33 protein-coding genes and 1 pseudogene (1 of these 34 only partly in view) are annotated in these 43928 nt (G+C 73.0%); 14 read left to right on the forward strand and 20 right to left on the reverse strand.

What is annotated here, in order from left to right; translation table 11 throughout:
- The 4 genes from AB0J46_RS45915 to AB0J46_RS45930 all read right to left on the reverse strand — a co-directional run.
- Positions 1-1220, reverse strand: partial view of a glycosyltransferase family 4 protein gene (locus AB0J46_RS45915; RefSeq protein WP_364341876.1) — the 5' portion only. It extends 115 nt beyond the left edge of the window; 1220 of the gene's 1335 nt are visible here — the first part of the coding sequence; the start codon lies at positions 1218-1220; the stop codon falls past the left edge of the window.
- A 134-nt stretch (positions 1221-1354) separates the two neighbouring features.
- The gene (locus tag AB0J46_RS45920) at positions 1355-4477 is read right to left on the reverse strand and encodes a PDZ domain-containing protein (RefSeq protein ID WP_364341878.1); all 3123 of its coding nucleotides are present in this window, start codon (positions 4475-4477) and stop codon (positions 1355-1357) included.
- Positions 4478-4752: 275 nt separating this feature from the next.
- The gene (locus AB0J46_RS45925) at positions 4753-6987 is read right to left on the reverse strand and encodes a translation factor GTPase family protein (RefSeq protein ID WP_364341880.1); all 2235 of its coding nucleotides are present in this window, start codon (positions 6985-6987) and stop codon (positions 4753-4755) included.
- A 150-nt stretch (positions 6988-7137) separates the two neighbouring features.
- Complete coding sequence (locus tag AB0J46_RS45930; RefSeq protein WP_364341882.1) at positions 7138-8172, reverse strand: Rv2578c family radical SAM protein; 1035 nt, start codon at positions 8170-8172, stop codon at positions 7138-7140.
- A 134-nt stretch (positions 8173-8306) separates the two neighbouring features.
- Here AB0J46_RS45930 and AB0J46_RS45935 point away from each other — a divergent pair, with 134 nt between their 5' ends.
- Positions 8307-8585, forward strand: coding sequence for a DUF3040 domain-containing protein (locus AB0J46_RS45935; RefSeq protein ID WP_352328164.1), 279 nt, complete (start codon positions 8307-8309; stop codon positions 8583-8585).
- A gap of 24 nt (positions 8586-8609) precedes the next feature.
- Here AB0J46_RS45935 and AB0J46_RS45940 read toward each other — a convergent pair whose 3' ends face one another.
- From AB0J46_RS45940 to AB0J46_RS45960, 5 genes are all read right to left on the reverse strand, one after another.
- On the reverse strand, positions 8610-9077 hold the full coding sequence (locus AB0J46_RS45940) for an OsmC family protein (RefSeq protein WP_364341884.1): 468 nt from the start codon (positions 9075-9077) through the stop codon (positions 8610-8612).
- Entirely contained in the window at positions 9074-9718 is a 645-nt protein-coding gene (locus AB0J46_RS45945; RefSeq protein WP_358299147.1) for a GntR family transcriptional regulator, read from the reverse strand. The genes AB0J46_RS45940 and AB0J46_RS45945 overlap by 4 nt, the downstream gene beginning before the upstream one ends.
- A gap of 87 nt (positions 9719-9805) precedes the next feature.
- A complete protein-coding gene (locus tag AB0J46_RS45950; protein ID WP_364341887.1) occupies positions 9806-11380 on the reverse strand; it encodes a penicillin-binding transpeptidase domain-containing protein in 1575 nt (524 codons plus the stop codon).
- Between the two features lie 79 nt (positions 11381-11459).
- Complete coding sequence (locus AB0J46_RS45955; RefSeq protein WP_358299153.1) at positions 11460-12137, reverse strand: lysophospholipid acyltransferase family protein; 678 nt, start codon at positions 12135-12137, stop codon at positions 11460-11462.
- A gap of 239 nt (positions 12138-12376) precedes the next feature.
- Entirely contained in the window at positions 12377-12991 is a 615-nt protein-coding gene (locus tag AB0J46_RS45960; RefSeq protein WP_364341889.1) for a TetR family transcriptional regulator, read from the reverse strand.
- A gap of 66 nt (positions 12992-13057) precedes the next feature.
- Between AB0J46_RS45960 and AB0J46_RS45965 the strand changes: the two genes are divergently transcribed.
- The 3 genes from AB0J46_RS45965 (at position 13058) to AB0J46_RS45975 (ending at position 17196) form a co-directional block, all read left to right on the forward strand.
- The gene (locus tag AB0J46_RS45965) at positions 13058-15019 is read left to right on the forward strand and encodes an ATP-binding domain-containing protein (protein ID WP_364341891.1); all 1962 of its coding nucleotides are present in this window, start codon (positions 13058-13060) and stop codon (positions 15017-15019) included.
- Positions 15020-15112: 93 nt separating this feature from the next.
- A complete protein-coding gene (locus AB0J46_RS45970; protein WP_364341893.1) occupies positions 15113-15424 on the forward strand; it encodes a hypothetical protein in 312 nt (103 codons plus the stop codon).
- A gap of 116 nt (positions 15425-15540) precedes the next feature.
- Positions 15541-17196: an acetolactate synthase large subunit gene (locus AB0J46_RS45975; RefSeq protein WP_364341895.1), complete on the forward strand. Its 1656-nt coding sequence runs from the start codon at positions 15541-15543 to the stop codon at positions 17194-17196.
- 25 nt (positions 17197-17221) lie between these two features.
- Here the strand turns inward: AB0J46_RS45975 and AB0J46_RS45980 are convergent, their stop codons facing one another.
- On the reverse strand, positions 17222-17818 hold the full coding sequence (locus AB0J46_RS45980; RefSeq protein ID WP_364341897.1) for a CoA pyrophosphatase: 597 nt from the start codon (positions 17816-17818) through the stop codon (positions 17222-17224).
- A 43-nt stretch (positions 17819-17861) separates the two neighbouring features.
- Positions 17862-19040 carry a cysteine desulfurase-like protein gene (locus AB0J46_RS45985; protein ID WP_364341899.1) on the reverse strand — a complete coding sequence of 393 codons (1179 nt, stop codon included), beginning with the start codon at positions 19038-19040 and terminating at the stop codon, positions 17862-17864.
- 9 nt (positions 19041-19049) lie between these two features.
- Between AB0J46_RS45985 and AB0J46_RS45990 the strand changes: the two genes are divergently transcribed.
- The 4 genes from AB0J46_RS45990 to AB0J46_RS46005 all read left to right on the forward strand — a co-directional run bounded on the left by AB0J46_RS45990 (position 19050) and on the right by AB0J46_RS46005 (position 21963).
- The gene (locus AB0J46_RS45990) at positions 19050-20105 is read left to right on the forward strand and encodes a winged helix DNA-binding domain-containing protein (RefSeq protein ID WP_364341901.1); all 1056 of its coding nucleotides are present in this window, start codon (positions 19050-19052) and stop codon (positions 20103-20105) included.
- Between the two features lie 22 nt (positions 20106-20127).
- A complete protein-coding gene (locus AB0J46_RS45995; protein ID WP_364341903.1) occupies positions 20128-20727 on the forward strand; it encodes a 3'-5' exonuclease in 600 nt (199 codons plus the stop codon).
- A gap of 211 nt (positions 20728-20938) precedes the next feature.
- The gene (locus AB0J46_RS46000) at positions 20939-21319 is read left to right on the forward strand and encodes a hypothetical protein (RefSeq protein ID WP_364341905.1); all 381 of its coding nucleotides are present in this window, start codon (positions 20939-20941) and stop codon (positions 21317-21319) included.
- A 77-nt stretch (positions 21320-21396) separates the two neighbouring features.
- On the forward strand, positions 21397-21963 hold the full coding sequence (locus AB0J46_RS46005; protein WP_364341907.1) for a DUF4291 domain-containing protein: 567 nt from the start codon (positions 21397-21399) through the stop codon (positions 21961-21963).
- A 422-nt stretch (positions 21964-22385) separates the two neighbouring features.
- Here AB0J46_RS46005 and AB0J46_RS46010 read toward each other — a convergent pair whose 3' ends face one another.
- Complete coding sequence (locus AB0J46_RS46010) at positions 22386-23384, reverse strand: hypothetical protein (RefSeq protein WP_364341909.1); 999 nt, start codon at positions 23382-23384, stop codon at positions 22386-22388.
- 585 nt (positions 23385-23969) lie between these two features.
- Between AB0J46_RS46010 and AB0J46_RS46015 the strand changes: the two are divergent.
- From AB0J46_RS46015 to AB0J46_RS46040, 6 genes and pseudogenes are all read left to right on the forward strand, one after another.
- Positions 23970-24872: pseudogene (locus AB0J46_RS46015) on the forward strand (RNA polymerase sigma factor); the annotation flags it as partial.
- Positions 24873-25153: 281 nt separating this feature from the next.
- Positions 25154-25912, forward strand: a complete 759-nt coding sequence (locus AB0J46_RS46020; RefSeq protein ID WP_364341911.1) for a class I SAM-dependent methyltransferase — start codon at positions 25154-25156, stop codon at positions 25910-25912.
- Positions 25913-25923: 11 nt separating this feature from the next.
- Complete coding sequence (gene add, locus AB0J46_RS46025) at positions 25924-26862, forward strand: adenosine deaminase (protein WP_364341913.1); 939 nt, start codon at positions 25924-25926, stop codon at positions 26860-26862.
- A 157-nt stretch (positions 26863-27019) separates the two neighbouring features.
- Positions 27020-30862 carry a Pls/PosA family non-ribosomal peptide synthetase gene (locus AB0J46_RS46030; protein WP_364341915.1) on the forward strand — a complete coding sequence of 1281 codons (3843 nt, stop codon included), beginning with the start codon at positions 27020-27022 and terminating at the stop codon, positions 30860-30862.
- Positions 30859-32154 carry a M1 family metallopeptidase gene (locus tag AB0J46_RS46035; protein ID WP_364341938.1) on the forward strand — a complete coding sequence of 432 codons (1296 nt, stop codon included), beginning with the start codon at positions 30859-30861 and terminating at the stop codon, positions 32152-32154. The genes AB0J46_RS46030 and AB0J46_RS46035 overlap by 4 nt, the downstream gene beginning before the upstream one ends.
- An 81-nt stretch (positions 32155-32235) precedes the next feature.
- Positions 32236-34329, forward strand: coding sequence for a molybdopterin-dependent oxidoreductase (locus AB0J46_RS46040; RefSeq protein ID WP_364341917.1), 2094 nt, complete (start codon positions 32236-32238; stop codon positions 34327-34329).
- Here the strand turns inward: AB0J46_RS46040 and AB0J46_RS46045 are convergent.
- The 8 genes from AB0J46_RS46045 to AB0J46_RS46080 all read right to left on the reverse strand — a co-directional run.
- Positions 34322-34804 (reverse strand): metallophosphoesterase family protein, encoded by a 483-nt coding sequence (locus AB0J46_RS46045; protein WP_364341919.1) that lies wholly within the window; start codon positions 34802-34804, stop codon positions 34322-34324. The genes AB0J46_RS46040 and AB0J46_RS46045 overlap by 8 nt on opposite strands.
- Before the next feature lie 7 nt (positions 34805-34811).
- Entirely contained in the window at positions 34812-35537 is a 726-nt protein-coding gene (locus AB0J46_RS46050; RefSeq protein ID WP_364341921.1) for an SRPBCC domain-containing protein, read from the reverse strand.
- A gap of 1 nt (position 35538) precedes the next feature.
- Positions 35539-36126 carry a helix-turn-helix domain-containing protein gene (locus AB0J46_RS46055; RefSeq protein WP_358299237.1) on the reverse strand — a complete coding sequence of 196 codons (588 nt, stop codon included), beginning with the start codon at positions 36124-36126 and terminating at the stop codon, positions 35539-35541.
- Between the two features lie 32 nt (positions 36127-36158).
- Positions 36159-37385, reverse strand: coding sequence for a sigma-70 family RNA polymerase sigma factor (locus AB0J46_RS46060; RefSeq protein ID WP_364341922.1), 1227 nt, complete (start codon positions 37383-37385; stop codon positions 36159-36161).
- Positions 37382-37726: a YciI family protein gene (locus AB0J46_RS46065; protein ID WP_352331477.1), complete on the reverse strand. Its 345-nt coding sequence runs from the start codon at positions 37724-37726 to the stop codon at positions 37382-37384. The genes AB0J46_RS46060 and AB0J46_RS46065 overlap by 4 nt, the downstream gene beginning before the upstream one ends.
- A 19-nt stretch (positions 37727-37745) precedes the next feature.
- Complete coding sequence (locus tag AB0J46_RS46070) at positions 37746-38222, reverse strand: ATP-binding protein (protein WP_364341924.1); 477 nt, start codon at positions 38220-38222, stop codon at positions 37746-37748.
- Positions 38223-38336: 114 nt separating this feature from the next.
- Positions 38337-40685 (reverse strand): SpoIIE family protein phosphatase, encoded by a 2349-nt coding sequence (locus tag AB0J46_RS46075; RefSeq protein ID WP_364341926.1) that lies wholly within the window; start codon positions 40683-40685, stop codon positions 38337-38339.
- A 25-nt stretch (positions 40686-40710) separates the two neighbouring features.
- On the reverse strand, positions 40711-43928 hold a 3218-nt coding region (locus AB0J46_RS46080; RefSeq protein WP_364341928.1), incomplete at its 5' end, for a response regulator.

Genomic DNA, 43928 nt, shown 5'->3' on the forward strand with positions numbered 1-43928 from the left:
GCCAGCAGCTCGTCCCATTTCTGGCCCACCGCGTGCACGTCGTACGTGCGCGCCGTCTCCAGCGCGGCCGCCGCCAGCGACCGGCGCAGCGGCTCGTCCTCGATGACGCGCATGATGGAGGCCGCCAGGTTGGCGTTGGTGCGCGGCTTGACCAGCAGCCCGTCCACCTCGTCGGTGATCATCTCCTTGGGTCCGTGCGGGCTGTTGAAGCTGACGATGGCCAGCCCCTTGGCCATGGCCTCCAGGATCGTCATCGGGAAGCCCTCGTGCCGCGAGCTGAGCACGAAGATCGACGCCTTCTCCAGCTCGGCCCCCACGTCGCTGGTCGGCCCCGGCAGCTCCACCTTGCCCTCAAGCCCGGCCTCGACGATCTGCGCCGCCAGGTTGTCCTCCTGCGGCCCGGCGCCGAAGATGCGCAGCTTCCAGTCGGGATGCGCGGCGGCGACGGTCTCCCACGCGGTGATCAGCCGGTGGAAGCCCTTGAGCCGGGTCATCCGGCCCACGGCGACGACGACCTTGGCGTCCAGCCTGGACACCTCGCCGCTCATCGGCGGGACGGCGTTGGGGATGCGCGCCAGCTTCTTCGGTTTCTTCGGCAGCGTGCTGCGGTAGTCGCGCAGGTCGGCCTTGGTGAGGGTGACCAGGGCGTCCATCCGCCGGTACCGCCACTTGATCAGCTTCTGCATCGGCTCGGCCTGGGTGCGCAGGGCCACGTGCTCCTGCCCGATGGTGATCACGCCCGGCTGCGCTAACTGCGCCATGGCCAGGTTGAGCCCGGGACGGGTGGCCATGAGCACGCCGCTGTCGAGCGAGCGGATGTAGCGGGCCAGCTTGTAGTCGGTCCACAGGGTGAAGCGGTGGTAGGCCGTCTCCTCCGGCGGGATCAGCTTGCTGGGGAACTTCGACAACATCGCCCGCAGCGGATCGGGGCTGGGCTTGAGCCGGTCGTCGAGGAAGCGGAAGCGCACCCGCGGGTCGATCGGGAAGAACGGCTCCTCGGCCTCCTTCAAAATGCTGACGATCTCGACGTCGTGCTTCTCGGCCAGGTAGCCGGCCAGGTTGAACACCGTCCTGATCGTGCCGCCCATGCCGTTGGCGTGCAGGAGCAGGATCCTGATGCGGTCGGTCGACGGCGGCGGCGCGTTGCGTGCCTTGCGGCGGTTGTACCCCCGGTACAACCGGACCATCGCCGACTTCCCCCTGCGTGCCAGTGCGCGCACCTGGACGATCCCCCTTGTGCTCGGTTGCATTCGCATGCGCGCGGAGCCGGTCGTCAGGCCGCGCGCGAGCGGAGTGCACATGTCATCCCCTGTGCGCTTTCCCCGCCTATGATCTTTAGACGCCCAAGAGGTTCCTAAGGTTGCATACCTGGCCGATGCGACGGATCCGGCGTATGCGGCGAATGCTCGGCAAGCAGGCCCAGGGCGACGTCGATGGCCCGCTCCAGCTGCGTGTCCACGCCTTTGGCGTAGTCCTGCGGGGTGATGTCCACCTCGATGTCGGGATCCGTCCCGTAGTTCTCCACCTGCCAGCCGACGTCGTCGAAGGCGAAGGAGAACTCCGGCTGCGTGGTCACCGTCCCGTCGGCGAGCCGGTGGCGCGGCCAGATGCCGATCACCCCGCCCCAGGTGCGCTTGCCGACCAGCGGGCCCAGCTTGAGCAGCTTGAAGGTGTGGCTGAAGATGTCGCCGTCCGAGCCCGCCCACTCGTTGGTGATGGCCACCAGCGGCCCGCGCGGCGACTCCGGCGGGTACGGCTCCGGGTCCCCCCACCGCGGGTAGTCGTAGCCGAGCCGCCGCCTGGCCAGCTTCTCCAGCAGCAGCGCCGAGACGTGCCCGCCGCCGTTGAAGCGCACGTCCACGATGAGGGCGTGCCGGTCGTACTCGGCCAGGAAGCCCCGGTGGAACTCGCCGAACCCCTCGGTGCCCATGTCGGGGACGTGCAGGTAGCCGATGCGCCCGCCGGAACGCTCGTGGCACTCGGCGCGGTTGAGGTTCACCCAGTCGCGGTAGCGGGCCGGCTGCTCGTCGGCCAGCGCGCGCACGGTCACCGTGAACACCCGCTCCTCGCGCCGCAGGGTCAGCTCCACCTCCTCGCCGGCCTGGTTGACCAGCCGCTCGTTCGGGGTGGCCGCGCGGCCGATGGGCGCGCCGTTGATGGCCAGCACCGCGTCCCCCGGCCGCACGTCGAGCCCCAGCCGGTTCAGCGGCGAGGTGGCCTCGGGGTCCCACGGATCGCCGGTGACGATCGCGCGCACGCGGTAGACGCCGTCGCGGTAGTCCCAGTCGACGCCCAGCTTGCCCTGGCTGTAGTCCGGCCCGGGACGGTACTCGCCGCCGCTCTCGTAGGCGTGGCTGGTGCCCAGCTCGCCGTGCAGCTCCCACAGCAGGTCGGAGAACTCGCCCCGGGTGGTGACCCGGTCCACCAGCGGCTCGTAGCGCCGGTACACGCCCGGCCAGTCGACGCCGGCCATGTCCTCGGTCCAGAAGTTCTCCCGCTGCAGCCGCCACGCCTCGCGGAACATCTGCCGCCACTCCGACTCCGGCGCCACCGACACCTTGATGCGCGACAGGTCGATCCAGCCGCTCTCGCGTCCCGGCGGGTCGTCGTCGTGCTCGGGCACCTCGCCGGCCCTGACCACGCGCAGCCGGCTGCCGGCCCGGTACAGCAGCGTCTTGTGGTCGCGGCCCAGCTCGAACGCGGTGACGCCGTCGGCGAACGTCTCGTTCCTGCCCTTGGCGAAGTCGTACAGGTGCAGGGTGTTCTCGCCCTCCAGCGGGCTGGTGAGCAGCAGCGCCTTGCCCTTGAGCCCGGCCACCCCCTCGTAGCGGCCCTCCGGCAGCGGGAAGGCGGTGACGCGGGCGGCCAGCCCGTCCAGGTCCACCCGGACGGCCTCCACCGGCTCGTCCTCCTCCTCGTCCTTGCCGTTGAGCGGACGCCGTCCGGGCACGAACGGGTCGGGCGCGTCGGCCCGCAGCGCGATCGCGTACGGCCGGGTGCCCAGCGGGAAACCCAGGTCGAACTGCAACTGGTCGTAGACGGGCGAGAAGACCCGCTGGCCGATGAAGTACAGGTAGCGGCCCTGGGGGTCGAAGGCCGGCATCGAGTCCTTGAGCACCGGCTCGGAGGCGGCCACCGTCCGGCCGGTCTCCGGATGGTGCAGCTTGATCGCGGTCGTCTGGGCGTTGAGCGGCCCGGCGTAGGCCAGCCACTGGCCGTCGTGCGACCAGGCCGGGTCCTCGGGGGGCCCGTGCGGGTTGCGTTCCACCAGCGTGGCCGCGCCCGTGGCCAGGTCCAGCAGGTACAGCTCGTGGCGGTGGTTGACCACGGCCACGCGGTCGTGCGCGGGGTCGGGGACCAGCTCGTTGATCCGGCCCAGCCGGGCCACCTCGACGCCGCAGCCGCCCTCGTGGCCCTCCAGGATGACCAGCGTCTCCTCGTCGGACTCGCCGCTGGCCGCGGCGATCAGCCGCACGCCGTCGTTCAGCCAGGTCAGGAAGCGGTAGCGGACGCCGTCCGGCTCGCCGTGCTGGCTCACCGGGCCCTCCCAGTCGGCCATCGCGTACGCCTTGCCGCGCGAGGTGATCGCCAGCGCGCTGCCGTCCGGGCTGAGGGTCGCGCTGTCGAGGAAGTCCTCGGCGTCGACGAACCGGCGGTTGCGCTGCGTCCTGGAGCTGGCCAGCCGCACGTCCAGGCGCCTGGGCCCGTCGTCCGGCCCGTCGTCCGGCTCCAGCAGGTACAGGTCGGCGCCGGCGTGGTAGACCAGCCGGTGCCCGTCGCCGGACAGGTTGCGCGCGTAGTAGTCCTCGTGGTGGGTGTGCTTGCGCAGGTCGCCGCCGTCCGGAAGGCAGGAGTAGACGTTGCCGACCCCCTCGTGGTCGGACAGGAAGCACACCCGACGGCCGCTCCAGCACGGCGAGGCCAGGTTCCCCGGCAGCCGGATCAGCCGCCTGAACTCGCCGTCGCCGTCGGTGTCGATCCACAGGTCGCCGACCGTGCCGCCGCGGTAGCGCTTCCAGCGCGCGGGGTCGGCGGTGTTGCGGCCGAGCACGATCATCCCGTCGGGGCCGTGGGCGATCGAGTTCGCCGGTCCGTACGGCAGCCGCTGCGGCACCCCGCCCGGCGCCACGCGGTGCAGCCATTTGCGACCGGCGAACGGCTGGGACTGGTCGCTGGCGTACAGGATGCGGCCCTCGTGATCCCAGCCGGTGACCGTGCAGCGGGCGCCGTGGAAGGTGACCCGGCGCGCGGCGCCGCCGACGGCCGGCATCACGTAGACCTCCTCCGGGCCCTCCTCCCGGCCGACGAACGCGATCTGGTCGCCGCGCGGGGAGATGCGCGGGTAGCCGGCCTCGGCCGCGCCGGCGGTCAGGCGGAACGCGCGGCCGCCCTGGGCCGAGACCATCCACAGGTCGTCCTCGGCGGCGAAGACCACGACGTCCTGAAAGACAGTGGGAAAGCGGAGATAGGCCGACATGTGCGCAGCTCCTCTTCCACCGGACAGCCGAGGGCCCCCGGCCCCCGGCTGCGCGATTCACCTCACGGGGTCATCCCTCGTCGGTCCTTCGGGTTTCCTTCTTGGTCTCCTTGGCCTGCCGGCTCGTCTTGATCGCCTGCTTCTTGGCCTTGCCCGACTTGGTGGCCGGTTTCTTCTTCGTGTCAGCCATCGTTTCCCCCTGTAACGATTGCGCCCGATTGGCACACTATGGCGGATTAATACCCATCTATCCCTGATATCCGACATACCGCCTATCACGCACGAATCGGGCGATCTCCGGACGGACGTGACCACCAAACCCCTTCGCCGCGCGACAGGCCCGGCAGCCGCCGCTCGGCCTCGTGCACGGCCGCCGCCGGGATCTCCCCTTCGAGCACCCACGTCCCGTCCCGCCTGCTCGTGCCGTCCAGGACCGCGCCCAGCCCGGCCAGGCGGGACGACACGGCGGCGAAGGCGTCGGCGGGCACCTCCGCCTCGAAGCGGTGACACGGCTCGTACACCCTGGTCCCGGCCCTGCGCAGCGCCTCGGCCAGCACGTCCCGCGCCTGCCCGCGGAAGTCGCCGGCGGTCGTGACCGGGGAGGCGTAACCCGTCGCCGTCAGCGTGACCAGCACGTCGGTGACCGGCCACCCCTGCGGGCCCGCCCCCAGGCCGTGCCGCACGCTCTCCTCGATCGCCCGGTGGAAGGCCAGGGGCAGCGAGCCCAGATCGACCTCCAGCCGGTAGAGCACGCCCGAACCGGGCGCGGCCGGCTCGACCCGCAGGCCAACGGTCGCCATGAACGCGTCCCCGGCCTGGCGCATCTCCTTGCTGGCCGCGCCGGTGCCCGCCGGACGCTCGAAGTGCACCGGACGGCTCGGCTCGAACTCCGCCTCCACGCCGAAGTCCCTGGCCAGGGTCTCCCCGATGACCTCCTTCTGGACCTCGCCGTACAGCAGGACCGACGTCCGGCCGCCGGGCAGCGTACGGGTGCCGATCAGGGGGTCCTGCTCGGCCAGCGCGACCAGCGCGGCGTGCAGGCGCGGCTCCTGGCCGGGAACCCGGGGGCGTACGACGGTCTCCAGGCTGGGCGGCGTGAAGTGGGCCTGCCCCGCCGGGCCGGGCTCGCCCAGCCGGTCGCCGACCCGGATCTCGGGCACGCCCCGGACCGTGGCGATGTCGCCCGCCACCGCCACCCGCGCCCCGGACCCGACGACGGCCACCCCGCTCGGCCGCCCCTCGTACGCGTGGACGCCCCCGCCCGGCTCCCGCCGCAGAAACGTCACCCGCTCCCGCGCCCGCAGCTCACCGCCCCACATCCGCAGATACGCCACCTTCTCCCCACCCCGCCCCCGCCCCACCGCAAACACCACAGCCACCGTCGTCGTCGCCGCCGTGCGGTCGGCGCTTCCATCCGCGCCGAGCGGCGGCCGGGGAACCGCGGGCAGCAGCCGGACCGCCCCGAGCAGCTCGGCCACCCCCTGGCCGGTGATCGCCGACCCGAACAACACCGGATGCGCATCGCCCGCCGCGCACTGCGCCGCAAGCGCCTCCCGCACCCGCCCCGCCCCCGGAACCACGTCATCGACGAGCAACTCCAACAGCCCGTCATCCCCCTCAGCCAACACCTCAGCCGCCCCCATCCCCGCAGCCTCCACACCGCCCTCCATGCCGCCCTCCACGCCGGGGCCGGCGTCGGCCGCCAGGTCGGGCTCCGTCCTGGCGGTCTCGGCCTCGACGGGCCCAGCGGCCCGCACCACCTCCTCCGAGCCGCCGCCCGCCACCCCTGGGCGGGGAGCACCCCCGGAGGACGGGGGAGCAAAGGCCGGGGAGCGGGTGGCGACGGCCGGGTCGCCGGAAGCCGCCCCGGAAGTCGAGGAAGGTCCGATGGCGGGGGCCGGGTCGCGGGGAGCAGCCCCGGAGGACGGGGGAGCGGAGGCGAGGGGGTGAGGGGGCGGGGCGCTCGGGGCGGTGCCGAAGGGGGGCGGGGCGAAGGTGAAGGGGTGGGTGGTGGCGGACGGGCCGCCGATGCCGCTCACCGTGTTGAGCGGGACCACCCGCGGCGACAACCACCGCCGGATCTCGGCGAGCACCCCCGCCTCCCGCGCCCCCATCCGGTCGATCTTGTTCACGAAGATCAGCGTGGACAGCCGCAACCGCCGCAGCGTCTTCATCAGGACCCGCGTGTGCGGCTGTACGCCCTCCACGGCCGACACCACCAGGACGGCGCCGTCGAGCACGCCGAGCGCGCGTTCGACCTCGGCCACGAAGTCGGCGTGGCCCGGCGTGTCCACCAGGTTGACCCGCAGGTCGCCCATGGTGAACGAGGCCACCGCCGAGCGGATGGTGATGCCGCGGCGGCGTTCGATCTCGCCGCTGTCGGTCTGCGTGCTGCCGTCGTCGACGCTGCCGAGGCGCGCGATGACCCCGGTCTCGAACAGCAGCCGCTCAGTGAGGCTGGTCTTGCCCGCGTCTACGTGCGCGAGGATGCCGATGTTCAGGATGTGCATGAGTGGTGGAGCCCTCGAGAACTCTCGTGCCAATGGGGCGCTGGAAGATCTCTGGGCGGCGCCGCATCTCATGCTCCTGAACGTCGTCCGGCTGGGTGCCCGGTCATCCTGTCACCGGGGCGGGCCGACGGGCCATCGATTTAAACCGGGTCACAACAGGCGAAGCTGCTCCGGCTCTGCGACGGTGCCGGGCGTTCGGCGGGGCGGCACGCGGCGGGCCATGGCAGGCGTGGCTCTGCCGACCCCGTGGCGGCGGGCCAGCTCCTTGACCTGGGCGACGACACGGTCCTGGTAGGAGGCGGGGGCGTAGGCGCCGCGGCCGTACAGCTCCAGGTAGCGCGGCACCAGGCGCGGGTGCTCGCGCCCGAGCCAGCTCAGCCACCACTCGCGCGCCCCCGGCCGCAGGTGCAGGACGATCGGGGCGATGTGGGTGGCGCCGGCCTCGGCGATCTCCTTGACCGTGCGTTCCAGCTGGGCGGGGGAGTCGGTCAGGTACGGCAGGATCGGCGCCATCAGCACCCCGCACGCCACGCCGTTGTCGTTGAGCGTGGCGCACGCCTCCAGCCGCCGGCGCGGGTTGGGCGTGCCGGGCTCGACCTCGCGCCACACCGCCTCGTCCACGAAGCCGACCGACACGCTCGTGCTGACGTCGGTGACCTCGGCCGCCTCGGTGAGCAGATCGAGGTCGCGCAGGATCAGCGTGCCCTTGGTGAGCACCGAGAACGGGTTCGCGGCGTCGCGCAGCGCGGCCAGGATGCCCCGCATGAGCCGGTAGCGGCCCTCGGCGCGCTGGTAGCAGTCGACGTTGGTGCCCATGGCCACGTGGTGGCCGCCCCAGCGGGCCGCGGCCAGCTCCTTGCGGGCCAGCTCGGCCGCGTTGACCTTGACGACGATCTTCGAGTCGAAGTCGGCCCCGGCGTCGAGGTCGAGGTATTCGTGCGTCTTGCGGGCGAAGCAGTAGACGCAGCGATGCCCGCACCCGCGGTAGGGGTTGATCGTGTACTCGAACGGCACCCGGCTGGCCCCCGGCACCCGGTTGATGACGGACCGGGCCTGGACCTCGTAGAAGGTCATCCCCCTGAACTCGGGCGTGTCGAACGTACGGGTGACCGCGCCGCGGGCGAACAACGGCACGGCTGGATCGGCCTGACCGGGCCCGGCCAGGCGCAGGTTGTCCCAGCGCATCCCATGATTAGAACAAAAGTTCGAGCGTGATCGCAAACCGAAAAGAGGCGGTAATTAGGGGGTCACGTCAAGGCTAATGATCTTCATGGTTGGGGAGGAACACGCCACAGTGCTTGCGTTCCGGAGGTACGTCTATGGCCTGGTCGCAGGACGAGGAGCGAATGCTGGCGCAGATCGAGCAGCACCTCGTCGACGACGATCCGCGGCTCGTCGCCCGGCTCGAGTCGTTCAACGAGCGGGCTCGTCGCAGCGAGGCGCGGGCGAAGGGGCAGCCGGGCCACAGGAGGCCACGCCGGTCGACGGTCATCATCGTGATCAGCTGGGTGCTCATCGCGACGCTGGTGGCCACCCTGCTGATCATGGTGCTCCAGCACGAGGCCGCCACCGCCGTGGCCCTGGCCGCCTCGCGCTGACCTCTCCCGAACCGTCCGCCTGCCTCAGGCCGTGCGGACGGTCGGCTCATGGCGTACCGGGAAGTTGACCGAGGCGGCGATGAAGCACGCCTTGTGGGCGTCCTCGTGCAGGCGGGCGGCGGTCTCGGCCATCTCCGGCGCGGCCACGGTCACCTCGGGGCGGAGCACGACCTCGGTGAAGTGGCCGCCGGCGCCGCTCTCGGCCATGGTGCCCACCGCGTGGTCGGCGTACGCCGTGACCACGACGCCCGCCTCGGCGCACAGGTGCAGAAACCACAACATGTGGCACTGGGAGAGCGAGCCGACCAGCAGCTGCTCGGGGTTCCACCGGGCGAGGTCGCCGCGGAAGGCGGGGTCGGAGCTGCCCGCGATGACCTGCCGGCCCTCGGCGGACAGGTCGTGGTCGCGGTCGTAGTCGCGGTAGCCGCTGGTGCCGGTGCCCCGGTTGCCGGTCCAGGTCACGGTGGTGGTGTACGTGTGGTGGCGGGTCATGCGGGTTCGTCCTTGCTGTGAGTGACGGCGCGGGTGTCGAGGACGTGCGCGCGGGCGATGGCCGCGGCGTCCTGCGGCCGGGCCTCGGTGATCGCGGCGAGAAGCTGTTCGTGCTGGCCGGAGACGTGCGCCGGACGGGACGGCGGCGCCAGCGAGCGCAACGTGGACACCTGGATCTGGTCCCACACGCGCTCCAGGGTGTGCAGCGCGATGGCGTTGGCCGCCAGCTCGGCGATCCGCCGGTGGAATCGGCGGTTGAGCCCGACGGCCTCGCCGAGCCGGCCCTGCGCGGTGGCGGCCGCCGTGGCGTCGGCGACCTGCCGCAGCGAGGCCAGGTCGGCGGGGGCGATGCGGCCCTCGCCCTGGCGGGTGGCCGCCAGCTCGGCCGTGAGCGCCTCCAGCGCCGCCCGCACCTGGTACGCGTCCTCCAGTGCGGACGGCTCCAGGGCCACGACGACGACCCCGCGCCCGGCCGGGCGCACCAGGCCGTCGGCGGTCAGCGCCCGCAGCGCTTCGCGCACGGGGGTGCGGCTCATCTCCAGACTCGCCGCCACCTCCGTCTCGGTCAGCCGCGCCCCCGGCGGGTAGGTCCCGTCGAGGATCAGCTCCCGCAACCGGCTCCAGGCCACATCGCTCTGCACGGACGTGACTCTAACGCTTTGCATACATTGCATGCAATGGATGCGACCGTTGTGAGAGAGAAGGTCCGAGCTGTCCTTGAGGAGAGGTCAGAGCCCCTTGAGGAAGGTCGCCGCCACCGGGGCCGCGACCTTGCCGCCCGTGCCGCCCCCCTCCACGACCACCGCGAAGGCCACGTCGCCCTTGAACCCCATGAACCAGGCGTGGGTGTCGAGCTTGTCGCCGGTGCCGAACTCGGCCGTGCCGGTCTTGCCGTGGGTGCCGGCGGGCAGGCCGCTGGCCCTGGCGGTGCCCTTGGAGACCACGGCCGCCATCATGCTGTGCAGCTGCTCCTTGACGCCCTTGGGCAGCGCCTGCTCGCCGGTCTTCTGCTTGAGCGAGGGCACCAGCGTGGGCGGCCGCCACGTGCCGTCGGCGATGGCGGCGGCGACCGAGGCCATCGACAGCGGGCTCGCGGTGATCCTGGCCTGGCCGAAGGACTCGGCGGCCAGCTCGGCGTCGGACTGGGCCCGCGGGAAGCTGGCCTTCGTGGCCGGCACGCCGATGTTGAGCGGCTGGTTGAAGCCGACGCCTTCCGCCGTCTTGAGCAGCTTGTCGGCGCCGAGCCGCTGTTCGGCCAGCGGCGCGAAGGTGGTGTTGCACGAGTGGGCGAAGGAGTCGAGGAACGACAGCGAGCCGAACTCCTCCTTCTCCGAGTTGCGGATCTTCAGCCCGCCGACGGTGGCGTACATCGGGCAGGTGACCTTGTCGCTGGGCGACAGGCCGGCCGCCAGCAGGCCGATCGCGGTGACCGCCTTGAACGTCGAGCCGGGCGGGTAGCGGCCGTCGAGGGCCCGGTTGAAGCCGCCCTGGTTGTTGACCACGGCCAGGATCTCGCCCGTGGAGGGCCGGATGGCGACCATGGAGGTGGGCTTGGGGACGTCCTTGACCGCGGTGACGGCCGCCGCCTGCGCCCGCGGGTCGAGCGAGGTCTCCACGGGCTTGCCGTCGGCGCCCTCGATGGTGCCGAGAGTCTTGTCGCCGAGCTGGATCTGCGTGGTGGGGGTGCCGGCCAGCCGCTTCTGGAACGTCTCCTGCAGGCCGCCGCGCCCGATCGCCTGTCCCGGCTTGTAGGAGGCGCCGAGCTTGGCGACGTCCTTCTTGGTGGCCTTGTCGAGGTAGCCGACGAGCTGCTGCACCGAGCCGCCGGACGTGCCGGTGTCGATGCGGCCGCCGTCGGCGTCGGTGATCTTCGCGCGCTGCGGCCAGCTCGTCTTGACGGCGAACGCCGCTCCCGCGGTCATCTGCGGGTGCAGCGTCGTGGGCCGCCAGTCGACCTTCCACATGCGGTCGGCCACCACGAGGTCGAGCTGCCCGTCGTAGGACCAGGAGCCGATGTTCTTCAGCGCCAGGGTCGCGGTGTAGGGGACCTTGGCCCGGCCGTCACCCTCGACGACCCGCCCCAGCTTGACCGTGGCCGACTCGACGCCGAGCGCGGCGCGCTGCTGGTCGTAGGCGGTGAGCTGCTGCTGGGTGGCCAGCTCGGCGGTCATGGCGGCCTTGTCGCCGGCCTGCCAGGCGGCGGCGAAGCGCTGCGCCGTCTCGCCCGGTGTTCCCTTGGTTCGCAGCAGGTAGTAGGCGCCCCCGCCCGCGGCCCCCGCCACGAGCACGGCGGACACCGACACGATCGCGATGGTACGGCCCCGCGCCACTGGTCAGCCCCCTGGTCCTCGACGTCAGGTGTCAGAGCCTAGCGGTGACCGGTCACGTCGTTCCATTGGCGGTCTTGAAGCTGGAGGCGTACGCGGGCACGTACTCCTGCCCGGACAGCTTCTGGACGGCCTCCATGACCTCGTCGGTGACCCGGCGCCGGTCGCGCGCCTTGGTGTGGTCGCCCTCGAAACGCATGGGCCGGCCGATGGAGATGCCGATCTTGGCGGGCCTGGGCACCTTGGCCCCGACGGGCAGGACCTTCTCGGTGCCCTTGAGCGCCACCGGCAGCACGGGCGCGCCCGTCTTGAGCGCCAGCCAGGCCACGCCGACCTTGCCGCGGTAGAGGCGGCCGTCGGGGGAGCGGGTGCCCTCGGGGTGGATGCCGAACAGCTCGCCGCGCTCCAGCAGCTCGGCGGCGGCGTCGAGCATGGCCTGGGCGGCGTGGGCGCTCTCGCGGTCGATCGGCAGGCTGCCGCCCAGGCGCATGAAGAAGCCGGAGACGGGGTTGCCGTCGAAGTACTCGTTCTTGGCGGTGAACGTGACGTGCCGGGGGAGCAGCGCGGGCAGCAGGAAGGAGTCGAGCACGGAGAGGTGGTTGGCCGCCAGGATGGCCGGGCCGACCCTCGGTACGTTCGCGGCGCCGGTGATGTGCGGCCGGCACATCGCGTGGGCGAGCGGCGCGGCGGCGAACTTGACCACTTCGTACAGCAACGGGCTCTCCTGGATCATGGGCAGTCAACCTTGCCACCCTAAGGCAGCGGGACGCCCGGAAAGCTTTAAGGCCGATGTGGTGGTCGCCTCCTCGGCGAGGTGCACAACACGGTTCCAGCCGAACGGTATTCCGTGAAGGCGGTAATTTGCGGCCCGGGGGACACAGCCACATCGGCATTTCCGAGTTAAGCACAGCCTCTGGCGTTGGAGGTAATCGTGCCCGCCGGATGGGGCGCGCGTGACCTGCGCGCCGGAGCTCAGGGGCCGGCGGGGCCGTCCATGAGCAGGGCGTAGGCGTGTTCGGCGGCGCGCACCGCGTCGGCCTCCGTCTCGGCCAGGGGGCGGCCCCCGGCCAGCCGCGCCCAGGTGCGGCGGGCCAGCACCCGCTGCACGGCCAGCGCCTGGGCCGCCAGCAGCGCGGCGGTCAGCTCGTCCATGCTCTCGGCCAGGGCCTCGGCCAGCTCGGCCTCGTCCTGGGCCATGTGGTGGAACAGGCGGACGGCCAGGCTGGGCGTGTCGAACACCATGCGGTGGAAGGCCAGCACCTCGGGGTGGTCGTTGAGCCCGGTGACCGGGTCGTGGGCGGCCAGGCCGTCGAGGTGGTGGCGGCGCAGCGCCGCGACCGGGTGCTCGCCGGGCGCCCGGCCGCGCACCACGCGGGCCGCCTCGCCCTTGTGGTCGGCGAACCGGTGCAGGACGAGGTCCTCCTTGGTCGGGAAGTACTTGAACAGTGTCGGCTTGGACACCCCGGCCGCCGCCGCGATCTCGGTCACCGGCACCTCGTCGAAGCCGCGTTCCAGGAACAGCGCGATCGCCGCCGTCGAGATGGCCTCGTGCACCCGCTGCCGCTGCAGCTCCCGCAGTCCCGTCATGACCGCACTCTATCAAAGTGTTAACCTGGTCAATGTCTTAACCGAGTTAACGCTTTGGGGGTGGGCATGGGAACGCTCGACGACGAACGGCGTCACGTCGAACGGTGCAGGGCGGGGCTGCGCAGGATGCTGGAGGGCGCGCGGGAGAACGTGATCGTCGGCGAGACCGTCGCCGGCGACCGCTACAGCGCGGAGCGGCTCGGCCGCCATCTCAAGAGCCTGGCCAAGGAGCTGAGCGAGGAGCCCGACGGGCCGCCGTTCTTCGGCCGGCTCGACTTCGGCCAGGACTCGGCCGAGCACCGCGGGCGGGCGTACCACATCGGCCGGCGGCACATCGTCGGCGAGCACGGCGGGCCGCCGGTGGTGATCGACTGGCGCGCGCCCGTGGCGCGCGCCTTCTACCGCGCCGGCGCCCGCGACCCCCAGGGCGTCGAGGTGCGCCGCCGTTTCGGCTGGTCGGGCAGCACGCTGACCGGCTACGAGGACGAGCGTCTCGGCGCGGGGGAGGAGGGCGGCGGCGCGCTGCTGGCCGCCGAGATCGAACGTCCCCGCGTCGGCCCCATGCGCGACATCGTCGCCACCATCCAGCCCGAGCAGGACGACCTCGTCCGCGCCGACCTCGACACCACCATCTGCGTCCAGGGCGCCCCCGGCACCGGCAAGACCGCCGTCGGCCTGCACCGGGCCGCCTACCTGCTGTACGCCCACCGCCGCCGCCTCGAACGCTCCGGCGTCCTGGTGCTCGGCCCGAACCGGACCTTCCTCGGCTACATCTCGGCCGTGCTGCCCGCGCTCGGCGAGGTGGACGTCGAGCAGACCACCCTGGAAGGGCTGCTCGGCGCCTACCCCGTACGGGCCGTCGACTCCGCGGCGGCCGCGGCGGTCAAGCACGACGTCCGGATGGCCGAGGTGCTGCGCCGCGCGCTGTACGGTCGCATCCGCAGGCCCGCCGAGCCCGCCGTGGTGGCCGACGGCTCCTACCGCTGGCGCGTCGGCGAGGACGAGCTGCGCCGCATCGTGGAGGACACCAGGCGGGCCGCGCTCCCTTACGGGGTCGGCCGCGAACGCGTCAGGGCCAGGACGGTGGCGGCGATGCGGCGGCAGGCCGAGGCCCGCGGCCAGACCTGCGACGCCGCCTGGGAACGCCGGATCGGCCGGGCGCTCGCCCCGGCGCTCGACGCGACCTGGCCCGCGGTCCGTCCCGAGGACGTGCTGCACGAAGTCCTCAGCGCCCCGCCCGAGGGCCTGCTGACCGACGCCGAACGCGCCGCACTCGCCTGGCCCGGCCCGCCGCGCGGCGCCAAGAGCGCCAAGTGGACCGAGGCCGACCTGGTGCTGCTGGACGAGCTGGCCTGCCTGCTCGAACGTCCCCGGGGCTACGGCCACGTCATCGTGGACGAGGCCCAGGACCTGTCGCCCATGCAGTGCCGGGCCGTGGCCAGGCGCAGCGAGCACGGCTCGCTGACCGTGCTCGGCGACCTGGCCCAGGGCACCACGCCGTGGGCGGCCAGGTCGTGGCCGGAGCACCTGGACCTGCTCGGCAGCCCCGGCGGCCGGATCGTCGAGCTGACCACCGGCTTCCGCGTGCCCGGCGTGGTCGTGGAGCTGGCCAACACGCTGCTGGCCGCGCTCGACGCCGACGTGCCCCCCACCCGCTCCCACCGCTCCGACGGCAGGCTGCGCGTCATCGCGACGGCCGAGCTGGAGAAGGGGGTCGTGGCGGCCGTACGGGAGGCGGGCGGGTTCGAGGGGTCGATCGGGGTGATCGCGGCCGACGCGCACGTCGAGGCGATCACCTGCGCGCTCTGGAACGAGGGGCTGTACCTCGGCGAGCGGCTGAGCGTCATACCCGCCTCGATGTCCAAGGGCCTGGAGTACGACCACGTGGTCCTCGCCGAGCCGGCCGCCGTCGTCGCGGCCGAGCCGCGCGGACTCAACCGCCTGTACGTCGCCCTCACCCGCGCGGTCTCCCGGCTCGACGTCGTCCACGCCGAACCCCTTCCCCCTCAGTTTTCCCGCCCGTCATAACCCTTCTGAAATGGGCAGATGTCGGGACTCGGCGGCTCGACAGGCCTCCGGCTCTGGTGTGTGATGTGACTCACTTCACGAGGGAGCCGGAGAATGACCGCTTCGCAAGACCCGCCCCCGGGCGACGACGAGCACACGCGTGAAGGGCGCCGGCCGCAGCCGCCGCCCTACGCCCGGCCGCCGCAGCGGCAGGGCGCCCAGGTCCTGTCGATCATCGGGTTCGTCAGCGCCGCGGTGGCCATCCTGTTCATACCGATCCTGTTCGGCCTGGCCGGCATCGTGCTGGGCATCGTCGGCCACACCCGCGGCGAGTCCCTGGGCAGGTGGGCCGCCATCGCCGCCGCGGCCTGCATGGTCGTCGGCATGGTCCTCGGCGCGCTGGCCACGCGCGCGCTGGGCTCCTGACCCGCTGTGCCCGCGTGAGATCCGCCGTCGCGCGGGCACAGGGCCGCGTCCCGGAATGAAGCGCGCCTCCCGGGTGCTGTCAGGGACGCAGTCGCTCATGGAAGAAGGCGTTAACCATGTCCCCGCAGGCGGACGCGGCCCATCTGATCGTGCGAGCCCTGGAGGCGGAAGGCGTCGAGTACGTCTTCGGCATCCCCGGCGAGGAGAACATCCACTTCGTCGACGCGCTCAACGACTCCTCCATCCGTTACATCCTCGTCCGGCACGAGCAGGGCGCGGCGTTCATGGCCGAGATCTACGGCAGGCTCACCGGCAAGGCGGGGGTGGCCTCGGCCACGCTCGGCCCCGGCGCGATCAACCTGCAGCTCGGCGTGGCCGACGCCACCACCAACAGCACCCCCGTCGTGGCGATCACCGCCCAGGTCGGCCTCGACCGCATCTACAAGGAGTCGCACCAGGTGGTCGACCTGGTGTCGCTGTTCCGGCCGATCACCAAATGGGCCGACCTCGCCCCCACGGCCCTGGCCCTGCCCGAGATGATCCGCAAGGCGTTCAAGACCGCCCAGACCGAGCGGCCCGGCGCCGTCTACCTGGCCATCCCCGAAGACGTCGAGTCGGCTCCCGTGCCGGCCGACCTCGGGCCGCTGCCGGTCAACGTCGTACGCCCCCAGGACCCCTCCGCCGCCCAGATCGCCCGCGCGGCCGACGTGCTGGCCCGCGCGCGCCGGCCGATCGTGCTGGCCGGGCACGGCGCCGGCCGGGCCGGGGCCGCCGCCGCGCTGGTGCGCTTCTCCGAACGGCTCGGGCTGCCGGTGGCCACCACGTTCAACGGCAAGGGCGTCTTCCCCGACGACCATCCGCACGCGCTGGGCGCGGTCGGCTTCATGCGGCACGACTACGTCAACTTCGGCTTCGACGAGGCCGACGTGCTGATCAGCGTGGGCTACGAGCTGCAGGAGTTCGACCCCGTCAAGATCAACCCGAACCGCGACAAGGAGATCATCCACCTCCACCGGTTCCCCGCCGAGGTCGACGACCACTACCCGGTGGCCGTCGGCGTGCACGGCGACATCTCACGGTCGCTGGACGCGCTCGCCGACGCCGTCCCGCGCCGCTTCGAGCTCAACGGCACCGGCGAGAAGATCCGCCGCCTGATGCGCGAGGAGCTGGAGCAGGGGCGCTCGGAAGACGGCTTCCCGCTGTCGCCGCGGCGCGTGGTCGCCGACATCAGGGAGGCCATGGGCCGCCAGGACATCGTGCTGGCCGACACCGGCGCGGTGAAGATGTGGATGGCCCGCATGTACCCGACGTACGAGCCCAACACGATGCTGGTCTCCAACGGGCTGTCCTCGATGGGGTTCTCGGTGCCCGGGGCGCTGGCCGCCAAGCTGGCCTTCCCCGAGCGCAAGGTGCTGGCCGCCACCGGCGACGGGGCGTTCCTGATGAACTCCCAGGAGCTGGAGACGGCCGTCCGCGAGCGCGTCCCGATCACGGTCCTGGTGTGGGTCGACGACGCGTACGGGCTGATCGAGTGGAAGATGGACCTGGAGCTCGGCCGCCACTCCGGCATCCGCTTCGGCAACCCCGACTTCGTCGCCTACGCCGAGAGCTTCGGCGCCCGCGGCTACCGGATCACCAGCGCCGGGGAGCTGCTGCCCACGCTGCGCAAGGCGCTGGCCGACGAGACGGTGTCGGTGATCGCGGTGCCCGTCGACTACGCGGCCAACCTGGAGCTGACCGGCAAGCTCGGCGAACTCACCGGCCCCTTCTGACCGGCCCTCTCCAGGGGCCGGTGGGTCAGGTTCTCGTCCAGTGGGGCTGCGCGACGTCGAACACCCGCTGTTCGCGCCCGCGCAGCGCCACCTCGGCGAACTGCCACAGGATCGCCCCGGTCGGCGCGTGGATCACGATGTCCGGCCCGAGCGGCATCTGCAGCAGCTCGCCCTGCCAGCGCGGCACGCCGGGCGCGAGGAAGCGCTCCAGCGGCACCCCGTGCACCGAGGCCACCTCATGGGCGTCGCCCACCGGCTCCTGACGGCCCCCGAACGCCACCACCGGAGTGATCACGAACCCGGAGTCGGCGACGAAGTCGTCGAGCAGCCCGGCCACCGCCACGCCGGTCACCCCCACCTCCTCGGCCAGCTCGCGCAGCGCCGCCTCCACCGGCAGCTCGCCGTCGTCGAGCCGCCCGCCCGGCAGCGCCCACTGCCCCGCGTTGCGCCCCCGCGCCGCCCTGCGGATCAGCACCGTGTACGGGACGCGCTCGGCGTCCTCCAGCACGCACACCGTCACGGCCGCCCGGCGCACCCCTGGGACGGGCGGCACCTCCCGGCGGTCGAAGGCGGCGAGATGCGCGGTGACCTGCTCGCGCAGCACGTCGATCGGGGGCAGCATCCCCTCAGGATCTCACGCCCCGCCCGTACGGGCCGAGGGCCCGTCAGGAGAGGCCGGCCACTCCCTCCAGGAGGCGGTCGACGTCCGAGCGGTCGTTGTAGTGGACCAGGCCCGCGCGGACGGCGCCGCCCGAGTCGCGCACGCCGAGGGCGCCGGTCAGCTCCCAGGCGTAGTTGTGGCCGTTCCAGACGTTCACCCCCAACCCGGCCAGATGCTCGGCGACCTGGCGCGGGGTGTGCCCGGCGACGGTGAAGTAGGCGGTCGCGGTGCGCCTGGCGGGCTTGCCGAGCAGGGTGACGTGCGGCATCGTCTCCAGGCCGGAGATCAGGGCGGCGAACAGCTCCAGCTCGTGCTCCTCGGCGGCGGCCATCGAGGCGAGCAGGCGTTCGCGGCGGGTGCCGGTGCCGGGGACCATGGCGGCCAGGTGGTCGACGGCCGCGGTGACCCCGGCCAGGTCGGCGAACGCGGACGTGCCCGTCTCGAACCTCTCCGGCACGGTGTCGGGGGAGGGCCGTAACTTGGCCGGGCGGACCGTCTCCAGCAGCGCCGGGTCGGCGACGACGGCCCCCACGTGCGGCCCCGACCACTTGTAGGCGCTGGTGGCGTAGAAGTCGGCGCCCAGCGCCCGCATGTCCACCGGGCCGTGCGGGGTGGCGTGCACGCCGTCCACGTACAGCAGGGCGCCCGCGCGGTGGGCCAGCTCGGCGATGGCGGCCACGTCGGGACGGGTGCCGAGGATGTTGCTCGCCGCCGTCACCGCGACGACCTTGGTCCGCTCGCCGATCAGGTCGGCGTACTGGTCGACGGGGAGCTCGCCGGTCACCGCGTCCACCTCGGCCCAGCGGACGGCGGCGCCCGTCTGGGTCCAGGGACGCACGTTCGCGTCGTGGTCCAGCCTTGAGACCACCACCTCGTCGCCGGGCCCGGTCAGCGCCCTGGCCAGCCGGTACGTCAGCGTCGTCATGTTCGGGCCGAGGATCACGCCGTCGGGACGGCCGCCGACCAGGTCCGCGACGGCGGCCCGGCAGGCGGCGACGATCTCGTCCGCCCGGCGGCTGGCGGGGAACGCCCCGCCCACGTTGCCGAGCCCGGCCCGGTAGGCGGTGGAGATGGCGTCGATCACCGGCTGCGGCGTCTGGGTGCCGGCCGCGCCGTCAAGGTAGGCGAAACCATCGGAAAGCGCAGGATAGGAGGAACGTACGGACTCCAGGGGGAAAGGCATGATAAGTAGATGCTCACCCTCAGAGACCTCAACCGCGCCACCTTGGCCCGGCAGCACCTCCTCGCCCGGCACGAGGGCCGCCCGGCCGACGTCGTGCACCGGCTGGCCGGGCTGCAGGCGCAGGAGCCGCGGCCGCCCTACCTGGGGGTGTGGACGCGGCTGGCCGGCTTCCGGCGCGACGACCTGCACGAATCGCTGCACGCGGGCGGCCTGGTGCGGGCGACGATGATGCGGGCCACGCTGCACCTGGTGACGGCGGAGGACTACGCGTCCTTCCGGCCGGTGCTGCGTCCCATGCTGGCCGCCGCGGCGCGCCGGTTCGAGGGCGTCGACTTCGAGGCCGTCGCCGCGGTCGCCGACGGGCTGCTCGCCGACGGGCCGCTCACCTTCAACGAGCTGCGGCCCCTGCTGCTGAAGGAGTTCCCCGGCGCGGACGAGCGGGTGCTCGGTTACGCCGTGCGCATGATGACGCCGCTGGTCATGGTGCCGACGCAGGACCGGTGGAGCTTCCCGCGCGAGTCCGCCTTCGGGCTGCCCGGCGTCGAGCTGGACCCGGCGCCCAGCGTGGAACGCCTGGTCGAGCGGTACCTCGCCGCGTTCGGCCCGGCCACCCCCGCCGACGTCCAGACCTGGTCGGGACTGGGCGGGATGCGGCCCGTCATGAAGGGGATGGAGCTGGACAGGCTGGCCGACGAGACGGGACGCGAACTGTTCGACCTGCCCGGCGCGCCGCGGCCGGGCGGCGACGTGCCCGCGCCGGTGCGCTTCCTGCCCGACTTCGACAACCTCGTCCTGGGGCACGCCGACCGCACGCGGGTGCTGGCGGACGAGTTCAGGCCGCTGGTCGCGACCAAGAACCTGCGGATCAAGGCCACGTACCTGGTGGACGGGTTCGCGGCGGGGACCTGGCAGATCAAGCGGTCCGGCAAGAAGGCCAAGCTCCTCATCAGTCCCTTCGCCGCGCCGACGCCTCTGGACGTCCTGGAGGAGGAAGGGCTCGCGCTCCTCGCCTTCGCCGAACCGGACGCGACCACCTACACCCTCGAACACACCCCACCCAACTGACCACCCCGCCCGAAGAACGAGCGTGGCGCATCCCTACCCTCGGCCCATGCGTCACGAATCCGCCCTGTTGAACGTCATCGATGTGGAAGCCACCTGCTGGGACGGACAGCCGCCGCCCGGCTCCGTCAACGAGATCATCGAGATCGGCCTCACCGTCGTGGACGTGTCGGCGCGGCGCCGGGTGTCCCGCCACCGCATCCTGGTCCGCCCTGTCCGATCGGCGGTGAGTGACTTCTGCACGGAACTGACCGGCCTGACGCAGGCCGAGGTGGAACAGGGGGTCACCTTCGCCGAGGCATGCCGGATCCTCGCCGGGGAGTACGACGCCGGGGAGCGTCCCTGGGCGAGCTGGGGCGAGTACGACCGCCGTCAGTTCGCTCGACAGAGTAAGGCCGACGGAGTGGCCTACCCGTTCGGCCACCCGACGGAACGCACGCACACCAACGCCAAGGCCGTGTTCGCGGCGGCGTACGGACTACGCAGGAAACCCGGCATGGATCACGCTCTGCAGATCGCCGGACTGCCGCTGGAGGGACGCCATCACCGCGGCGAGGACGACGCATGGAACATCGCGGCACTCGTCCTCGACCTGTTGCGCCGCGGGGCATGGCCGGGCCTCTAGCTCCTGGTGCGACCGACCGCGTTGCGGCGTTGTGTCGGTGTGGCCCGCCGTTGCCCAAGGAGTACATCCAGTGGGACCCCGGCTTCGGTTCGCCGCGATCAGCCGGCCAATGGGGTTCGTCGCGCTCCGGGATCGTGCGGCCGATGCCGCGTCTGCGGGCAGGCGCGTCGGTGATCATGTTGGGGCCGGAGTCTGTCGGGAGGGGTGCAGGGTGGCTGGGGCGGTTCCGAGGCCGGCGGCGACGCCGGACGATGTCCTGCGGGCGCGGGCCGAGACGGCGATGAGCCTTCCAGCTCCGCTGGTGGCACTCTGGAGCGTGCGGGACGGCCTGTACACGGAGTCCGGTGTCGCGGTGTACTCGGCGGGGGACATCGGTGAACGCAACGCCACTTACGAGGTCGCGCGGTATGCGCCAGGGTTCCTTCTCGTCGGCGATGACAGCGGTGGCCGCGGATTCCTCCTGCGCGCCGATGACCCGGACTCCGCCGTGTTCTCCTCCGGTCTGGGCGATCTGGAGCCTGCGGGCTTCGACGTCGTGGCGGCGGACTTCGCGTCCTGGATCGAATCGCTTGGTCCTGGCCCCTCCTGCTGACAGCGGCCGGCGAGTCGCTTCGACCGGAGGCGAAAAGGCTTCGCGATGTGAGTGCACCGGATGGCAGGGTGCGGCACATGGCACGCCAGTACCAGATTCGCGCGGACTACGACGCTGACACGATTGTGGTCTACCAGGCATATGCACCTGCGATTGCCGACGCGGCGCTGCGCGCGGGCCGCTTCGTCGCGCCGTTCTCGTTCCAGAGGATGACCTGGATCAAGCCCTCGTTCCTGTGGCTCATGCATCGCAGCAACTGGGCCCGCAAAGCCGGTCAGGAACGCGTTCTCGCAGTGCGGATGACCCGGCAGGGCTGGGAGGAAGCTCTGTCCCAGGCCGTGCTCACGACAGCGGATCCGGCGGCTGTGGCCCGGGCAGCCGTACATGTCCAGTGGGACCCGGAACGTTCGTTGCGCGGAGCGGCGCTGAACCACTACAGCATCCAGGTCGGCATCGGCCGCAACCTGATCCGCACCTTCACCGACGACTGGATCGTCAGCCTCACCGACCTCACCCCGCAGGTCCGCAAGGCCACGGTTCTGACGCAGACCGGGCACGCCGCCAAGGCCCGACGGCTGTTCCCCGCCGAGCGGGTGTATCCCCTGCCACGGACGCTGGAACGCCTCCTTGCCCCAGGCAGATGACGGCCGACCGGATGGAAGACGCCCTCGGCAGACGTGTGGTTCTGACCGCGGTCCACGCTGGACGACTGCGCAAGGCGGTTGGACCGGCGCATCGGCCGCGAGCCGAACCCCGACGGCACGCCCAGGGGTCAGCTGCCGCCCTTCTTGCGCGAGTAGACCTGCTTGGCGGCCTGGGCCGGGACGGCTACGGCCAGCACCGCGAAAGCGGCGACACCGGCGAGAACACGCTTCACGCAACGACTTCCTCATGAGGGATGGGGCCACGCGAGCCTGGCACACCTTGATCACGTCCAAGCGACCTAGGAGGCACAGGGGCGTCTCCTTCATGGCCTTTGTGCCTCCCTTTGAGCGTTGCTCGTCCCTGACCCGTCCTGGCGCGCCGACGTGCCGGGGCAGGACGAGGTCCGGCGCGCACGGCCGGGCTAGCGCCAGGCGAGGCCGAGGTCCCGCCGCACGCGGGCGTAGTGGCGGCCCGGCAGCAGGCTGCCGACCGCCCACGGCTGGTTCTCCGGCATGCGCCTGCCCAAGCCCTCCAGCAGGCGCTGCGCGCCGGTGAGGTGGCCGCCGTGGTAGAGCGCCGCGCCGAAAAGGTGCGCGGCGTCCAGCGCCCGCGGATGCGGCCGGGCGCCCTCGCGCCACTTGTCGGCCGCCGCCACCAGCGGGCCGGCCACCTCAGGGTCGCCGAAGTAGCCTTCGAGGATCTCCCGCGCCGTACGCTCCGACTCGCCGATCCGGCCCCACGCGACTTCGAAGTGGGCCAGCGCCAGCGCGGCCGTCACCGGGTCGCCTGGCGGCGCCGCGTCCGCCGCGTGGCGGGCGAAGGCCAGCACCTCGCCGTCGGAGCCGTGCCACTTGCCGCACAGCACCTGGACGCGGGTGTAGTGGCCCAGATACAGGTGCGGCGCGCGGGCGGTCAGCTCCGCCCAGAGGCGGTCGAGCTCCTGCCGGCCGGCCTGCGCGCCGAGCGCGTGCCACTGCAGCCGCTCCCACGGGACGGGATCGTCCGGACGGGCCTCGGCGGCCTGCCGCAGCGGGACGGCGGCGTCCGCCAGCACCTCGTGGAAGCGGGCGAAGCGCTGCTCGCCCACGTACGCGGCGTAGGAGCCGCCGCGGATCGCCCATGCCTGCCTGATCCGGGCGGCGCCGAGCCAGAGCAACGCGTCGGGGTCGTCGCCGGCCAGCCGGAGCAGCGCCTCGGTGTGGGCACGGGCGGCGATCCCCAGTTGCTCGACGCGCAGCGCACGCACCTCGTGGTCGTCGCGCGCCTGGCGGACCAGCTCCAGGCCGGGCTCCAGCCGTCCGGCCCGAACCTGGCGCAGCGCCTGCTCCAGCGCGGGATCGTCCCACGACCGGCCCGGACGCATGCGCGAGGTCTTGTCGAGCAGCTCGGCCGTGGCCGTGATCACCCGTATCAAGGACATCCGTGATCAATACCGCACGTGATCACGGTGTCGCAACGGCGTCAGCGGCTGGATGGTGTCGATCTTGCTGTTGTTGCGGAAGGATCGGACGTCCTTTTGCGGGCTGCCGGCCGCGCAGATGTACGCCCTGTAAGAGCAGGCCGGCCCGGCAAGCGCTTTCATGCCGTCAAGCCAGAGAGATGCCCGTCGCCATGAAGCAGGGCCAAGGCGGGGCGAGGGGGCGGGCGTCTTCTGGAGTGCCGTCGGCCGGCGGGGGCGGTGGCGAGGTGACGGGGTCGGGGGGCTGGTCAGGCAGTGGATGGCGCCGGCGGGGCAGCGATGATCGGGTGTTCGTCGAAGCCACGTTCGAGGAAGTGTTGGGTAGCCTGGTCAGAGACGGCCCTGCCAGGCCCCGCTTCTTCCGTTCCCTCATGCCCTGAAGGTTCCGACGCCTATCGGCCCGCTACGTTTCCCCGCCGGCCCTGCCCGCAGGCCGGCTCAGTCACTGAGCGTCCACCCAACGCGAGCGAGGAGAGAATTTTGTCCCAAGCAGCAGAGGTTCTCGAACTGGACGACACCATCGCCGACGGTGGCACGGCCGTCGGCGCCGACTCGGTCAAGACCTATCTGAAGGAGATCGGGCGCGTCCCGCTGCTCACCGCCGAGCAGGAGATCGAGCTGGCCAAGCGCATCGAGGCCGGCCTGTTCGCCAGGGAACGGCTCGACAGCGAGCCGGGCCTGCCCTCCGAGCTGCGTGCCGACCTGGAGTGGATCGCCGACGACGGCCTTCGTGCCAAGCGCCGCATGCTGGAGGCCAACCTCCGGCTCGTCGTCTCCATCGCCAAGCGTTACACCGGCCGCGGCATGCTCTTCCTCGACCTGATCCAGGAGGGCAACCTCGGCCTGATCCGGACGATCGAGAAGTTCGACTACCGGCTCGGCTACAAGTTCTCCACCTACGCCACCTGGTGGATCAAGCAGGCCATCACCCGCGCCATGGCCGACCAGGCCCGGACGATCCGCATCCCCGTGCACATGGTCGAGCTGATCAACAAGGTGGCCCGCGTGCAGCGCCGCCTGCAGTCCGACCTGGGCCGCGAGCCCACCCCCGAGGAGATCGCCGCCGAGACCGATCTCGACGTCGAGCGGGTGTCGGAGGTGCAGGGCTACGGCCGGGAGCCGATCTCGCTGAGCACGCCGCTGGGCGAGGAGGGCGACAGCGAGTTCGGCGACCTGATCGAGGACACCGAGGCCGTCTCCCCGGCCGACGCGGTCTCGTTCACGCTGCTGCAGCAGCAGTTGCACAGCCTGCTCGACCAGCTCTCCGAGCGCGAGGCGGGCGTGATCACGATGCGTTACGGCCTGGCCGACGGCAAGCCGCGCACCCTCGACGAGATCGGCCGCGTCTACGGCGTCACCCGTGAGCGCATCCGGCAGATCGAGGCCAAGACCATGTCCAAGCTGCGTCACCCCTCCCGGGCCATGGCGCTGCGCGACTACCTGAGCTGACCGCCCGGGAACGGCATCACGCGACACGCCGAGCAGGGCTCGCCGTGTGGACGTGGAGCGTCACCGCCTTGTCGACCGAACCAGCCGCCGCGACGCCGGCGCGACCAGCGACAGGCACGACCTCCGTCCACCCCGGCGACGGCCACCCGAGCACCTGCGTGCCGCGCGCCCGTCGCCCACGGGGAAGAGCGGTCCAGGGGTGGGAAAGGGCGGGTAAAAGGGCGCTCTGGAGTGTGTGGAGCCCGGAGCGGGCCGGGTGGGCCGGACCTACTCTGCCCAACGTGAAACGCTCCCGTACGAGCCTCGTCCACCAGGCCGCCTACGCGTTCCGGCACCCCCACAGGATCGCCCCCCACCTGCGCCGGCTGGCCCGCGACACCTGGTTCCGGCTCCGCACCCACGACCACGTCACCTACTACCGCGCCGTCATGAGGTCCGACACGGCCCGCGACCCCGAGGGCGCCGTGGGGTCGCACCGGCACCGGCGCTGGCTCGCCCTGGGACGCATGCAGTTCGACTACCTGGTGGAGCACGGGCTCAAGCCCGACTGCCGGATGCTGGAGATCGGCTGCGGGAACCTGCGCGCCGGCCGCCTGTTCATCGGCTACCTGTTCACCGGCAACTACTACGGCATCGACATCTCGCCCGACATCCTGCTGGCCGCCCAGGACACGGTCGAGAAGCACGCCCTGCAGGACAAGCTGCCCTACCTGGCGCCCGTGCGCGACCTGCGGCTGGCGTTCCTGCCGGACGAGTACTTCGACGTCGTCCACGCCCACAGCGTCTTCTCGCACTCGCCGATCGAGGTCATCGAGGAGTGCTTCGCCAACGTGGGCCGGGTCATGAAGCCGGACGGCTGGTTCGACTTCACCTTCGACCGGACCGAGGGCGAGGAGCACCACGTCCTGCGTGAGGACTTCTACTACCGCACCGAGACGCTGGTCGAACTGGCCCGCCGGCACGGGCTGAAAGCGACGTTCATGGACGACTGGGAGCAGGGCCCACATAAGCAGTCGAAAATCCGCATCACCCGGCGATAACCTCCCGGAGAGTGAGAGACCTCCGCCTGCTGCCCAAGGCCCACCTGCACGTCCACCTGGAGAGCACCGTACGGCCCGCGACCGTGCGCGAACTGGGCGGCCCGCCCGAGCCCGAGGGCCCGTTCGCCAGCTTCCGCGAGTTCGCCGACCAGCGGGCCAAGGTGCGCGGCCTGCTGCGCACCGCCGAGCACTTCCGGCGCGTCGCCCTGGAGTTCTGCGAGGACGAGGCCGCCCAGGGCACCCGCTACGTCGAGGTCACCTTCACCGCCGCCGCCCACGGGGAACGGCTGGGCGCCCCGGAGATGCCGCTGGAGGCGGTGCTCGACGGCCTGGCCGAGGGCAGGCGGTACGGCGTCGAGGCCCGGGTGCTGCTCGACCATTCCAGGCGGCGGCCCCTGGAGCGGCTGTGGCGGACGTACGAGCTGGCCACCCGCTACGACGAGGTGATCGGCCTCGGGCTCGCGGGCGACGAGGCCCATCCGCTGGCCCCCTTCGCCGAGGTGTTCGCCGCGGCCGGGGACGCGGGCCTGCACCTGGTGCACCACGCGGGCGAGGCGGCCGGGCCGGCGAGCATCCGCGAGGCGCTGGACCTCGGCCGCACCGAGCGGCTCGGCCACGGCATCCGGGTGCTGGACGACCCGGTGCTGGTGGCCGAGGTGCGCGAGCGCGGCGTCCCGCTGGAGGTCTGCCCCACGTCGAACGTCCTGCTCGGGCTGGTGCCGTCGCTGGCCGAGCACCCGCTGCCGCGCCTGCGCGAGGCGGGGCTCGCGGTCACGGTCAACACCGACGGCGAGACGGTGCTGGCCGACGAGTACCTGCGGCTGCGCGAGGTCTTCGGGTACGGCGACGACGTCCTGGCCGAGCTGGCCCGCGCCTCGATCAGGGCCTCCTTCGCCCCGGACGCCCTCAAGGCGGACCTGCTGGCCGCCGTCGACGCCTGGCTCCGCTGACCCGACCGGCCCCCGCCGGGCACGGCGATCTCGGTCACATCGTGGAATAGTTGGCGAATCGGCGACCGTTGCGAACGGAGGTGGCGCGAACGCCACGACAGTGGCAGCCCGCGGCCTTGACGGGCCGGGGCCGACCGCCCGACCGAAGGAGCAGCGTTTGCGCACCGACTCGGCAGACTTAGGACTCAGGACCGCGTCGGCGGTCTACCCGGCGGGCATGCTGGCCGCGCCGCCCCGCACGCTGATCGACATCCTCGACGAGACCACCCGCCGCCACCCCGACGCGCCCGCGCTGGACGACGGCGCCGTGTGCCTGGACTACCGGTCGCTGCGCGCCGAGGTCGACCGGGTCGCCGCCGAGCTGGCCGCGGCCGGCGTCGGGCGCGGTTCCCGGGTGGGCGTGCGCATCGCCTCCGGCACCGCCGAGCTGTACGTCTCCATCCTCGCCGTGCTCGCGGCCGGCGCCGCGTACGTCCCCGTGGACGCCGACGACCCGGACGAACGCGCCGAACTCGTCTTCGCCGAGGCCGCCGTGGACGCCGTGCTCGACGGCGGCCCGGCCATGCGGGCCCGCCAGGCGGCCACGCCCGAGCGGCCCACCCCGGACGACGACGCCTGGATCATCTTCACCTCCGGCTCCACCGGCAGGCCCAAGGGCGTGGCGGTGACGCACCGGTCGGCCGCCGCGTTCGCCGACGCCGAGGCCGGGCTCTTCCTGCAGGACCGGCCGCTCGGCCCGGGTGACCGGGTGCTGGCCGGGCTGTCGGTGGCCTTCGACGCCTCCTGCGAGGAGATGTGGCTGGCCTGGCGGCACGGCGCCTGCCTGGTGCCCGCGCCCAGAGCCCTCGTGCGCACCGGCATGGACCTGGCCCCCTGGCTGGCCGGGCAGGGCGTCACCGCCGTCTCCACCGTGCCGACGCTGGCCGCGCTCTGGCCCGCCGCGCACCTCGACGGCATCCGGCTGCTCATCTTCGGCGGCGAGGCCTGCCCGCCCGAGCTCGCCGAACGGCTGGCCGTGCCCGGCCGCGAGGTGTGGAACACCTACGGGCCCACCGAGGCGACCGTGGTGGCCTCGGCCGCCCGCCTGACGGAGGAGGGGCCCGTACGCATCGGCCTGCCCCTGGACGGCTGGGACCTGGCGGTCGTGGACGGCGCGGGCGAGCCGGTCGCCATGGGCGAGACCGGCGAGCTGATCATCGGCGGCGTGGGCCTAGCCCGCTACCTCGACCCGGCCAAGGACGCCGAGAAGTACGCGCCGCTGCCGTCCCTGGGCTGGGAGCGCGCCTACCGCAGCGGCGACCTCGTCCGCGCCGAGCCGGAGGGCCTCGTCTTCGCCGGCCGCGCCGACGACCAGGTGAAACTGGGCGGACGCCGGATCGAGCTCGGCGAGGTGGACGCCGCACTGAACGCGCTGCCCGGCGTCACCGGCGCGGCCGCGGCCGTCCGCACCGCGGGCGGCGGCCACCAGGTGCTCGTCGGCTACGTCGTCACCGGGCCCCGCTTCGACGCCGGACGGGCCCGCGAGCTGCTGGCCGGCTCGCTGCCCGCCGCGCTCGTGCCCCGCCTGGCCCCCGTGGACGCCCTGCCCACCAGGACCTCCGGCAAGATCGACCGGGACGCGCTCCCGTGGCCGCTGGACGGCCCGGCCGCCGCGGACCCCGGCCTGACCCCGGCCGAGGCGCTGCTGGCCGAGCAGTGGACCGAGATCCTCGGCGTGCGCCCGGAAGGGCCCGGGTCGGACTTCTTCGCCGACGGCGGCACCAGCCTGGCCGCCGCCCGCCTGGTCTCCGTGCTCCGGGCCACCCACCCCGACGTGGCCGTCGGCGACGTCTACGCCCACCCGACCCTCGCCGGGCTGGCCGAGCTGCTGGCCGCCAGGGGCGGGACGCAGGCCCCCGCGCACGCCGCGGCCGCCCCCATGCCGGCACGCGCCGCGCTGGCGCAGACCGCGCTGATGATCCCGCTGCTCACCGTGGGCGCGCTGCGCTGGGTCGTGCCGCTGGCAGCGCTCGGCAACGTGCTCGCCCCGCCGTGGGCGCCGCAGTTGTCGTGGTGGTGGGTGACGCTCGGCGCGCTGGCGTTCGTCACCCCCATGGGACGCATGGGCCTGTCGGCGGCGGTCGCCCGGCTGCTGCTGCGCGGCGTGCGCCGCGGCGCCCACCCGCGCGGCGGCGGGGTGCACCTGCGGTTGTGGTTCGCCGAGCGGTTCGCCGAACGGCTCGGCGTGCCCGACCTGGCCGGCGCGCCGTGGATGGCCTGGTACGCCCGGCTGCTCGGCGCCACCGTCGGCCCGGACGCCGACCTGCACTCGCCCCCGCCGATCACCGGCCTGCTCAAGCTGGGCAGGGGCGCCTCCGTCGAGCAGGAGGTCGACCTCGCCGGCCACTGGTACGACGGCGACCTGCTGCACGTCGGCGAGATCCGCATCGGCGCGGGCGCCACCGTCGGCTCCCGCTCGACCCTGCTGCCCGGCGCGCGCGTCGGCAAGAACGCGCAGGTCGCCCCCGGTTCCGCGGTGGCCGGGACGGTCCCGTCGGGCGAGCGCTGGGCCGGCGTCCCGGCCTTCCGCCAGGGCAAGCCGCGCCGTTCCCGGCCGGCGGAGCGCGCCGCCCGCTCCCGCCCGTGGGTCGCGCTGTACGGGGTGAGCGCGATCATGCTCAGCCTGCTCCCGGTGGCCGCGGCCGGTGTCGCACTCGCCGTCCTGGCCGCCTTCGCCGGGGACGAGGCCACGCTCGGCGGCGCGCTGGCCGCCGCCCTGCCCGCCGTGCCGTTGGCCACGGTCGCCGGCATGGCCGCCTTCGCCCTGGTCACGCTGGCCGGCGTGCGGCTGCTCGGTCTGGGGCTGCACCCCGGTCACCATCCGGTGCACAGCCGTCCGGCCTGGCAGGCGTGGGTGACCGGCCGGCTGATGGCCTCGGCCCGGGTGTGGCTGTTCCCGCTGTACGCCAGCGTCCTGACGCCCGCCTGGCTGCGGGCGCTCGGCATGAAGGTGGGCCGCGGCGCCGAGCTGTCCACGGTGCTCGCGCTGCCCACGATGACCTCCGTCGGCGACGGCGCCTTCCTGGCCGACGACACCATGGTGGCCCCGTACGAGCTGGACGGCGGCTGGATGCGCCTGGCCTCGGCGCGGATCGGCAAGCGCGCCTTCCTCGGCAACTCCGGGATGACCGCCCCCGGCCGCAAGGTGCCCAAGGACGGCCTGGTCGGCGTGCTGTCGGCGACGCCCAAGAAGGCCAAGTCGGGCTCCTCGTACGTGGGCATGCCGCCCATGGAGCTGCGCCGCACGGCCGAGGAGGCCGACCGCAGCAGGACCTACGACCCGCCCGCGCGGTACCGGGCGGCGCGGGCGCTGGTCGAGGTGTGCCGGGTGGTGCCCGCGATGGGCGTGGTCGCGCTGGCCGTGCTGGCGGTGGCCGCGTTCGAGTGGCTGGCCGCCGGTCACGGCTTCGCCGTGGCCGCCGCGCTGGGCGGGCTGGTCGTGCTGGCCGCCGGGGTGCTCGCCGCGGCGGTCGCCACGGCCGCCAAATGGGCGCTGGTCGGCCAGATCAAGGCCGGGAACAGGCCGCTGTGGAGCTCGTTCGTGTGGCGCAACGAGCTGGCGGACAACTTCGTCGAGGTGCTGGCCGCGCCCTGGTTCGCCCAGCCGTGGCTGGGCACCGCCCCGCTGAACGTGTGGCTGCGCTCCCTCGGGGCACGCATCGGACGTGGGGTCACCTGCGAGACGTACTGGCTGCCGGAGGCGGATCTGGTGACGCTCGGCGACGGCGCGTGCGTCAACCGGGGATGCGTGCTGCAGACCCACCTGTTCCACGACCGGGTCATGAGCATCGACACGGTGACGCTGGAGGCCGGCGCGACGCTCGGCCCGCACGGCGTCGTCCTGCCCGCCGCGCGGGTGGGCGCGGGCACGACGGTCGGGCCGGCGTCCCTGGTCATGCGCGGCGAGGCGCTGCCCGGCGGCAGCCGGTGGTTCGGCAACCCCGTCTCGGCGTGGCGATGACGGCGTACTTCCCGGGGCACGGCGACCACCGGTACGCGGTCGAGCACTACGACCTGGCGCTGCACTACCGGCTCGCGGCCAACCGGCTCGACGGCACCGCCCGCCTGACGGTCCGCGCCGCCGAGCCGCTCGCCGATCTCGGCCTCGACCTCGGCCACTTCCGCGTCCAGGGCGTCACGGTGGCCGGCCGGGCCGTCCGCCACACGCACGGCCAGGGCAAGCTGCGCCTCACCCTGCCCGGCCCGCTGGCCGCCGGGGAGCGGGCCGTCGTCGAGGTGCGGTACGCGGGCACGCCCGTCCCGGTGCGCAGCCCGTGGGGCGGGCTCGGCTGGGAGGAGCTGACCGACGGCGCGCTGGTGGCCGGTCAGCCGATCGGCGCGCCCTCCTGGTTCCCGTGCAACGACCGGCCGGACGACAAGGCCCCCTACCGGATCTCGGTGACGACGGCGCCGGCGTACCAGGTGATCGCCAACGGCGTGCTCACCGCCAGGCGGCGGGCGTCCGGGACCACGACGTGGGTCTACGAGCAGGCCGAGCCGATGGCGACGTACCTGGCCAGCGTGCAGATCGGGCGCTACCAGCTCTCGGCGGCGGGCGGCACGCGCCTGGCCCACCCCGCGCGGCTGGCCGCCCGCGCCCGGCACGACTTCGGCCGCCAGGGCGAGATGATGGCGCTGTTCGGCGAGCTGTTCGGGCCCTACCCGTTCAGCGGCTACACCGTCGTCGTGGCCGACGACGACCTCGACATCCCGGTCGAGGCGCAGGGCATGTCGATCTTCGGCAGGAACCATGTGGACGGCGCGCGCGGCTGCGAGCGGCTGGTCGCGCACGAGCTGGCCCACCAGTGGTTCGGCAACAGCCTCACCGTGGCGGGGTGGGCCGACATCTGGCTGCAGGAGGGGTTCGCCACGTACGCGGAGTGGTTGTGGTCGGAGCGCTCGGGCGGCCCGCCCGCGGACGAGCACGCGCTGCGCTGGCACCGCAGGCTCGCCGCCCTGCCGCAGGACTTCGTGCTGGCCGACCCCGGCCCGGCCGCGCTGTTCGACGACCGCGTCTACAAGCGCGGCGCGCTGACCCTGCACGCCCTCCGCCGGGCGGCCGGCGACCAGGCGTTCTTCACGCTCCTGCGCTCCTGGGCCGACAGCCGCCGGTACGGCAGCGTCACCACGCGGGAGTTCGCCGCGCACGCCGAGCGGCACGTCCCGGCCGGCGCGCTGCTGACCGCGTGGCTGCACGACCGTCCACTGCCGCCGATGGCGGGCGGCGCCCTGACCCGCGACCGCGGCGCCTGACCCGCACACCGCGCCGACCTGGTCGGACGGTCGCCGGGGTGGCGGCTCGGGGACGGGCCCGTCCGCTCATAGCCTGGTCACATGGTGACCCGGCTCGCGACCTGCAACCTGTGCGAGGCCATGTGCGGCCTGCGCGTCGACCTGGACGGCGACCGGATCACCGGCATCCGCGGCGACGAGGACGACCCGCTGTCGGCCGGGCACCTGTGCCCCAAGGCGGTGGCCCTGCAGGACGTGCGCAAGGACCCCGACCGGCTGCGCCGTCCCGTGGTCCGCACCCCGGACGGCTGGCGCGAGGTCTCCTGGGCGGAGGCGTTCGACCTGGTCGCCGCCCGGCTGGCCGGGACGCGCATCGTGCACGGCCCCGACGCCGTGGCCGTCTACCTCGGCAACCCGGTGGTCCACAGCCTGGGCGCGCTGACGCACGCGCCGCCGTTCGCCCGCCTGCTGGGCACCCGCAACCGCTACTCCGCCGCCTCCCTCGACCAGCTCCCGCACCAGTACGTCGCCCGCCACCTGTACGGCAGCCAGTGGCTGCTCCCCGTGCCCGACATCGACCGCACGGCCTACTTCCTGGCCTTCGGCGCCAACCCGGCCGTCTCCAACGGCAGCGTGATGAGCGCGCCCGGCGTCGTCCGGCGCATCCGCGACCTGCGCGCCCGCGGCGGCCGGATGGTGCTGTTCGACCCGCGCCGCACGGAGACCGCCCGCCTCGCCGACGAGCACCACTTCGTCCGCCCCGGCACCGACGCCGCGCTCATCCTGGCCATGGTCGGCCTGATCGTCGGCGGCGGCGCCGCCCGTCCCGCGCCGTACGTGGACGGGCTCGACCGGCTGGCCCCGGCGCTGGAGGCGTTCACGCCGGAGCGGGCCGCGGCCGTCAGCGGCGTGCCGGCCGAGGTGATCACCCGGATCGCGGCCGAGTTCGCCGCCGCCCCCACCGCCGCCGCCTACGGCCGGATCGGCGTGTCCACCCAGCGGTTCGGCACCCTGTGCCAGTGGGGGATCCAGCTGCTGAACCTGGTCACCGGCAACCTCGACCGGCCCGGCGGCACGCTGATGAGCAGGCCGGCCGTCGACCCGGTGCGCAACCGCCTGATCGACCCCGGGCACGAGGGCAGGTGGCGCAGCCGGGTGCGCGGCCTGCCCGAGTTCGGCGGCGAGCTGCCCGCCGCGGCGCTCGCCGAGGAGATCCGCACGCCCGGCGCAGGGCAGGTGCGGGCGCTGGTGACCATCGCCGGCAACCCGGTGCGCTCGGTCCCCGGCGGGCACGAGCTGTCGCGGGCCCTTTCCGGGCTCGACTTCATGGTCAGCCTCGACTTCTACGTCAACGAGACCACCCGGCACGCCGACGTCATCCTGCCGCCCACCGACCTGCTCGAACGCGACCACTACGACCTCGTCTTCAACCTGGTCGCGGTCCGCGACCACGCCCGCTACACCCCGGCCGTGCTGCCCAGGACGCCCGGCGCCCGGCACGACTGGGAGATCCTGCGCGAGCTGGCCCGGCGATACCGCCGCCTGGTCCGGGCCGGGTCGCTGTCCGACCGGCTCATGCTGCGGCTCTCGCCGGAGCGGATCGTGGACCTCGGGCTGCGGGCGGGGCCGTACCGGCTGAGCGTGGCGCGGTTGCGCCGCCACCCGCACGGGCTGGACCTGGGCCCGCTCAAGCCGAGCCTGCCGGGCCGGCTGCGCACGCCGGGCCGCCGCGTCCAGGCCGCGCCGCCCGTCCTGCTCGAGGGGCTCGCCCGCGCCCGCGCCGAGCTGCTGGCCCCCGCCCCCGCCGGGCTGCTGCTGATCGGCCGCCGGCACCTGCGCGACGACAACTCCTGGCTGCACAACTCCGCCCGGCTGGCCAAGGGCCGCCCCCGGCACCACCTGCTCATGCACCCCGGCGACCTGCGCGCCCGCGGGCTCACCGACGGCGCGCCGGTCCGGGTGCGCTCCCGCAGCGGCGAGGTGACGGTCGAGGTCAGCGCGAGCGAGGACGTCATGCCCGGCGTGGTCAGCCTGCCCCACGGCTACGGCCACGACCGGCCGGGCGTGCTGCTGTCGGTCGCGGCCACGCTGGGGGGCGCCAGCGCCAACGACCTCACCGACCCCTGCCTCCTGGACGAGCTCACCGGCACGGCGGCGCTCAACGGCGTGCCCGTCACCGTCGAGCCGCTCAGCTGACGGGCACGATCTCCGCACGGGTCAGGACGCCGTCCTCGACGGTCAGCAGCCCGATCGTGCCGTGCGGCTGGCGGCGGCGGTCGGTGGGGGAGCCCGGGTTGAAGATGCGCAGCCCCTCGCCCGACTCGTCGAGCGGGATGTGCGAGTGGCCGAAGACCACCAGGGCGGCCTCGGGGAAGCGGCGGCGCAGCCGGACCAGGCGGCCCTTGGCGGGCCCGCTGTCGTGGATCATCCCGATCCGCAGGCCCTCCAGGGTCAGCTCCAGCGTCTCCGGCGCCACCACGTCGGGGCCGTCGTTGTTGCCCTTCACCACGTGCACCGGGGCGTAGGCGGCCAGTTCGTCGAGCACCGTGCGCACGCAGACGTCCCCGGCGTGCAGGATGACGTCGGCCCCGCGCAGGTGCTCGGCCACCCGGGGCGGGCAGGCGCGCCACCGCCGGGGCGCGTGGGTGTCGGACAGCGCCACCACGTTCATCCGGACGTCATGCCCGCAGATCCTCCAGCCAGGCGCGCCAGGCCGGAGCCTGCCCTGCGGGGTCGCCGAACAGCAGGTGCATGGCGAGCAGGCTGCCGCCCATGCCCTGGACGAACCGGTAGAGGGCGTCGGGGGTGCGGACGCCGACGCTCTGGGCGTTGCGGACGTAGACCACGCCCTGGACCGGGGGCAGACCGGGCGGCGCGAGCCGGACGGTGTCGCCGGGCTCGGGGCGGCCGCCGAGAGCGGCGTACAGGGCCCGCCAGGCGCGCGGCCAGTCGCTCACCGGCGGGCCTGACTCGGTGAGCGGGGTCGCGGCCCGCCCGGCGAAGTGGCCGAGGTACTCCGTCAGCGTCGCGAAGAACAGGGCCAGGCCCGTGGACATCGCCTCGTACTCCTGCTCCCAGTCGTCGCCGGGCAGGAAGCCGCTGGTGACCATGCGGAGCAGGGTGCTGCCCTGGCCGCGGCCCTCCAGCAGGAACTCGTAGGCCACGAACCGGCCGTCGGGGCCCGGGACGCCGGAATGGGCGAAACGCTTGAGCGGGTCTTCGGCGGTCACCCTGGACTCGGGCAGCTCGGCCCCGGCGAAGGCGGTGCGGATCGCGCCGCCCTCGACCTCGTTGCGGCCCATGAACCACGAGTCGATGCCCGGCCCGGTGGTGATGGCCGCCCACACCTGCTCGGGCGTCGCCTCGACCATGGACTCGAGGGGGATCTCGAACTCGCGCCCCACCTCAGGAACCCTTCTTCACGGACGGGTGCACGGCGACGATCAGACGATGGTCCCGCCCGCCCTCCGCGGACTCGTCATGATATTTGCTGACCAGCGAGGTGACGCACTGCGCCAGCTCCTCGGCGAACGCGGCCCGGTCGGCGGCCGAGGCGAAGCGCACCTCGCCGTCGATGGCGAACGTGGCCACCTTCTTCTGCGCCTTGGCCGCGCCGGTGATCAGCGTGCCGACGTCGCGGACGAGCTGCGCCGCCAGGGCCAGCAGCCAGCGCGCCGACAGCCGGTCGGGGGACCGGGCGGGATCGGGCTGCACGGCGGCCAGAGCCGTGGGGGAGATCACGAAGGAGGCGGCCGTGGCCTGCATGACGCGCTCGGTGACGTTGCCCTTCCTGCGCTCCTCGACCAGCTCGACCAGCCCATGACGTTCGAGGGTGCGCAGGTGGTAGTTGACCTTCTGCCGGGCCAGGCCCACCTTGGCGGCCAGGGACGTGGCAGAGCCCGGCTCGACCAGCTCCGCCAGCAACTTCGACCGCATCGGGTCGAGCGACGCCTCGGCGGCCGCCGCGTCTTCGATCGCTGCCACTTCGTGCATGCCTGAAACGATCGCACCGAAAAAAATCGTTGTCAAGCCAGCCGGGCGGCCTTGCCCTCCAGATAGCGCTGCTCAGGCAGACTGAGCGTCCGCCGGGCCGCCTCGCGGAAGGCCAGCGCCGCCCCCTCCGCGTCGCCCTCCATCTCCAGCAGGTGGGCGCGGACCGCGGCCAGCCGGTGGTGGCCCGCCAGCCGGTCGTCGGCGGCCAGGCCGTCGAGCAGGTCGAGCCCGGCCCGCGGGCCGTGCACCATGGCGGCGGCCACGGCCTGGTTGAGCCGCACCACCGGGTTGTCCTCCAGCCCGGCCAGCACGCCGTAGAGCGCCAGGATCTGCGGCCAGTCGGTCTCGGCGGCGGTGGGCGCCTCGTCGTGCACGGCCGCGATCGCCGCCTGCAACTGGTACGGGCCCAGCGCGCTGGTGGCCAGCGCCTTGCTGACCAGCTCGACGCCCTCCTCGATCAGCCGCCGGTCCCACGACGAGCGGTCCTGCTCGGCCAGCGGCACCAGCGAGCCGTCCGGCCCGGTGCGCGCCGCCCGCCGCGCCTCGGTCAGCAGCATGAGCGCCAGCAGCCCGGCGACCTCGCCGTCGCCGGGCAGCAGCCGGTGGACGAGCCGGGTCAGCCGGATCGCCTCGCCGGTCAGCTCGGGCCGCTGCAGGTCGGGCCCGGAGGTGGCGGTGTAACCCTCGTTGAAGATCAGGTAGAGCACGTGCAGCACCACGCGCAGCCGCTCGGCCCGCTCCGGCTCCGGCGGCGGCCCGAACGGCACCCCCGTGGACCTGATGCGCTGCTTGGCCCGGCTGATGCGCTGGGCCATCGTCGCCTCCGGCACCAGGAACGCCGCCGCGATCTGCGCCGTGGTCAGGCCGCCCACGGCCCGCAACGTGAGCGCGAGCTGCGAGGGCTCCGAGAGCGACGGGTGGCAGCACAGGAACAGCAACGTCAGCGTGTCGTCGCCGGACGGCGTGCGCTCCTCGCCCGGCGCCGGCTCGACGAACTCGTCGGCCGGGACGGCGACCGCCGCGCTCTCCTCCCGCCGCCGGCGCGCGCTCTCGCTGCGGAAGTGGTCGATGACCCGGCGGGAGGCGACCGTGATCAGCCAGGCCCGCGGGTTGTCCGGCACGCCCTGGTCGGGCCACTGCACGGCGGCGTCGAGCAGGGCCTCCTGGACGGCGTCCTCACAGGCGTCGAACTGCTCGTAACGGCGGACGAGCACGCCGAGCACCTGCGGCGCCAGCTCGCGCAGCAGCCCTTCGATCACTCCGCCACCTCGTCGATGACGGGCCGCACCTCCATGGCGCACAGACGCGCGTCCGGCCAGCGCGCGGCGATCTCGGTGGCCCGCTCGACGCTCGCGCAGTCGACGATCAGATAGCCCGCCAGGTACTCCTTGGCCTCCAGGAAGGGGCCGTCGGTGACGGCGGGCACGCCGTCGCGCACCATCACGGTCTTGGAAGAGGCGGGGTCGCCCAGCGCCTGGCCCCCGGCCAGCTCGCCGTTGGCCTCCAGCTCGGCCATGAGCGCGTCGACCTCGGCCATGACCTGGTCGAACCCGTCGGCGACGGCCTGCTGGGCGGCGGGGTTGCTGTAGATGAGCAGCATGTATTTCACCTGCCTCATCCTAGGGTTCCGGGAAATCCGGCCGGGCCAGGCCGGGTTCGACCGAGTCGCAGCCCTGGGGGACGAGGGTGCCGGGCGGCCGGTCGGCGGCGGTCCGCACGCTCATGTGCAGGCGTAACCGGGAGCCCCGCGGGCTCTGGTCGAGCTCGACGCGGTCGCACAGGTGCTGGATCAGCCACAGGCCGAAGCCGAACCCCGCCGAGTGGGCGCGGCCGTGCTCGGCCGCGGCCAGGTGGGCGGCGCTGAGCCGGCCGGCCTCGTCCGCGATCTCCACCGTGACGCCGCCGGAACCGGTGCGGGCCAGCACGGTGCCGGTGCCGCCGCCGTGGTCGAGGACGTTGGTGACCGCCTCGTTGACCGCCAGCACGAAGTTGTCCAGGCGCTCACCGGACAGCCCGCTGCGGCCGGCGTGGTCGCGCACGAGGCGGCGGATGGCGTCGAGATCGGTGCTGATGGGACAGCGTAGCTCCGGTTCCATGCCCATGGTCTGATCAGTCCTGCCTGGGTGTGGCGTGGCGGGGGACCCGGCTTTGGTTGCTTACCAGACGCGAGCCCGGCAAACTCCCGGGCCGCCCGGCCGCGGCGCGGACGGCTACTGGAGGCGGGCGCCGATGATGCACGTGTCGTCGTCGGTGTCGGAGTTGCTGTGCGTCAGCAGGTGGTCGAGGCGCTGCTCCAGGGTGGCCGCGGGGTGCCGGGCGATGTCCAGGAGCCGCTGCTGGGACTCGTGCAGGTTGACGTCGCGGCGTTCGATCAGGCCGTCGGTGTACATGAGCAGGATGTCGTCGGAGGCGAGCTGGACGTGCGTCTCCTCGTACTCGGCCTCGGCGACCGCCCCGAGCAGCAGGCCCTTGGTCAGGTCGAGCTCCCTGGCCTGGCCGTCGCGGACCAGGATGGGCGGCAGGTGCCCGGCCCTGGCGTAGCGCAGCACGCGGGTGCGGGGGTCGAACAGCCCGCAGATCGCGGTGGCTGTGACGTTCGCGGTCAGGTGGTGGGCGACCAGGTTGAGCCAGGTCAGCAGCTGGCCCGGCCCGGCGCCGGTGGCGGCCAGGCCGCGCAGCGCGTTGCGCAGCACGACCATGCCGGTGGCCGCCTCGATGCCGTGCCCGGCGACGTCGCCGACCGACAGCAGGATCTGCTTGGTGGGCAGCACGACCGCGTCGTACCAGTCGCCGCCGACCAGGTGCTCCTTCTCGGCCGGCCGGTAGCGCACGGCGATCTGCAGGTCGAACGCCTCCAGCGGCTCCCGGCTCGGCGGCATGATCGCCTGCTGGAGCTGCAGGGCCAGCCGGTTGCGCTCGGCGGCCTGCTGCTCGGTGTGGGCGAGCTGGTCGCGGGTGGCGGCCAGCGCCACCTCTGTCCAGTGCTGGGAGGAGATGTCCTGGTAGGCGCCGCGGATGGACAGCAGCAGGCCACTGTCGTCGAAGACCGGCTCGGCGACCACTCTGATGTGCCGCACGGTGCCGTCGGACCGCTGCAGCCGGTAGGCGGTGGAGGCCGGACGGCGGTGGTGCAGCACGGCCCGGACGAACCGGCCGATGGCCACGGCGTCGTCGGGGTGGGCGTGCGTGGCCAGGCGTTCCAGCGGGATGGGCGGCTCGTCGAGGGACATGCCGTACAGGTCGTGGAGCTGGGCGCTCCAGACGATCTCGCCGGTGAGCAGGTTCTCCTCGAAGCCGCCGATGCGGCCCAGGCGCTGGGCGTGCTGGAGCAGGTTGGCGAGCTGGGCGTCCTGGTCCTGCAGCCGCCAGATGAGCAGCACGCCGTCGCCGAGCCGGATGATCGCGATGCCCGCGACGGTGTGCAGCGGGATCTGGTCCACCAGGGCGGTGATCGTCATCTTCTCGGCCCTGAAGGTCTCGCCCGTGGCGTGCACGTGCTCGATCCTGGCCAGCAGCGCGCCCTCCTCGGCGGCCAGCGGGTACGCCTCCAGGAACAGGCTCCCCACGACCTCGCCGCGCGGCCGCCCGGCGGGGTCGAGGAAGCGCGGGTTGGCGTGCACGATGCGGAAGTCGGTCAGCCGGCCCTCGGTGCCCAGCTGCGGGCGGAGCACCAGCGCCGCGTCCGGCAGCGCGTCGGCCAGGTCGATCAGCTCGGGCAGCACCTGCGGCTCGTGCACGGCCTGGTCGGTGGTCTCGAAGGTGTGGGCGCACAGGTCGGCCAGCACCTCGATCTGCTTGACGATCCGCGCGTCGGGCTGCGGCATCGCGTGCGGCCAGCCGATCTCCAGCACGCCCAGGATCCGGCCGCCCGTCCCGGCCGGGGCGGTCGCCCGCGCGCCGGGGGTCTGGCGCTGCCCGATCGAGGGCAGGCCCACGGCGGCCAGGTCGTCCAGCCACACCGTGCCGCGTTCCAGCAGCGCGCGGCGGGCCGGCGTGGCCACGCCCGGCGGCACGTAACGCCAGCGCCTGGCCTCCTCGTCGGCCAGCCCCGCGTACCCGGCCAGGGTGAGTGACGCGTCCGGCCCGGCCTCCCAGATGGCCACCGTCGTCGCGCCGAGCGCGGACAGGGCCTGCTCCAGCAGCGACTGCGCCACGGCCTGCGCGTCGGTGGCGGTCAGCGCCCCGTTCTCGGCGGTACGCAGCCGCACCGCCACCTCCGCCGACTCCTCGGCGCGGGCCGAGCTGAGGAAGTCGCGGGCGGCCTCGCTGATGCGGTCGTGGGCGGCCTGGTTGATGATGTCGGCGGCCAGTTCGAGCTGTGTCACCCCCGCCTGGTCGGCCAGGGTGGCGAGCTGCCTGGCGGCGGTGGCCAGGCTGCACTGCAGGCGCTCGACCAGCACGCCCTTGGCCACCTCGACCAGGGCGCGGCCCTCGGCGGCCCGCTGGGCCTCCAGGATCTGGTTGTGCAGGCGGTCGACCGTCGCGGCCAGACGGCCGAGATTGGGCGGCTCGGTACGCTCCGGCGGCACGGCGGCCGCCGGATCGTGCTGGTGGTGCACTGCGTTGCTCCTTGAGGGGGACGGGTCAGGCGCCGAGCCAGTGACGGATGCGTTCGACCAGATGGTCGGCCTCGACCGGCTTGGTCACGTAGTCGCTCGCGCCGGCCGCCAGCGCCTTCTCCTGGTCGCCCGGCATCGCCTTGGCCGTGACCGCGATGATGGGCAGGTCGGCGTACTGGGCCATCGCGCGGATGCGGGCGGTGGCGGTGTAGCCGTCCATCTCGGGCATCATCACGTCCATCAGCACCAGGTCGATCTGCGGGTGGGCGACGAGCGTGTCGATGCCCTTGCGGCCGTCCTCGGCGTGCAGCACGTCGATGCCGTGCACCTCCAGCATGCTGGTCAGCGCGAACAGGTTGCGGGCGTCGTCGTCGACGATCAGCACCGTCCGGCCCGTCAGCGAGGTGTCGATCTCGGCCCCGGCGAGCTGGTTGACGTTCCCGGCCCGGATCAGCGGCAGCACGTCGCCGGGCTGGTCGGCGGTCAGGTGCAGGGCGATGCGTTCGCGCAGCTCGTCGAGGCTGGACAGCAGCTCCAGCGGCTGGCCGCCCTCGCGCGTCTGCAACGGCACCGCCTGCTGTGAGCTGGCCCGCCAGTTGTTGTAGGCCAGGACCGGCACCGAGTTCAGGGCCTGGTCGCCGTCCATGGCCTCCAGCAGGCGGTAGGCGCTCTGGTCGGGCAGGTCGAGGTCGAGCACGATGCAGTGGCAGGGGTCGGCGGCCAGCGTGGCGGCGGCCTCCTGCGCTCCGGCCGCCGTGACGATCTCGATCGTCTCGTCCTTGCTCAGCGCCAGCTCCGTCACCACGCTCTCGGCCACGTGCGAGAGCAGGCCCTGCGGCCGTTCCTCGATCACCAGCAGGCGGCGCGGCTGCGGCTGGTGGGACCTGGCCGGCGCGGCTGCCTCCTGCTCGGGCGTGGTGACGCGGGCGGCCTCGACGATCACGGAGGGGTCGGCCAGGGCCTTCTTCGGGGAGAGCCCGATGAAGTCCGGCCGGGCGATCGGCAGGTAGAGGGTGAACACGCTGCCCTGACCCGGCGTGCTCTGCGCGCTGATCGCGCCGCCGAGCAGGTGGGCGATCTCGCGGCTGATGGACAGGCCGAGGCCGGTGCCGCCGTACTTGCGGCTGGTGGTGCCGTCGGCCTGCTGGAACGCGCCGAAGATGGCTTCCAGCTGCTGGGCGGCGATGCCGATGCCGGTGTCGACCACCCGCAGGGCGACGGCCGCGCCGTGCTGGCGCACCGAGGCGGGCAGCTCGTCCTGGGCGGCCGGTTCGATGCGCAGCTCGACGCTGCCGGTCTCGGTGAACTTGACCGCGTTCGACAGCAGGTTGCGCAGCACCTGGCGCAGGCGCGAGTCGTCGGTCACGACCTCCACCGGGATGCCGGGGGCGTTCGTGATCGTGAAGTCGAGGCTCTTCTGCGACGTCATCGGCCGGAACGTGGCCTCGACATAGTCGAGGAGCTGGCGCAACGGCACGCGTTCGGGGTTGATGTCCATCTTGCCCGCCTCGACCTTGGACAGGTCGAGGATGTCGTTGATCAGCTGGAGCAGGTCGGAGCCCGCGGAATGGATGATCTCGGCGTACTCGACCTGCTTGGGCGTCAGGTTGCGCGTGTGGTTCTGGGCCAGCAGCTGGGCCAGGATGAGCAGCGAGTTGAGCGGGGTGCGCAGCTCGTGGCTCATGTTCGCCAGGAACTCGCTCTTGTACGTCGAGGCGAGCGTGAGCTGGTGGGCGCGGTCCTCCAGCTCCTGCCTGGCCTGCTCGATCTCCAGGTTCTTGGTCTCGATGTCCTGGTTCTGGCGGGCCAGCAGCGTGGCCTTCTCCTCCAGCTCGGCGTTGGAGCGCTGGAGCTCCTCCTGCTGCTGCTGCAGCTCCTCCGACCGGGCCTGCAGCTCCGCCGCGAGCCGCTGCGACTCGGCCAGCAGCTCGTCGGTGCGGGCGTTGGCCACGATCGTGTTGAGGTTGACCCCGATCGTCTCCATGAGCTGGTCGAGGAAGGCCCGGTGGACCGGCGTGAACGCCTGCACCGAGGCCAGCTCGATCACGCCGAGCACCTGCTCCTCGACCACGATCGGCAGCACCACCACCGAGGCGGGCTCGATCGTGCCGAGGCCGGTCGAGATCCGGACGGAGCCGGAGGGCACGTCGTCGACGGCGATGACCCGGCGGCTGCGGGCGGCCTGGCCGACCAGCGCCTCGCCGAGCCGGAACCGGGTCGGCCTGCCCGGGTCGGCGGGGTAGCCGTAGGCGCTGATGAGCTGGAGCTCGTTCTCCTCGGCCAGGAAGAACGCGCCGTACTGGGCGCTGACCAGCGGGGCCAGCTCGTTCATCACCAGTTCGGCGACGGCCGCCAGGTCGCGGTGGCCCTGCATGAGCCCCGACATGCGGGCCAGGTTGGACTTGAGCCAGTCCTGCTGCTCGTTGGCGGTCGTGGTCTCGCGCAGCGACTTGACCATCGAGTTGATGTTGTCCTTCAGGTCGGCCAGCTCGCCCTCGGCGTCGACCGTGATCGAGCGGGTCAGGTCGCCGGAGGTGACCGCGCTGGTGACCTCGGCGATGGCGCGCACCTGCCGGGTCAGGTTGGCGGCCAGCTCGTTGACGTTCTCCGTCAGCCGCTTCCAGGTGCCGGAGACGCCCTCGACCTCGGCCTGGCCGCCGAGCCGTCCTTCGCTGCCGACCTCGCGGGCCACGCGGGTGACCTCGGCGGCGAACGAGGACAGCTGGTCGACCATCGTGTTGATGGTGGTCTTGAGCTCCAGGATCTCGCCGCGGGCGTCGACGTCGATCTTCCTGGTCAGGTCGCCGCGGGCGACGGCCGTGGTGACCTGGGCGATGCTGCGCACCTGGTTGGTCAGGTTGTCGGCCATCGAGTTGACGTTGTCGGTGAGGTCCTTCCAGGTGCCGGCCACGTTCGGGACGCGGGCCTGGCCGCCGAGCTGGCCTTCGGTGCCGACCTCGCGGGCCACGCGGGTGACCTCGTCGGCGAACGCGCTCAGCGTGTCGACCATGGTGTTGATCGTCTGGGCGAGCGCCGCCACCTCGCCCTTGGCCTCGACGGTGATCTTCTGTGACAGGTCGCCGCGGGCGACGGCGGTGGCCACCTGGGCGATGCTGCGCACCTGGCTCGTCAGGTTCGACGCCATGACGTTGACGTTGTCGGTGAGGTCCTTCCACGTGCCCGACACGCCCCGGACCGTGGCCTGACCGCCCAGGTTGCCCTCGGTGCCCACCTCGCGGGCGA

Source organism: Nonomuraea sp. NPDC049758, assembly GCF_040674635.1.
Lineage (GTDB): Bacteria > Actinomycetota > Actinomycetes > Streptosporangiales > Streptosporangiaceae > Nonomuraea.

Bases quoted from the DNA above. Each gene is read 5' to 3' on its own strand.
- AB0J46_RS45920 (WP_364341878.1), bottom strand. From the start codon at position 4,477: ATGTCGGCCTATCTCCGCTTTCCCACTGTCTTTCAGGACGTCGTGGTC.
- AB0J46_RS45925 (WP_364341880.1), bottom strand. From the start codon at position 6,987: ATGCACATCCTGAACATCGGCATCCTCGCGCACGTAGACGCGGGCAAG.
- AB0J46_RS45930 (WP_364341882.1), bottom strand. From the start codon at position 8,172: ATGCGCTGGGACAACCTGCGCCTGGCCGGGCCCGGTCAGGCCGATCCA.
- AB0J46_RS45935 (WP_352328164.1), top strand. From the start codon at position 8,307: ATGGCCTGGTCGCAGGACGAGGAGCGAATGCTGGCGCAGATCGAGCAG.
- AB0J46_RS45940 (WP_364341884.1), bottom strand. From the start codon at position 9,077: ATGACCCGCCACCACACGTACACCACCACCGTGACCTGGACCGGCAAC.
- AB0J46_RS45955 (WP_358299153.1), bottom strand. From the start codon at position 12,137: ATGATCCAGGAGAGCCCGTTGCTGTACGAAGTGGTCAAGTTCGCCGCC.
- AB0J46_RS45960 (WP_364341889.1), bottom strand. From the start codon at position 12,991: ATGACGGGACTGCGGGAGCTGCAGCGGCAGCGGGTGCACGAGGCCATC.
- AB0J46_RS45965 (WP_364341891.1), top strand. From the start codon at position 13,058: ATGGGAACGCTCGACGACGAACGGCGTCACGTCGAACGGTGCAGGGCG.
- AB0J46_RS45970 (WP_364341893.1), top strand. From the start codon at position 15,113: ATGACCGCTTCGCAAGACCCGCCCCCGGGCGACGACGAGCACACGCGT.
- AB0J46_RS45975 (WP_364341895.1), top strand. From the start codon at position 15,541: ATGTCCCCGCAGGCGGACGCGGCCCATCTGATCGTGCGAGCCCTGGAG.
- AB0J46_RS45980 (WP_364341897.1), bottom strand. From the start codon at position 17,818: ATGCTGCCCCCGATCGACGTGCTGCGCGAGCAGGTCACCGCGCATCTC.
- AB0J46_RS45985 (WP_364341899.1), bottom strand. From the start codon at position 19,040: ATGCCTTTCCCCCTGGAGTCCGTACGTTCCTCCTATCCTGCGCTTTCC.
- AB0J46_RS45990 (WP_364341901.1), top strand. From the start codon at position 19,050: ATGCTCACCCTCAGAGACCTCAACCGCGCCACCTTGGCCCGGCAGCAC.
- AB0J46_RS46005 (WP_364341907.1), top strand. From the start codon at position 21,397: ATGGCACGCCAGTACCAGATTCGCGCGGACTACGACGCTGACACGATT.
- AB0J46_RS46010 (WP_364341909.1), bottom strand. From the start codon at position 23,384: ATGTCCTTGATACGGGTGATCACGGCCACGGCCGAGCTGCTCGACAAG.
- AB0J46_RS46035 (WP_364341938.1), top strand. From the start codon at position 30,859: ATGACGGCGTACTTCCCGGGGCACGGCGACCACCGGTACGCGGTCGAG.
- AB0J46_RS46040 (WP_364341917.1), top strand. From the start codon at position 32,236: ATGGTGACCCGGCTCGCGACCTGCAACCTGTGCGAGGCCATGTGCGGC.
- AB0J46_RS46045 (WP_364341919.1), bottom strand. From the start codon at position 34,804: ATGAACGTGGTGGCGCTGTCCGACACCCACGCGCCCCGGCGGTGGCGC.
- AB0J46_RS46055 (WP_358299237.1), bottom strand. From the start codon at position 36,126: ATGCACGAAGTGGCAGCGATCGAAGACGCGGCGGCCGCCGAGGCGTCG.
- AB0J46_RS46065 (WP_352331477.1), bottom strand. From the start codon at position 37,726: ATGCTGCTCATCTACAGCAACCCCGCCGCCCAGCAGGCCGTCGCCGAC.
- AB0J46_RS46070 (WP_364341924.1), bottom strand. From the start codon at position 38,222: ATGGAACCGGAGCTACGCTGTCCCATCAGCACCGATCTCGACGCCATC.